49 protein-coding genes (1 of these 49 running past the window's edge) are annotated in these 57,671 nt (G+C 70.8%); 26 read left to right on the plus strand and 23 right to left on the minus strand.

The genetic code is table 11. From position 1 onward, the window contains the following. The 16 genes from OG892_RS00005 to OG892_RS00080 all read left to right on the plus strand — a co-directional run. The coding region (locus OG892_RS00005) for a glycoside hydrolase family 38 C-terminal domain-containing protein (RefSeq protein ID WP_371628134.1) at positions 1 to 623 on the plus strand (623 nt) is incomplete at its 5' end. Positions 624 to 904: 281 nt separating this feature from the next. Next, entirely contained in the window at positions 905 to 1,861 is a 957-nt protein-coding gene (locus OG892_RS00010; RefSeq protein ID WP_371628135.1) for a hydroxyacid dehydrogenase, read from the plus strand. Positions 1,862 to 1,992: 131 nt separating this feature from the next. Further along, positions 1,993 to 2,964: an ABC transporter permease subunit gene (locus OG892_RS00015; protein WP_328868198.1), complete on the plus strand. Its 972-nt coding sequence runs from the start codon at positions 1,993 to 1,995 to the stop codon at positions 2,962 to 2,964. Next, on the plus strand, positions 2,961 to 3,902 hold the full coding sequence (locus tag OG892_RS00020; RefSeq protein WP_073738854.1) for a carbohydrate ABC transporter permease: 942 nt from the start codon (positions 2,961 to 2,963) through the stop codon (positions 3,900 to 3,902). Before OG892_RS00015 ends, OG892_RS00020 begins: the two co-directional genes overlap by 4 nt. Positions 3,903 to 3,916: 14 nt before the next feature. Then, on the plus strand, positions 3,917 to 5,545 hold the full coding sequence (locus OG892_RS00025) for a substrate-binding domain-containing protein (protein ID WP_371628136.1): 1,629 nt from the start codon (positions 3,917 to 3,919) through the stop codon (positions 5,543 to 5,545). Then, complete coding sequence (locus OG892_RS00030; protein WP_371628137.1) at positions 5,542 to 7,545, plus strand: DUF2264 domain-containing protein; 2,004 nt, start codon at positions 5,542 to 5,544, stop codon at positions 7,543 to 7,545. The genes OG892_RS00025 and OG892_RS00030 overlap by 4 nt, the downstream gene beginning before the upstream one ends. After that, on the plus strand, positions 7,538 to 10,630 hold the full coding sequence (locus OG892_RS00035; protein WP_371628138.1) for an alpha-mannosidase: 3,093 nt from the start codon (positions 7,538 to 7,540) through the stop codon (positions 10,628 to 10,630). Before OG892_RS00030 ends, OG892_RS00035 begins: the two co-directional genes overlap by 8 nt. Before the next feature lie 152 nt (positions 10,631 to 10,782). Further along, complete coding sequence (locus OG892_RS00040) at positions 10,783 to 11,997, plus strand: ROK family transcriptional regulator (RefSeq protein ID WP_073738850.1); 1,215 nt, start codon at positions 10,783 to 10,785, stop codon at positions 11,995 to 11,997. Between the two features lie 179 nt (positions 11,998 to 12,176). Continuing rightward, positions 12,177 to 13,001, plus strand: a complete 825-nt coding sequence (locus tag OG892_RS00045; protein WP_371628139.1) for an aldo/keto reductase — start codon at positions 12,177 to 12,179, stop codon at positions 12,999 to 13,001. Positions 13,002 to 13,051: 50 nt separating this feature from the next. Next, a complete protein-coding gene (locus tag OG892_RS00050) occupies positions 13,052 to 14,071 on the plus strand; it encodes an aldo/keto reductase (protein ID WP_371628140.1) in 1,020 nt (339 codons plus the stop codon). Next, on the plus strand, positions 14,068 to 14,481 hold the full coding sequence (locus OG892_RS00055) for an SRPBCC family protein (protein ID WP_328868204.1): 414 nt from the start codon (positions 14,068 to 14,070) through the stop codon (positions 14,479 to 14,481). Before OG892_RS00050 ends, OG892_RS00055 begins: the two co-directional genes overlap by 4 nt. Before the next feature lie 71 nt (positions 14,482 to 14,552). After that, positions 14,553 to 15,185: an HAD-IA family hydrolase gene (locus OG892_RS00060; protein ID WP_328868205.1), complete on the plus strand. Its 633-nt coding sequence runs from the start codon at positions 14,553 to 14,555 to the stop codon at positions 15,183 to 15,185. Between the two features lie 88 nt (positions 15,186 to 15,273). Further along, positions 15,274 to 15,714, plus strand: coding sequence for a MarR family transcriptional regulator (locus OG892_RS00065; protein ID WP_328868206.1), 441 nt, complete (start codon positions 15,274 to 15,276; stop codon positions 15,712 to 15,714). Positions 15,715 to 15,751: 37 nt separating this feature from the next. Then, positions 15,752 to 17,500, plus strand: coding sequence for an MFS transporter (locus OG892_RS00070; protein ID WP_371628141.1), 1,749 nt, complete (start codon positions 15,752 to 15,754; stop codon positions 17,498 to 17,500). A gap of 68 nt (positions 17,501 to 17,568) precedes the next feature. Beyond that, entirely contained in the window at positions 17,569 to 18,138 is a 570-nt protein-coding gene (locus OG892_RS00075; protein ID WP_371628142.1) for an isochorismatase family cysteine hydrolase, read from the plus strand. Further along, entirely contained in the window at positions 18,135 to 18,707 is a 573-nt protein-coding gene (locus OG892_RS00080; protein ID WP_371628143.1) for a YbhB/YbcL family Raf kinase inhibitor-like protein, read from the plus strand. The genes OG892_RS00075 and OG892_RS00080 overlap by 4 nt, the downstream gene beginning before the upstream one ends. Positions 18,708 to 18,749: 42 nt before the next feature. Here the strand turns inward: OG892_RS00080 and OG892_RS00085 are convergent, their stop codons facing one another. The 3 genes from OG892_RS00085 to OG892_RS00095 all read right to left on the minus strand — a co-directional run bounded on the left by OG892_RS00085 (position 18,750) and on the right by OG892_RS00095 (position 21,286). Then, positions 18,750 to 20,051 carry an MFS transporter gene (locus tag OG892_RS00085; protein WP_371628144.1) on the minus strand — a complete coding sequence of 434 codons (1,302 nt, stop codon included), beginning with the start codon at positions 20,049 to 20,051 and terminating at the stop codon, positions 18,750 to 18,752. Next, positions 20,048 to 20,587 (minus strand): ArsR family transcriptional regulator, encoded by a 540-nt coding sequence (locus tag OG892_RS00090; protein ID WP_073738840.1) that lies wholly within the window; start codon positions 20,585 to 20,587, stop codon positions 20,048 to 20,050. The genes OG892_RS00085 and OG892_RS00090 overlap by 4 nt, the downstream gene beginning before the upstream one ends. 75 nt (positions 20,588 to 20,662) lie before the next feature. Further along, positions 20,663 to 21,286 carry a LysE family transporter gene (locus OG892_RS00095; RefSeq protein ID WP_371628145.1) on the minus strand — a complete coding sequence of 208 codons (624 nt, stop codon included), beginning with the start codon at positions 21,284 to 21,286 and terminating at the stop codon, positions 20,663 to 20,665. Between the two features lie 263 nt (positions 21,287 to 21,549). On the opposite strand from OG892_RS00095, the gene OG892_RS00100 reads away from it, so the two are divergent. Next, positions 21,550 to 22,467, plus strand: coding sequence for a LysR family transcriptional regulator (locus tag OG892_RS00100; RefSeq protein ID WP_328868211.1), 918 nt, complete (start codon positions 21,550 to 21,552; stop codon positions 22,465 to 22,467). Here the strand turns inward: OG892_RS00100 and OG892_RS00105 are convergent. Continuing rightward, positions 22,406 to 23,956, minus strand: a complete 1,551-nt coding sequence (locus OG892_RS00105; RefSeq protein ID WP_371628146.1) for a hypothetical protein — start codon at positions 23,954 to 23,956, stop codon at positions 22,406 to 22,408. The two genes, OG892_RS00100 and OG892_RS00105, sit on opposite strands and share 62 nt — an antisense overlap. 136 nt (positions 23,957 to 24,092) lie before the next feature. Continuing rightward, positions 24,093 to 24,665 carry a hypothetical protein gene (locus OG892_RS00110; RefSeq protein WP_371628147.1) on the minus strand — a complete coding sequence of 191 codons (573 nt, stop codon included), beginning with the start codon at positions 24,663 to 24,665 and terminating at the stop codon, positions 24,093 to 24,095. A gap of 608 nt (positions 24,666 to 25,273) precedes the next feature. Between OG892_RS00110 and OG892_RS00115 the strand changes: the two genes are divergently transcribed. Beyond that, entirely contained in the window at positions 25,274 to 25,684 is a 411-nt protein-coding gene (locus OG892_RS00115) for a hypothetical protein (RefSeq protein ID WP_371628148.1), read from the plus strand. 435 nt (positions 25,685 to 26,119) lie between these two features. Here OG892_RS00115 and OG892_RS00120 read toward each other — a convergent pair whose 3' ends face one another. The 5 genes from OG892_RS00120 to OG892_RS00140 form a co-directional block, all read right to left on the minus strand. Next, on the minus strand, positions 26,120 to 26,767 hold the full coding sequence (locus OG892_RS00120; protein ID WP_371628149.1) for a hypothetical protein: 648 nt from the start codon (positions 26,765 to 26,767) through the stop codon (positions 26,120 to 26,122). A 386-nt stretch (positions 26,768 to 27,153) separates the two neighbouring features. Next, the gene (locus OG892_RS00125; protein ID WP_371628150.1) at positions 27,154 to 27,600 is read right to left on the minus strand and encodes a hypothetical protein; all 447 of its coding nucleotides are present in this window, start codon (positions 27,598 to 27,600) and stop codon (positions 27,154 to 27,156) included. A 984-nt stretch (positions 27,601 to 28,584) separates the two neighbouring features. Next, positions 28,585 to 29,127 (minus strand): DUF4232 domain-containing protein, encoded by a 543-nt coding sequence (locus OG892_RS00130; RefSeq protein WP_073738833.1) that lies wholly within the window; start codon positions 29,125 to 29,127, stop codon positions 28,585 to 28,587. 948 nt (positions 29,128 to 30,075) lie between these two features. Further along, positions 30,076 to 30,576, minus strand: a complete 501-nt coding sequence (locus OG892_RS00135; protein ID WP_371628151.1) for a hypothetical protein — start codon at positions 30,574 to 30,576, stop codon at positions 30,076 to 30,078. 157 nt (positions 30,577 to 30,733) lie between these two features. Continuing rightward, positions 30,734 to 32,197 carry a PLP-dependent aminotransferase family protein gene (locus tag OG892_RS00140; RefSeq protein ID WP_328868218.1) on the minus strand — a complete coding sequence of 488 codons (1,464 nt, stop codon included), beginning with the start codon at positions 32,195 to 32,197 and terminating at the stop codon, positions 30,734 to 30,736. 41 nt (positions 32,198 to 32,238) lie between these two features. On the opposite strand from OG892_RS00140, the gene OG892_RS00145 reads away from it, so the two are divergent. Both OG892_RS00145 and OG892_RS00150 read left to right on the plus strand, forming a co-directional pair. Next, positions 32,239 to 32,805, plus strand: coding sequence for a carboxymuconolactone decarboxylase family protein (locus OG892_RS00145; RefSeq protein ID WP_371628152.1), 567 nt, complete (start codon positions 32,239 to 32,241; stop codon positions 32,803 to 32,805). Beyond that, positions 32,805 to 34,223: an MFS transporter gene (locus OG892_RS00150; protein WP_371628153.1), complete on the plus strand. Its 1,419-nt coding sequence runs from the start codon at positions 32,805 to 32,807 to the stop codon at positions 34,221 to 34,223. The genes OG892_RS00145 and OG892_RS00150 overlap by 1 nt, the downstream gene beginning before the upstream one ends. A 306-nt stretch (positions 34,224 to 34,529) precedes the next feature. Here OG892_RS00150 and OG892_RS00155 read toward each other — a convergent pair whose 3' ends face one another. Beyond that, on the minus strand, positions 34,530 to 35,447 hold the full coding sequence (locus OG892_RS00155) for an RNA polymerase sigma-70 factor (RefSeq protein ID WP_328868220.1): 918 nt from the start codon (positions 35,445 to 35,447) through the stop codon (positions 34,530 to 34,532). Further along, positions 35,444 to 36,637, minus strand: coding sequence for an NAD(P)/FAD-dependent oxidoreductase (locus OG892_RS00160; RefSeq protein WP_371628154.1), 1,194 nt, complete (start codon positions 36,635 to 36,637; stop codon positions 35,444 to 35,446). The genes OG892_RS00155 and OG892_RS00160 overlap by 4 nt, the downstream gene beginning before the upstream one ends. Positions 36,638 to 37,012: 375 nt before the next feature. On the opposite strand from OG892_RS00160, the gene OG892_RS00165 reads away from it, so the two are divergent. Continuing rightward, a complete protein-coding gene (locus tag OG892_RS00165; RefSeq protein WP_073738827.1) occupies positions 37,013 to 37,654 on the plus strand; it encodes a histidine phosphatase family protein in 642 nt (213 codons plus the stop codon). A gap of 136 nt (positions 37,655 to 37,790) precedes the next feature. On the opposite strand, the gene OG892_RS00170 is transcribed toward OG892_RS00165, so the two are convergent. Together OG892_RS00170 and OG892_RS00175 are read right to left on the minus strand one after the other, a co-directional pair. Beyond that, entirely contained in the window at positions 37,791 to 38,171 is a 381-nt protein-coding gene (locus OG892_RS00170; RefSeq protein ID WP_073738826.1) for an FKBP-type peptidyl-prolyl cis-trans isomerase, read from the minus strand. Between the two features lie 57 nt (positions 38,172 to 38,228). Further along, complete coding sequence (locus OG892_RS00175; protein ID WP_073738825.1) at positions 38,229 to 38,423, minus strand: hypothetical protein; 195 nt, start codon at positions 38,421 to 38,423, stop codon at positions 38,229 to 38,231. 121 nt (positions 38,424 to 38,544) lie between these two features. Here OG892_RS00175 and OG892_RS00180 point away from each other — a divergent pair, with 121 nt between their 5' ends. Next, positions 38,545 to 41,217, plus strand: coding sequence for a SpoIIE family protein phosphatase/ATP-binding protein (locus OG892_RS00180; protein ID WP_073738824.1), 2,673 nt, complete (start codon positions 38,545 to 38,547; stop codon positions 41,215 to 41,217). Between the two features lie 52 nt (positions 41,218 to 41,269). Here the strand turns inward: OG892_RS00180 and OG892_RS00185 are convergent, their stop codons facing one another. Then, positions 41,270 to 42,343: a DUF3533 domain-containing protein gene (locus tag OG892_RS00185; RefSeq protein WP_371628155.1), complete on the minus strand. Its 1,074-nt coding sequence runs from the start codon at positions 42,341 to 42,343 to the stop codon at positions 41,270 to 41,272. A 294-nt stretch (positions 42,344 to 42,637) separates the two neighbouring features. Between OG892_RS00185 and OG892_RS00190 the strand changes: the two genes are divergently transcribed. Beyond that, a complete protein-coding gene (locus OG892_RS00190) occupies positions 42,638 to 43,354 on the plus strand; it encodes a GntR family transcriptional regulator (RefSeq protein WP_371628156.1) in 717 nt (238 codons plus the stop codon). Between the two features lie 132 nt (positions 43,355 to 43,486). Here OG892_RS00190 and OG892_RS00195 read toward each other — a convergent pair whose 3' ends face one another. From OG892_RS00195 to OG892_RS00220, 6 genes are read right to left on the minus strand one after another with little or no spacing between them, the layout of a single operon-like run. Beyond that, positions 43,487 to 43,810 carry an L-rhamnose mutarotase gene (locus OG892_RS00195; protein WP_371628157.1) on the minus strand — a complete coding sequence of 108 codons (324 nt, stop codon included), beginning with the start codon at positions 43,808 to 43,810 and terminating at the stop codon, positions 43,487 to 43,489. After that, positions 43,807 to 45,351, minus strand: coding sequence for a sugar ABC transporter ATP-binding protein (locus tag OG892_RS00200; RefSeq protein ID WP_371628158.1), 1,545 nt, complete (start codon positions 45,349 to 45,351; stop codon positions 43,807 to 43,809). Before OG892_RS00200 ends, OG892_RS00195 begins: the two co-directional genes overlap by 4 nt. Then, positions 45,348 to 46,427 (minus strand): ABC transporter permease, encoded by a 1,080-nt coding sequence (locus OG892_RS00205; RefSeq protein WP_371628159.1) that lies wholly within the window; start codon positions 46,425 to 46,427, stop codon positions 45,348 to 45,350. The genes OG892_RS00200 and OG892_RS00205 overlap by 4 nt, the downstream gene beginning before the upstream one ends. Then, the gene (locus OG892_RS00210; protein WP_073738818.1) at positions 46,424 to 47,500 is read right to left on the minus strand and encodes an ABC transporter permease; all 1,077 of its coding nucleotides are present in this window, start codon (positions 47,498 to 47,500) and stop codon (positions 46,424 to 46,426) included. The genes OG892_RS00205 and OG892_RS00210 overlap by 4 nt, the downstream gene beginning before the upstream one ends. Continuing rightward, the gene (locus tag OG892_RS00215; protein WP_328868228.1) at positions 47,497 to 48,585 is read right to left on the minus strand and encodes a mandelate racemase/muconate lactonizing enzyme family protein; all 1,089 of its coding nucleotides are present in this window, start codon (positions 48,583 to 48,585) and stop codon (positions 47,497 to 47,499) included. Before OG892_RS00215 ends, OG892_RS00210 begins: the two co-directional genes overlap by 4 nt. 36 nt (positions 48,586 to 48,621) lie before the next feature. After that, positions 48,622 to 49,710, minus strand: a complete 1,089-nt coding sequence (locus tag OG892_RS00220) for a substrate-binding domain-containing protein (protein ID WP_371628160.1) — start codon at positions 49,708 to 49,710, stop codon at positions 48,622 to 48,624. Positions 49,711 to 50,060: 350 nt separating this feature from the next. On the opposite strand from OG892_RS00220, the gene OG892_RS00225 reads away from it, so the two are divergent. Beyond that, a complete protein-coding gene (locus tag OG892_RS00225) occupies positions 50,061 to 50,669 on the plus strand; it encodes a GntR family transcriptional regulator (protein WP_242436891.1) in 609 nt (202 codons plus the stop codon). A gap of 23 nt (positions 50,670 to 50,692) precedes the next feature. On the opposite strand, the gene OG892_RS00230 is transcribed toward OG892_RS00225, so the two are convergent. Then, entirely contained in the window at positions 50,693 to 51,394 is a 702-nt protein-coding gene (locus OG892_RS00230) for a FadR/GntR family transcriptional regulator (protein ID WP_079193655.1), read from the minus strand. A 195-nt stretch (positions 51,395 to 51,589) separates the two neighbouring features. Between OG892_RS00230 and OG892_RS00235 the strand changes: the two genes are divergently transcribed. Both OG892_RS00235 and OG892_RS00240 read left to right on the plus strand, forming a co-directional pair. Then, positions 51,590 to 55,387 (plus strand): endo-alpha-N-acetylgalactosaminidase family protein, encoded by a 3,798-nt coding sequence (locus OG892_RS00235; RefSeq protein ID WP_371628161.1) that lies wholly within the window; start codon positions 51,590 to 51,592, stop codon positions 55,385 to 55,387. Positions 55,388 to 55,765: 378 nt separating this feature from the next. Beyond that, positions 55,766 to 57,205, plus strand: a complete 1,440-nt coding sequence (locus OG892_RS00240; protein ID WP_328868230.1) for a hypothetical protein — start codon at positions 55,766 to 55,768, stop codon at positions 57,203 to 57,205. 111 nt (positions 57,206 to 57,316) lie between these two features. Here OG892_RS00240 and OG892_RS00245 read toward each other — a convergent pair whose 3' ends face one another. Next, a protein-coding gene (locus OG892_RS00245; protein WP_073738812.1) for a LysR family transcriptional regulator crosses the window boundary here: on the minus strand, positions 57,317 to 57,671 show its final stretch. The gene runs 521 nt beyond the window's last position; 355 of the gene's 876 nt are visible here — the last part of the coding sequence; its start codon lies off the right edge, out of view; the stop codon is at positions 57,317 to 57,319.

A 57,671-nucleotide genomic window follows, 5' to 3' on the forward strand; every position in this document is an offset into this window, starting at 1 on the left:
GGCCCACCCACCAGAACACGAGCTGGGAGTGGGCCAAGTTCGAGGCCTGCAACCACCGTTTCGTGCACGTCGACGAGCCGGGCTGGGGTGTCGCGATCGTGAACGACGCGACGTACGGCCACGACGTGACGCGTGCCGTGCGGACCGGGACCGACGCCGGCACGACCACGACCGTACGGGCGTCGCTGCTGCGTGCGCCCCGCTACCCCGACCCCGAGACCGACCAGGGCGTCCACCGGTTCCACCACGCACTGGTGCCGGGCGCGACGATCGGTGACGCGGTCCGCGAGGGCCACCGGGCCAACCTGCCGGAGCGCCGGGTCACCGGCACCGCCGCCGAGGTCGCGCCACTGGTGACGGTGGACAACGACGCCGTCGTGGTCAGCGCGGTGAAGCTGGCCGACGACCGCAGCGGTGACCTGGTCGTACGCCTCTACGAAGCGCATGGCGGACGGGCCCGCGCCACCGTGCGCGCCGACGGCTTCGCCACCGCGAGGGCCGTCCCGACGGACCTCCTGGAGCGCCCGCTCACCGACGCCGAACCGCCGGCGGAGAACGCCGGCGGCGTGGTGCTCGCGCTGCGGCCGTTCCAACTGGTCACCCTGCGCCTGCCCCGCGCCTGACGACCTGCCGCCCGGGACGGCGGCACCCGTGCCGGGACGCCGGCGGCGCACAACCCGCCGCCGACGTCCCGGTGGGCCGGACGGCCTGTACGTACCGGAAGAGGACCGAAAGAGGACCGAAAGAGGGCCCCCGCATGACAGCCCGAGCCGCACACCCCGGACCACCGGAGCCGCAGGAACCACCCGGCCCACCAGAACCCCCCACCCCACCGCAGCCGCAGCAACGGCCCGAACCACCCGGACCGCCGGAGCCGTCCGAGCGGCCGGCAGCGGTCTGCGTCATGGACCCCGCCGTGGCCGATTCCGTACTCCCCGCAGACCTGCGCACCCGCCTCTCCGACGTGGTCCGCCTCGCTCCCGCCCCCGTCGGACACGATCTGGCGGCCGCCCTGGGCGACGCGGAGATCCTGATCAGCGGCTGGGGCTGCCCCCGGCTCACCGCCGGAGTCCTCGCGCACGCGCCCCGGCTGCGCGCCGTCATCCATGCCGCCGGGACCGTCAAGTCCCTGGTGAGCGAAGCGGTGTGGGAACGCGGCATCGTGGTCTCCTCGGCCGCCGACGCCAATGCGGGGCCCGTCGCCTCTTACACCGTCGCCCTCATCGGCCTCGCCGCCCGCCGGACCCTGACGATGGCCGCCGGATACCCCGGCGTGTGGCCCGGCGCCGCCGACCGCTCCGGCGCCGACGGGCTCACCGTGGGCATCGTCGGCGCCTCGCGCATCGGCCGCCGGGTGATGGCCGAACTGGCCAGATCCGGCGCGGGCCACGAGATCCTGCTGTACGACCCGTATGTCACGGATGAGACCGCGCGCCTGCTCGGCGCGCGGCGGACCGGCCTCGCCGAGCTGTGCCGGCTGTCCCGGGTGGTGAGCGTTCACGTCCCGCTGCTGCCGGAGACGGAGGGCCTGATCGACGCCGCCATGCTCGCGCTCCTGCCCGACGGAGGCGCGCTGATCAACACCGCCAGGGGCGCCGTCGTCGACACGGACGCCCTCGCCCGGGAGTGCACGACCGGCCGCATCGAGGCCTACCTCGACGTGACGGACCCCGAACCCCTGCCCGTGGGCCATCCGCTGTCGGCCCTGCCGAACGTGCTGCTCACTCCGCACATCGCCGGCGCACAGGGCAGCGAGGTGCGACGGCTCGGACAGTACGCGGTCGAGGAGACCGAACGCTGGGTGGCGGGGGAACCGCTGCTCGGCGAGGTCACCCGCGAAGCACTCCCGCGGCTGGCCTGACCCGGCGGCGCGAACCGCTCGCTCACTCGCCACCCCCCCATGGACGTCACATCACTCATCGCACCACCTCACGCAGCCGGCCCCGAGACGCGGCCGACCACGCCTGATCCCCGGTGAAAGGGCTTGATGTCATGACAACACTTGAGCAACCGGCCGCCCGCGCGGCCGAGGAGGGCGGGCAGGCGGGCCGCGAGCGGCCCGGCCGCCCACGCCGCCGACGCGACACCGCCCTGTTCTGGTTCCTGATCCCGGGCACCGTGGTCCTGCTGCTGTTCCACTACATACCGCTGCTGGGCAACGTCATCGCGTTCCAGGACTATCAGCCCTACATCGGCATACTGCACAGTCCGTGGAACGGGCTGAAGAACTTCGAGGTCCTCTTCAACGGCGACGACCAGTTCGTCCGCGCGCTCGTCAACACGCTCGAACTCACCCTGATCCAGGTGGTGTTCGTCTTCCCGGTGCCGATTCTGCTGGCCCTGGCGCTGAACAGCCTGGTGAGCGAACGGGTCAAGAAGTGGGTGCAGAACGTCCTGTACCTGCCGCACTTCCTGTCCTGGGTGGTCGTCGTCGCCCTCTTCCAACAGCTGCTGGGCAACGGCGGCATGCTCAACCTGTTCCTCCAGGCCCACGACATGGGCACCTGGAACATCATCGGGAACCCCGAGCTGTTCAAGACCCTGCTCACCTCCCAAGTCATCTGGAAGGACACCGGCTGGGGCACGATCCTCTTCCTGGCCGCGCTCTCCCGCGTCGACAACGACCTCTACGAGGCGGCGGCCATGGACGGCGCGAGCCGGCTGCGGCAGACCTGGCACGTCACCCTGCCCGCCCTGCGCGGACTGGTGATCCTGCTCCTCATCCTGCGCCTCGGTGACGCCCTGTCCGTCGGCTTCGAACAGATCCTGCTGCAACAGGGAGGTGTCGGCCTGGAGAACAGCGAGGTCCTGGACACCTACGTCTACAACCACGGCCTCATCGGCGGGGATTGGGGCGTCAGCGCCGCCGTCGGCCTCGTCAAGGGAGTCATCGGGGTCGCGCTCGTCCTGGGCGCCAACAAGATCGCCCACCTGTTCGGCGAGGAAGGAGTGTACAAGTCATGACAACACTGTCGCCCGCACACCCGGTGCGCCGCAGGCCCCGCAGGTCCTACAGCGCCATCCCCGGGGAAACGCCGGGCTCCCTGCCGTGGCGCACCCTCAAATCGCTGATCCTGCTGATCTGCGTCGTGCTGGTCCTGCTGCCGTTCCTCGCGATCATCTCGACCTCGCTCGCCGACACCGGCCAGGTCACCAGGGCCGGCGGCTACGTCCTGTGGCCCGACAACCCCAGCTGGTCCGCCTACTCGGCGCTGCTCTCCGGCGGCCTGGTGTCCAAGGCCATGCTGGTCAGCGTCGGCATCACCGTGGTCGGCACCGCGCTGAGCCTCGTCTGCTCCATCATGCTGGCGTACGGGCTCAGCCGGCCCGGCTCCTTCGGCCACCGGCCGGTCCTCATCATGCTGCTGATGACCATGCTGTTCGCCCCGGGCGTCATCCCCAGCTACCTGATGGTCAAACAGCTCGGCCTGATCAACAGCTACTGGTCGCTGATCCTGCCGACCATGATCAACGCGTTCAACGTGATCGTGCTGCGGTCCTTCTTCATGAGCATCCCCAAGGAGCTCCTGGACTCCGCGCGCATCGACGGCGCCTCCGAGACGACGATCCTCACCAGGATCGTGCTCCCGCTCTCCAAAGCCGCGGTGGCCGTCATCGGCCTGTTCTACGCGGTGACCTACTGGAACGCCTTCTTCAACGCGCTGCTCTACATCAACGACGCGTCCAAGTGGCCCATGCAGCTCGTGCTGCGTACCTATGTCGTCAACAACGCGGCGCTCAGCGGCGGTCAGGTGGACGTCGCCGCCGGGGCGCCGCTGCCGCCCGCCCAGTCCCTCCAGGCCGCGATCCTCGTGCTGTCGATCGTGCCCATCGTGATCGTCTACCCCTTCCTCCAGCGCCACATGAACAAGGGCGTGATGGTCGGAGCGGTGAAGGGATAAGGGGATAAACTGTCATGAACTCATCACTCAGTCGTCGCGGCTTCCTCGCCTCGGCCGCCGGTGTCACGGCCGGCCTGACCCTGGCCGGCTGCGGGGACTACCGCCCCGTGTCGACCAAGGCCGCCAACGCCAAGGTCCCGCTGCCCGCCTACATCCCGTACAACGGCGTCCCGACATCCATGCCGGCCACCGCCGCCGGTGTCGCGCCCGGGTATCTCAACTTCCCGGCCAAGCCGGTGAAGTCACTGCCGGGCGGCCCGCCCGCCAAGGGCCCGGCCATCGACATCATGACGCTGATCTTCAACCCGGTGCCGCCGCCGGTCACGGACAACGTCATGTGGCAGGCCCTGAACAGGAGCGTCGGGTGCGATCTCAACTTCCAGATCTCACCGGTCAGCGACTACCCGAACAAGTTCGCCGTGACCGTCGCGGGCGGCGATCTGCCCGACACCATGCTGATGCTGCCGCCGAGCCAGAACTCCGCCGCCACACCGGGCATGCTGGACGCGCTCTTCCAGGACCTGACCGAGCATCTCTCCGGTGACGGCATCCGGGACTACCCGTACCTCGCGAACATCCCGTCCCCCTCCTGGGCGCCCTGCGTGCTCAACGGCGGTATCTACGCGATACCGATGCCCCGCCCGCTCTCCGGCGGCCCGATCTTCACCCGGCTCGACCTGATCCGCGCACGCGGTCTCGACCCGGACCCGAAGAGCTGGCAGGAGTTCTTCCGGCTGTGCAAGGACGTCACCGACCGCAAGCACAGCCAGTACGCCATGGGCGACCCCATCACCGCGTTCGACACCGTGATGCAGATGCTCGGGGGACCCAACAAGTGGCGTGAGGAAGGAGGGAAGTTCACCTGGTGGTTCGAGACCGAGGAGGCCAGGCAGACCCTGGACGCGGTCCGCCGGATGACCAAGGCCGGCGTGATGCACCCGGACGCCTACAGCGTCACCGGGAAGGTGAAGGACTGGTTCGGCACCGGACAGACTGTCCTGAACCCCGACGGGCCCGTGGCCTGGAACGACTACTACTCCATGTACGCCCCGGCCACGAAGGGCTTCGAACTCGGCTACCTGCTCGCGCCCGGCTGGGACGGCGGCGAGGGCGTCCAATGGCAGGGCCAGTCCTACTACGGCATGCTCATCATCAAGAAGGCGCCCAAGGAGCGGATCAAGCAGATCCTGCGCGCGATGAACGCACTCGCCTCGCCCTTCGGTACGGACGGCTACCTGCTGCGCAAGTACGGCGTCCCCGGCGCGGACCACACCCTCAAGGGAACCGACCCGATCCTCACCCCGAAGGGCCAGGCCGAGGTCACCCTGCCGACGATCTTCGCCACGGACGCGCCCTTCACGCTGTACTACCCGTCCGGGCCGGAGATCGTGAAGACGCAGTACGCGTTCCAGAAGGAAGCGGTCGAACGGCTGCTCGCCAATCCGACCGAGGACCTCTACTCGCCGACCAACGCCAAGATGTCCGCGCTGCTCCAGAAGACCCTGGACGACACCCGCAAGGGCATCATGCAGGGCCGCGTCCCCCTCAAGGAGTGGGACGAGGCGATGCGGAACTGGCGCAAGCAGGCCGGCGACCGGATCCGCGCGGAGTACGAACAGGCATGGGAGAGCCGCCAGTCATGAACCGCACCCCCGCAGAGGACCGCGCCCACTGGGAGCGCACCGCAGACCGGATGCTGCTCGCCGTACGGCCGTACGCCACCGACGAGCACGCCCTGATCAGCCTGCCCGGCGTCCCGAGCCACAACGGCGCGCACAGCGACGGGCTCGAAGGCTTCGCCCGCACCTTCCTGCTGGCCGGATTCCGGCTGGCGGGAGCGGGCGGAGCCGACCCGCTCGACCTCGCCGGCTGGTACGCCGCGGGCCTGGCCGCGGGCACCGACCCCGCGAACCCGGAGCGCTGGCCCACCTTCGCCGAACGCGGCCAGGCGAAGGTCGAGGCCGCGTCGATCGCGATCGCCCTGCACGAGACCCGGCCGTGGATCTGGGACCGCCTCGACGACCGGGTCCGGCAGCGGGTCCTGGACTGGCTGGCGCCCATGGTGGGCGACCCGATGCCGGGCAACAACTGGATCTGGTTCCAGGGCGTCACCGAGGCGTTCGCCCGCACGGCCGGCGGACAGTGGCGCCAGCAGGACCTCGACCGGGTCATCGCCCTCACCGACGGCTGGTACGCGGGCGAGGGCTGGTACTCGGACGGGCTCACCGGCGCCGCCCACCGCAACTTCGACCACTACAACGGCTGGGCCATGCACCTGTACCCGCTGTGGTTCTGCCGCATCCTCGGCGACGCCGCGCCCGCCGGACTCCTCGACCGCTACCGGACCAGGCTGCACCGCTTCCTGGCGGACCAGCGGCTCCTGATCGGCGGCAACGGCTCACCGCTCGTCCACGGCCGCTCCCTCACCTACCGGCACGCCGCGCTCGCCCCGCTGTGGACCGGCGCACTGTTCGACGCCACACCGCTCGCGCCGGGGGAGACCCGGGCGCTCGCCGGCCGGATGCTGGACCACTTCACCGACCACGGCGCCACCGACGAGCACGGCCTGCTGACACTCGGCTGGCACCGGCCCTTCCGCGGCATTTTGCAGGGGTACTCGGGCCCCGCGTCCCCGTACTGGGCGAGCAAGGGGTTCATCGGCCTCGCCCTGCCGCCCGAGCACCCGGTGTGGACCGAGGCGGCGCCCCCGCTGCCCGTCGAACAGGGCGACTTCACGCGGACCCTGACCGCGCCCGGCTGGCTCGTCTCCGGCACCGCCGCCGACGGGGTCGTCCGCGTCGTCAACCACGGCGGCGACCACGCGGACCCGGCCCGCCCGCACGCCGACGACCCCGGCTACGCCCGCTTCGCCTACTCGACGCACACCGCCCCTGAGACCCCCGGCGACCCCACCGTCCCCGGCGGCAGCGCGGACGCGGAGCCGCTCGACAACGCGGTCGTCCTGCTGGACGCGGCGGGACGCGCCTCGCACCGGCGCCCCGCGGAAAGGATCTCCATCGACGGGGCCACGGCCGTCTCCCGGTCCCGCGCGCACTGGCCGAAGGATGCGACCTGGGACGTCTTCGGCGGGCCCGACACCCCCTACACCCTGGGCCCCTGGATCACCACGGGGTCGGCCCTGCGGGGGTCCGTCGAGGTGCGCGCCGTACGGGTCGACGGCTGTGCCGAGGACCGTGCGGACGGCGGCGCGGCGGCCGGTCACCGGCTGCGTGTCGGTGGCTGGGCGCTGGCCGTCGATCCCCGCTCCGGGGCCGGCGCCGCAACCGTGGAGGGGGCCGCGGCCCGGGTCGAGGGAGCCGACGGGCTGGTCTCCGTCGTCATCGGGGCACACGGGCTGCCCCGCGCGGCCTCGGTGGCCGGAGCCGGCTCCAACGCCCTCGGAGGCACCTCCGCCACCCCGGTCGTGGCGACCGAGGGACCCGTCACAGACGGCGCGATCCACGTCGCCCTCGTCCACCTCGGCGGCACCGGCCCCGGCGCCCTGCCCCAGGTCACCACCCGCGCCGAGGGCGACGCCCTGCTCGCGGACGTCACCTGGGCCGACGGCGCGCACGACACCATCCGGCTGCCCGCCCCCGACGACTCCGCGTACGACCCCTGGAAGGACCAGCTCCGTGCATGACGACCGCCGGATCATCGAGGCCCGGATCCGCAAGCTGCTCGACCGGGTCGTTCGCCCCGCCGTCTACAGCGCCGTACGCCCGCTGGCCCTGAGCGCCTGGCGCGTGGACGGCGAGCCCGTCCCCGTCGCCGAGGCACTGGGCGCCGACTACGAGCCCTTCACGGTCGGTGACGCCTGGGGCAGCCCCTGGCAGACGACCTGGATGCGGGCCCGCACCGACATTCCCGGCGACTGGTCGGGGCGCCGCGTGGAGGCGGTCTTCGACCTCGACTTCGACCTGTCCAAGGGGCCCGGCGGCCAGGCCGAGGGCCTGGTCCACGACGGCCTGGGCACGCCACTCCAGGGCCTGCACCCGTACAACCGCAGCGTGCTCCTCGACGACTCCGCCGCCGGAGGCGCCACCGTCGACCTGCTGATCGAGCTGGCCGCCAACCCGCCGATCGTCGGCAGCGCCGGACTCCACCTGCACCACGGCTCCCTGGAGACCGCCGGAAACGCTCCGCTCTACCACCTCAAGCAGGCCGACATCGCGGTGCGCGAGGAAGACGTGTGGCACCTCGTCCACGACATCGAAGTGCTCGACGAGCTGATGCACGAGCTGCCGCTCAGCTCCACCAGGCGCCACGAGATCCTCTACGCCCTGCGCCACGCCGCCGACGCCGTGGACCCGGCGGATGTCGCCGGAACGGCGGCGCGGGCCAGGGGGCTCCTGGCCGACGTGCTGTCCCGGCCCGCGCACGCCTCCGCGCACACCCTCTCCGCCGTCGGCCACGCACACATCGACTCGGCATGGCTGTGGCCGGTGCGCGAGACCGTACGCAAGTGCGCGCGCACCTTCACCAACATGACCACCCTCGCCCAGGAATACCCCGAGCTGGTCTTCGCCTGCTCCTCCGCCCAGCAGTACGCGTGGATGAAGCAACAGCGCCCGGACATCTACGCCCGGATGAAGAAGGCGGCGGCCGACGGCAACTGGGTCCCGGTCGGCGGCATGTGGGTCGAGGCGGACGGAAACCTGCCGGGCGGTGAGGCGCTCGCCCGCCAACTCGTCTACGGGCGGCGCTTCTTCGCCGAGGAGTTCGGCGTGGATCAGCCCGGGATCTGGCTGCCCGACTCGTTCGGGTACACCGCCGCCTACCCGCAGCTCGCCAGACTGGCGGGCGCCGAGTGGTTCCTCACCCAGAAGCTCTCCTGGAACGAGACGAACCGGCTGCCCCACCACACCTTCGAATGGGAGGGCATCGACGGCTCGCGCATCTTCACCCACTGCCCGCCCGTCGACAGCTACAACGCCTCACTGACGGCCAGGGAGAACGCCCACGCAGAGGGCAACTTCAGCGACAAGGGCGTCGCCACCCGCTCCCTCGTCCCGTTCGGCTACGGGGACGGCGGCGGCGGCCCCAGCCGCTCGATGCTGGAGAAGGCGCGCCGACTGCGCGACCTCGAAGGCTCACCGAAGGTCGTGGTCGAATCACCCGACGCCTTCTTCGAGGCGGCGCGCGCCGAACGCGAGGGCGCGCGACTGCCCGTCTGGCGCGGCGAGTTGTACCTGGAGAACCATCGCGGCACCTACACCAGCCAGGCCCGCACCAAGCGGGGCAACCGGCGCAGCGAGGCGCTGCTGCGCGAGGCCGAGCTGTGGGCGGCCACCGCCGCCGTACGGTCCGGCGCGCCCTACCCGTACGAACGGCTCGAATCGCTGTGGCAGCGGGTCCTGCTCAACCAGTTCCACGACATCCTGCCGGGCTCGTCCATCGCCTGGGTGCACCAGCAGGCCGAGCGGGAGTACGGCGGGATCCACGCCGAACTGGAGACGCTGATCGCAGACGCGGCCGAGCGGCTGCCGGGCCGGCCCGCACTGCTCAACGCCGGGCCGTACGCGCGCCGCGAGGTCGCCGTGCTCGCCGGCGACCCGGGGTTCCCCGGCGCACAGCGCCTCGCCGACGGGCGTACGGCCGTCCTCGCGGAGACCGGACCGCTGGCCTCCGGCGGCGCGGCAGAGGCCCGCGAGCCCGTCACGGCCCGCGCACAGGACGGCGGATTCGTCCTCGACAACGGGGTGCTGACCGTCGTCGTGGACCGGCGCGGCCTGGTCACCTCGGTGTACGACCACGCGGCACGGCGGGAGGCGATCGCCCCCGGCGCCGTCGGCAACCTCCTCCAGCTCCACCCCGACGACCCGAACTTGTGGTCCGCGTGGAACATCGACTCGTACTACCGCGACGTCGTGCACGACGTCGACACGTGCGAGTCGGTGGCACTCGCGGACGAGGGCCCGCTGCTCGCGTCGGTGCGCGTCGAGCGCGTTCACGGCGACTCGCGGTTCGTCCAGCACATCGAACTCGCCGCCGAGAGCCGCCAGGTGACCGTCCGCAACGATATCGACTGGCAGGAACGCGACACGGTGCTGAAGGCGGCCTGGCCGCTGGACGTGCACGCGGAACGGGAGAGCGCGGAGATCCAGTTCGGCCATGTGCAGCGGCCCACCCACGAGAACACCAGCTGGGACGCCGCCCGCTTCGAACTGTGGGCGCACCGCTGGGTGCATGTGGGCGAGCGGCGCTGGGGCGCCGCACTGCTGACCGACTCGACCTACGGGCACGACGTGCGCCGCGACACCCGCCAGGACGGCGGGACCACCACGACGCTGCGCCTGACCCTGCTGCGCTCCCCGCACAGCCCCGACCCGCAGGCCGACCGGGGCACCCACCGCTTCGGCTACGCGCTGCTGGCCGGCGCCGGGATCGAGGAGGCCGTCGCGGGCGGCTACGCGCTGAACCTGCCGCTGCGGGCGGCCCCGGCGGAGACGGCCGCACTGGTCACGCTCGACACCACGGATGTGGTGGTGGAATCCGTCAAGCTCGCCGACGACCGGAGCGGCGACGTCGTGGTCCGGCTGTACGAGGCGTGCGGGGGAGCGGTCAGGGCCGGCCTGAGCGCCGGATTCCCGCTCGCCGGGGCACAGGACTGCGACCTGCTGGAGCAGCCGGAGCGCGAGCTGGCGCCGGAGGACGGGGCCGTCGCCCTCGCGTTCCGGCCCTTCCAGATCCGTACGCTGCGCCTGCGACCGGCGGCGAGGAAGTGAAGTCACCCGGAGAGAGGGACAGTTGTGCCGCGGGGCGCGTCCGCCCCCGACGCACTGTCCCACCCGCGTCGTACCATTCCATCGATTCTGTTGCCGTCGCAGGCGAGGCGGCGATTTCGCCGCCGCCGCGCGCCGAGGCTGGGAGAGGCACGTTGACGAGCAAGACGGCGAGCACGGAGAAGGGCGCCATCCGGCGTGGCACCAACCTGCCGAGGATGGGGGACTTCAACGAGTCCGTGATCCTCGACGCCATCCGCCGGCGGGGGCGCGGCGGCCTGAGCCGGGTGGAGCTCGCGCAGGCCACCGGGCTGTCCGCGCAGACCGTCTCCAACATCACCCGACGCCTGCTGGACCAGGGCCTCGCCCGCGAGTCGGGCAAGCACAACACCGGCAGCGGAAAGCCCCGCACCCTGCTGGAGATCGTCCCCACCTCCCGGTACGCGGTGGGTGTCCATCTCGACCCCGCCGTGATCACCTGCGTCCTGGTGGACCTGCTCGGGAAGGTCGTGGCCCAGCGCAGCCGGCGTACCCCCAGTGGCGGCGACACCGACGGCACCGTCGCGGACATGGCCGCGTCCGTGTCCGGGATCGTGGCGGAGTCCGGGATCGACGACGGACGGATCCTCGGCCTCGGCATCGCCGCGCCGGGCCCCATCGACGTCACCGCGGGGTGGGTGGTGGAGCCGCCCGAACTGCATGGCTGGGGCCGCTATCCGCTGCGCGACCGGCTCAGCGAGGCGACCGGGTTCCCGGCCCTGCTCGACAAGGACGTCACGGCCGCCGTCGTCGCCGAGCGCTGGGCGGGAGCGGCCACCGACAGCCGCAACCTGCTCTTCTTCTACCTCGGTACGGGGTCCGGCATGGGGCTGGTGGTGGACGACACCGTGCTGCGCGGCGTCTCCGGGAACGCGGGCGAGGTGGGCGGGCTCGGCGCCGCCTGCTCGACGCGGACCCTGGTCGAGGAGGCCATCGCCCTCGGCGTGCTCGGGGGCGAGTACACCGTGCTCGATCCGGCCGACGCGCAGAGCGGCCTGGAGCGCCTCGGGCGGCTCGCCGCGGAGGGGGACGCCCAGGCGGACGGCATCATCGAGCGCCTGGGGCTGCGCGTCGGCCGGGGGGTGTGCGCGGCGGCGACCCTCCTCGACGTCGACAGCATCGTCTTCGGCGGACCTGCCTGGCACGTGCTGGGTGAGCGTCTCCTGGCCACCATCGAGCCGATGGTGGCCAGGTCCCCGTTCGTCAGGGCGACCCATGCCACGACCGTCGCCTCGACCACCCTGGGCGAGAACGTGGCCGCCGTCGGTGCGGCCTCCCTCGTCCTGGACCGGGCGCTCTCCGCCCAGCCGAGGTCGCTGCTGCTGGGCTGAGGGGACAACGGGCGAGGGGGCACACGGGCCGGGGGAGCCCCAGGGCATGCGGGCCGGGGCTCCCCAGGGCATAAGGCGCAAGCCGTCATGATGCGTTTGCAATAGCCCGCGCATGCAATTATTGTTATCGCTTGTAAGGCGCTGTTGCATGCGTGCCCCCCCGGAGAGAACGAGACATCATGAGCTCCATCCCGACCATCACCCTCAACAACGGCGTCACCATGCCGCAGCTCGGCTTCGGGGTCTTCCAGGTCCCCGACGAGGAGACCACCGCCGCCGTCGCCACGGCCCTCGATGCCGGATACCGCAGCATCGACACCGCCGCGGTCTACGGCAACGAGCGGGGCGTCGGCCGCGCGCTCGCCGAATCCGACATCGCCCGTGACGAGCTGTTCATCACCACCAAGCTGTGGAACGCCGACCAGGGCTACGACTCCGCGCTGACCGCTTTCGACGCCTCCCTGGACAAGCTCGGGCTCGATCACGTCGACCTCTACCTGATCCACTGGCCGACCCCGGCCCGCGACCTCTACTCAGAGACCTGGCGCGCCCTGGAGAAGCTCCTCGCGGACGGGCGCACCCGCGCCATCGGCGTCTCCAACTTCCAGCCCGCCCACCTGGAGCGCCTGCTGAAGAGCGCCTCCGTCGTCCCTGCCGTCAACCAGATCGAGCTGCACCCCGGCCTCCAGCAGCGGGAACTGCGCGACTTCCACGCCCGCCACGGCATCGCCACCGAGGCCTGGAGCCCGCTCGCCCAGGGCGCCGTCCTGAGCGACGAGGCAGTCGTCTCGCTCGCGGCGAAGCACGGCAGGAGCCCGGCCCAGATCGTCCTGCGCTGGCACCTGCAGACCGGCAACGTGGTCATCCCCAAGTCGGTGACCGAGGCCCGCATCCGCGAGAACCTCGACGTCTTCGGCTTCAGGCTGAGCACCGAGGACATCGAGGCCCTCACCGCCCTGGACCGCGCCCTGCGCACCGGCCCGGACTCCGACACCCTCAACTGACACTCGCCGGCCACCACCACACCCCCCACGCACAAGATCGAGGCACCACCATGACCATCCGCTCCCTGCTGCCCGGCCGCATCGGCTTCGGCACCGCGCCCCTGGGCAACATGTTCCGCGCCATCCCCGACGAAGAGGCCGCCGCCACCGTGCAGGCCGCCTGGGACCAGGGCATCCGCTACTTCGACACCGCCCCGCTGTACGGCGCAGGCCTCGCCGAGATCCGCCTCGGCCACGTCCTCGCCGACAAGCCGCGCGAGGAGTACGTCCTGTCCACCAAGGTCGGCCGGGTCATCCTCGACGAGGTCGAGGACCCCGCGAGCCGCCGACTCGGAGAAAAGGGCGCCCTCTTCGAGCACGGACGCCCCAACAGGATCGTCAACGACTACAGCGCCGACGCGACGCTGCGTTCCGTCGAGGACAGCCTCAAGCGCCTCGGGACGGACCGCCTCGACATCGTCTGGGTCCACGACATCGCCCAGGACTTCTACGGCGACGACTGGCTGGCCATGTACGAGAGCGCCCGCACCGGTGCGTTCCGCGCCCTGACCCGGCTGCGCGAGGAGGGGGTCATCAAGGCCTGGGGGCTCGGCGTCAACAAGGTCGAACCGCTGGAGATGACACTGGACCTGGACGAGCCCCGCCCCGACGCGTTCCTCCTCGCCGGCCGCTACACCCTGCTCGACCACTCACGGGCCCTGCAGCGCCTGCTGCCCGCCGCGGCCGAGCGCGACGTCGACATCGTCGTCGGCGGACCCTACAGCTCCGGCATCCTCGCCGGCGGCAACCACTACGAGTACGCCGAGGCGCCCGCCGGCATCGTCGAGAAGGTGAGCCGGATCAAGGCACTGGCGCAGGAGCACGGCATCGGCATCAAGTCCGCCGCGCTCCAGTTCGTCCTGGCGCACCCGGCCGTCGCCGCGGCCATCCCCGGCGCGACCCGCCCCAGCCGCATAGCCGAGGATCTCGGCGCCCTCACCGAGAACGTGTCGTACGCCTTCTGGAAGTCACTGCGGGACCAGAAGATCATCGCCCATGACGCACCCGTTCCGGTGCGGGAGGCGTCATGACCGCCACCACCGTCACCCTCACCACCGCGTGGTCCGCGGACCGGGTCTGGCAGCTCATCGGCGGTTTCGGCTCCCTGCCGGACTGGCTCCCGTACATCAAGGAGAGCCGGCTCGGCGAGGGTGCCCGGCTGCGCACTCTGACGAACGAGGAGGGCGGCGTCATCGTGGAACGCCTGGAGTCCTTCGACGAGCAGGCCCGCAGCTACGCCTACTCCATAGTCCGGGCCCCCTTCCCGGTCACGGGCTACCGCTCCACGCTCCAGGTTGTCGACCTGGGCGCGGCGGGGTCCAGGGTGGAGTGGTCGGGAACGTTCACGCCGGACGGAGTCGCCGACGGCGAGGCGACCGCCCTCTTCGAGGGCATCTACCGCGACGGACTCGCCGCACTGGAGAAGACCCTCGCCGCCTGACCCGGCGGGCACTCCGGAACAAGGACACCTGAGACACCAGCCGCTCACCGCCCCTGTGCTATCCAGGGGCGGTGACGACTTCTCATCCCTCCGGCAGGGCCTTCGACGCGGTGCTGTGCGATTTCGACAACGTGATCCGGTTCTATGACACGACGCGGTTGACGAGCCTGGAGCGCCTCGCGGGGCTGGCCCCGGGCACGACCATGGAAGTGGCCTTCGCGCCGGAGACGGATCTGCCACTGCTCCTCGGTGAGATCACGCAGAAGCAGTGGGTGGAGTCCATCGCGCTCGGCCTGTCCTGCCGGGTGCCACGGGCGCGGGCTCACGAACTGGGCGCGGCGCTTGCCGAGGCGCCGTTCCGCGCCGACGAGGCGGTGGTGGGCCTGCTCCGTCGGGCGCGCGCTCACATGCCCCTGGTCCTGGTGACCAACGCGACCCTGGAGTTGGAGAGCGATCTGGTGTCGCTGGGGCTGGCGGACTTCGCGGACCACGTCGTGAGCAGTGCCCGGGTGGGGGTGGCCAAGCCGGACCCGAAGATCTACGAGATCGCTGCCGAGCGGGCCGGCGTCACCGTGGACCGATGCCTTTTCGTGGACGACCGGCTGGAGAACATCGAAGCCGCGGTCGCGCTCGGGATGACCGGCGTGCACTACCGCGGACCAGCAGACCTCCAGTCGGCGCTCGGGTCCCTGCTGGACGGCTGAGTTCCTCGGTCGACGCCGCAACAGGTGTGCCGAGAGCCCGATCGCGTTCAAAAACAAATAAGGCTGGTTGATAAGGTAGCCTTAGTACATGAATGAAGATCTGGATCCCGGAAAGGTCGCCGCCTCCCTGCTCGTGGGCGTCGGCGCGCTGCTGCGGCGTGTGCGGCAGGTGCCCACCGGGGGCGGGCTCACGATGCCCGAGCGGACCGCTCTGTCGCATCTGGAGCGTTCGGGGCCCACCACGTCCTCCGCGCTGGCCCGGGACGTGCAGATCACCGCCCAGGCCATGGGGGCGACGCTCGCCGCGCTGAGGTCCAGGGGCCTGGTCGAGCGCAGCCCCGACCCGGACGACGGCAGGCGCGTGGTGCTGACGGTGAGCCAGGCCGGCCGGCGGGAGCTGAAGGACAAGCGCAACGCGCGCACCGAGCTCATCGCCCAGGCCCTGGCCGGCGGCGCGTTCACTCCGGCCGAGCTGGAACAGCTCGCGGCGGCAGGGCCACTGCTGGACCGGCTGGCCCAGAACATCTGAACATCCGGCACCGACGCGACCACGAGGAGTCAGGCGGATGACGGACCCAGCCAGGACGCGCGCCACGCGCAGCTCGCCCGGTGACCGGTACAAGTGGACGGCACTGACGAACACGACCGCCGCGGTCTTCATGTCCGCGTTGGACGGCTCCATCGTGCTGATCGCCCTGCCGGCCATCTTCAGGGGTGTGCACCTGGACCCGCTGGCCCCGGGCAACATCGCCTACCTGCTGTGGATGATCATGGGGTACCGGCTGGTCCAGGCCGTCCTGGTGGTCACGGTGGGGCGACTGGGAGACATGTACGGCCGGGTCCTGATCTACAACTCCGGGTTCGCGGTCTTCACCTTCGCCTCGATACTGCTGTCCTTCGACCCGTTCGACGGGGGCCACGGAGCGATGTGGCTGATCGCCTGGCGCCTGTTGCAGGCCGTCGGCGGCTCGATGCTGACGGCGAACTCGGCCGCGATCCTGACCGACGCGTTTCCCGAGGAACAGCGCGGCTTCGCCCTGGGCATCAATCAGGTCGCCGCCCTGGCCGGGATGTTCATCGGTCTGGTCGCCGGGGGACTGCTGGCGGCCTGGGACTGGCGGGCGGTGTTCTGGGTGAACGTGCCGGTCGGGGTGTTCTTCACGGTCTGGGCCTACCGCACCCTGCGGGAGACCGGAAAGTGCGGCGGCGGCCGGATCGACTGGTGGGGCAACGTCACCTTCGCGGTCGGACTCAGCGCGGTCCTGATCGCGGTCACCTTCGGCCTGCAGCCCTACGGCGGGCACACCATGGGCTGGACCAATCCGCTGGCTGACGGACTGATAGCCGGGGGACTGATCCTCCTGGCCGCGTTCGTCGTCATCGAGAACCGCGTCTCCGCACCCTTGATCGAACTGAGCCTGTTCCGCCTGCGGGCCTTCACCTTCGGCAACCTGGCGGGACTGGCCATCTCGATCGGCCGAGGCGGGATGCAGTTCGTACTGATCATCTGGCTGCAGGGCATCTGGCTGCCGTTGCACGGCTACGACTACAGCGACACGCCCCTGTGGGCCGGCATCTTCATGCTGCCGCTGACGGCCGGATTTCTCGCCGCCGGTCCCGTCTCCGGCTATCTGTCCGACCGGATCGGTTCCCGGGGCCTGGCGACCGGCGGTGCGCTGCTGTTCGGCGCGAGCTTCCTGGGACTGATGTTCCTGCCGATCGACTTCAGTTACTGGATATTCGCTGTGCTGATCACGCTGAACGGGATCGCCAGCGGCATGTTCGCCTCCCCCAACTCCTCCTCGATCATGGGCAGTGTCCCCGCGCGGCTGCGTGGCGTCGCCTCCGGCATGCGTGCCACATTCCAGAACTCCGGCACCGCCGTCTCCATCGGCGTGTTCTTCTCCCTCATGATCGCCGGGCTGGCCGGCAGCCTCCCGCACACGCTGACCAGCGCACTGCAGCAGCAAGGCGTGCCGGCGCAGGTCGCCGCCCAGGTCGGCAGCCTGCCCCCGGTCTCGTCGCTCTTCGCCGCCCAGCTGGGAGTCAATCCGATCCAGCACCTGCTCCAGCCCACCGGCGCTCTCACTCACCTCACCGAGGCGCAGCAACAGGCCCTGACCGGAAGTGAGTTCTTCCCGTCCCTGATCGCCGGCCCGTTCCACTCCGGCCTGATCATCGTGTTCGCCTTCGGCGCCGCTCTCGCGCTGCTCGCCGCGATCGCCTCCGTCCTGCGCGGCAGCAACCCCGCCGCCAAGGCCCCAACGCCGCACGAGACCCAGGCCGCCGACCCCCTCGCGCGACCGCAGGGGTAGCTCAGCGGCCGAGACCACCGAACCGTTTGGCCAGGCAACCGGCCGGCATACACAGGAGAAACAACCGCATGACACTGACAACGATCGATCCCAGGCCCGCGCTCGTCGTGATCGACCTGCAGAAGGGCATCGTCTCCGCCCTGGCCGGCAGTCCACTCGCCACCGCCGCTGTCGGCCGGGCGACTCACCTGGCCGCCTCCTTCCGGCGTCACGACCTGCCCGTGGTCCTCGTCAACGTCACCGGACGCGCGTCGGGGCGTACCGACACCGGACGGCCCGGGAGCAACGGCGGCCTGCCCGCCGGCTGGGCAGACCTCATCGACGAACTCGATGTCCAGCCGGCCGACCACCTGATCACCAAGCGGCGGCGCAGCGCGTTCCACGACACCGGCCTCGACACCCTCCTGCGAGACCTGGGCGTCACCCAGATCGTGCTCGCGGGCATCTCGACCAGCGCGGGCGTCGAGTCGACCGCACGCTCGGCCTCCGACTACGGGTACCACGTCGTGATGGCCACCGACGCCATGGGCGACCCCGATCCCGAGGCCCACCGCCACAGCATCGAACGCGTCTTTCCCAAGATCGGTGAAACCGCCACCACCGCCGAGGTCCTCGACATGGTCGAGGCGACACGATGACGCTGCTCGGCAGGCTCCTGAACAACCGCAGAGCGGGCGAGGCCCACACGGCGTGGAACCTGCCGAACCTCCACGGCCCCGCACTACTGACCCTCACCAGCCGGGACTTCGCCCACGGCGACCCCATGCCACCGCGACACGGTGCGAAGAACATCGGCGGCGAGAACCTGTCGCCCCACCTGGCCTGGACGGCGCCGCCATCCGGAACCGCCCAACTCCTCCTGGTCGTCGAGGACATCGACGTCCCCCTGCCCAGGCCTGCCGTGCACTGCGTGGCCCTCGTCGACCCGGCATCCGGAGAGCTCGCCCACGGCGCCCTCGACGCGCGGCGGCCCGCCACCGGGGTGCGGGTGCTCCGCTCCACCATCGGACGGGGCTACCACGGCCCCGCGCCCATCAAGGGCCACGGACCACACCGCTACACCTTCCAGCTGTTCGCCCTCGCGGCTCCTGTGGACGGCGCCTCCGGCGCGGCGGCGGCCGACCGGGCGCGGCCCCGCGCACTCCTGGGCGCCGTCACCGCACCCGTCCTCGCCCGATCCCGGCTGACCGGCACCTACGAACGCTGACCGCGGGCACATGAGGTCATCGCGACACCTTCCGCGACCGGCTCACGACGACGAGCCGGTCGCACCCTCCCGAACAGGCCCCTCGGACAACGGCCGAGCCGGACCGCCGGCCGGTGCGGCGCCCCGCAGCGCGGCCTCGACGCGGCGGTTGCCGGTCATGGTCGCGGTGAGGGCCGTCATGGTGAGGAGAAGTCCGGCGGCGGCGTAGAGCGGGGTGCGGATGTCGTACGCGGTGGCCAGCCATCCTCCGGCGAAAGCACCGAACGGGGCCGCGCACATGGCGAGCATGCGGGAGGTGGAGGAGACCCGCCCCATCAGCCGGGCCGGGACGATCGCCTGCCGGAGGGAGGGCGCGAGCACCATCGTGGCGCCCATGCCCGCCCCGCAGACGGCGAGCGCGAACCCGGCCACGTACGGATTCGGGGCGGCGGCAAGCCCCAGGACGGCAAGCCCCTCGACCGCGGCCGTGCAGGTCAGCGCGGTGCCGGTGCCGAGCCGCCGGCCGAGGAAGGAGGCGGTGCCCGCACCGAGCAGCCCGCCGGTGGCCTCGGCCGTGAGCAGCAGGCCGAAGCCGAAGGAGCCGATGCCGAGACGGTCGTGCGCGAAGAGGGCGAGGACGGTCTCCACGGCGAGGAAGGCCACGTTCCCGACCGCCGGGCGGAGCGCGAGCCCGAGCAGCAACCGGTCCCGGAACACGTACGAGGCCCCTTCCCGCGCCTCCCGGAGCAGCGACGCGCGGACGACGCCCCCGGCAGGCCGGGGCACGGCGGGCAGCGACCGTACGAGCAGTGCGGAGAGCGCGAACGACACCGCGTCGGCGACCAGCGGAACGGCCCGCCCGAGCGCGAGCAGCGCACTGCCCGCGGGCGGCCCGGCGAATCCCGACATGGCGGTCTGGGCGCCCCGCAGCCGGGAGTTGGCCCGCTCCAGGTGTACGGGGTCGCGGCCGAGCAGATCGGGCAGATAGGCGGTGGCGGCCGTGTCGAAGAACAGTCCGCCGAGGCCGAGCAGGAAGGCGACGGCCGCGAGCAGCGCGATGCTCAGCACGTCGAGCGCGGCGGCCGCCGCCGGTATCGCCAGCAGCAGCGCACGAGCGCTGTCCGCGACCCACATCGTGCGCCGGCGGTCCCAGCGGTCCATCAGGGCGCCGCCGACCACCCCGAAGAGCAGCCACGGCAGCGTCCCGGCGGCCGTCACGGCGGCGAGCGCCATCGGATCCCGTGTCAGCGTCAACGCGAGCAGCGGCAGCGCGGCATGTGTCACGCCGTCACCGAGCGAGGAAACGGTCTGAGCGGTCCACAGCCGCCCGAACCCGGTCGGCAACTTCCGTATTTCAGAGGTCACTTGGCTTCCCCCTCGGCCTGCTCGCGCGGCCCCGGCCGGAACAGGGCGAAGGCGAGCGACACGTCCGGCAGCGACGGATCCGACAGCTGCCGGTACTCGTCGGCCAGCTCCTCCAGCCGTGCCCCCAGCTCCGCGAACTGCTCCTCGGTGAGCCGCAGATGAGCCATCCGTACGTACCGCTCGCCGTCCACGGGCGCCGCTTCCAGGTCCGCCACCGCATGCCGCATCAGCACATCCGGCTGTCCGGTCCCCGGATCCGGCAGCACGATCGCCCGCGCGGCCATCGCGTAGTACCGCTCGGTGACCCCCCGCACCTTCCGCGTCCGCACGACCTTCACCAGACCGGCCCGCTCGAGCAGCCGCACGTGATAGCTGGAACTCCCCTTCGCGAGGCCCACCCGCCCGGCGATCTGCGTGATCGTCGCAGGCTCGAAGCGGAGCACGGCCATGATCCGGTGGCGCGTGAGGCTGGAGACGGCGCGCAGCTGCTCCTCGGTGGTGACGTGAAGCGTCTCGGGAAGGTCATCGGTAGGCATGGGCTCAATGGTCAACGTTTCTTGACCATTGGGCAAGGGGTTTCCGTCAGGTCATGCGGAATTCGCTGTCCGGCGTCAGCCGACGGCCATGTGCAGACCGAGGCCGAGAATCAGGCAGCTGGAGACCGCGGCGGTGACAGTACGGCCGCGAGGACCGGTGAGGGCGCCCCCGAGCAGCCGCCCGCCGCCGGCCAGTAGCAGCTGCCAGCTCGCGGAGGCGAAGGTGATGGCGGTCAGGTAGACGACCGACTCGGCTCCGCTCATGGGCTGTTGAGCCTGCTGCCCGAACACGAGCGTGACGAAGTAGATGGCGGGCCACGGGTTGAGCGCGGTCAGCGACAGATAGGTGACGTAGGCGCGCAGCGGGGTGACGGGCGGGTGGGCCGTGGCGTCCGCGGCGGCATCAGGCCCGCGTCGCAGCGCCGCACGGAGGACGCGCGCCGCCATGACGGCCAGTATCGCGAAGGCGGCCCAGCGCAGCGGTCCCAGCACCGGCCGCACGGCCACCACCAGCGAGCTGCCGCCGAGAACCGCCGCCACCGCATAGCCCGAGTCGGCGGTGGCCGCGCCGAGCGCGGCCGCGGCACCGGTCCGAAACGAGGTCGCCGCGGTCATGTTCACCATCAGCACGGCGACGGCCCCGACCGGCATCGCGAGGCCGTATCCGGCGAGCAGCCCGGCGACGACCGCGGCGGTCACGACGTGGCCCCGCCGCGCACGGACACCCCTCCCGACCGGCCGGACTCCACCGCCCCACCGATGAACGGGCGTTGGCAGCATGCGGACGCGTCGGAGACGGCCACCTCAACATCTTTGATCATGGTTCAGCTGCTCCTTCGACGGGAGGGCGGCGACAGCGCCGCGAGGACCAGGTGAGAGAACCGGTCCGACGTTCAGACTGGAGGACTAAGATCGTTCGCGTCCATCGAAGAGTTGTGCACGGAATCGTGTGAGGAAGCCACATGATCGACCCGCGTCTGCAGACCCTCCGGGTACTTGCCGAGACCGGTACCGTCACCGCCACGGCAGAGTCCCTGCACCTCACCCCCTCGACCGTCTCTCAGCAGCTGCGCCGTCTCGCCGCCGAGCTGAATGTGCGTCTGCTCGAACCGCACGGCCGCCGGGTCCGGCTCACGCCCGCCGCCCGCACACTCGTCGAACACGCGGACGTCCTGCACGCCCAGTGGGAGCGGGCCGCCGCAGACCTGGCCGCGCACCGGAACAACGGCCCGGGTGAGCTGCGTATCACCTCGGTGGCGACGGCGCTCGGCCCCCTGGTAATACCGGCCGTCGCCCGGCTGCTCTCCCGGCATCCGGGGATGACGTACTACATCGGCGAGGATCCGGAGGCCGACCGCTTCCGAATGCTGCTGACCCGTGAACGCGACATCGCCATCGTCATTCCCGCCCCTGGCACGCCCGCCGCCGACGACGAACGCTTCGAACAGCACCTGCTCCTCCAGGAGCCGCAGGACCTCCTGGTCCCGCGTGGCCACCGGTTCGCCGACCGCGCCGCGGTCGAACTGCACGAGGCGGACACCGAGACCTGGCTCCGCGCCGGCGACCCCCGGGACCAGCACCTGCTGCTCACCTCGGCGTGCGCGGCAGCGGGCTTCTCACCCCGCGTCACCCACAACGCCGTCGACTGGTCCGCGATCGCGGCGCTGGTCGCCGGCGGCCACGGCATCTGCCTGCTGCCCCGCCTCGCGACGTTCCCGCAGGGCTATGAGCTCGTACGCGTACCGCTGACCGGCGATGTGCTACCGAGGCGGCGGCTGGTCGGTTTCGTTCGACGCGGTGGGGGGAGCACACCCCTGGTCAGTGACGGGCTGTGGGCGTTGCGGGAGTCCGCTCGGCTCCGGGTACCAGATCTCTCATGACGGCCGGCGGCAGCGAGGGGTTGGCGGCGGCGGCCTCCACCACCTGCCAGTCGTCGTCGGCGAGCAGTTCGACGATGGTCAGGGGCGGAAGGGCCGGGTGACGGGCGGCCAGGGGCCGGGCCCGGCTGTCGGCGAGACAGCCGAGCAGCGCCGGTCCCGTCGCGTGGCGGTGCCGGGCGATCTCACGCAGTGCCTTGCGGGCCGGTGGAACATGGCGGGAAAACTCCTCAAGCAGGGCCGACGGTGCCTCCGGATTGGCCGCCACCCCGGTCATGACCTGGGCTCCGTGCCGTTCGACCATCGTCCGCAGCTGATCCTCCGACAGGCCCGGGTGCGCTGCTATGGACTTGACCACCTTCGCGTCGGGGTCGGCGGCAAGCCTGTCGCGGACCCCGGCCGGCAGATCCCGTCGTTGGGCCAGGAACATCCGTACCGAGGGACTCGACGAGCGGGAAAGATCCTCGGCCTCGGAGGCGGTGGCGGCGGAGATCCGCGGCAGCAGCGTCGGTCCGATCCTGACGGCGGCCGCAAGCCGGGGGAGTACGTCCAGCGGCAGGCGGGGGTTGTGTGCGAGTGTGCGCCGCACATCGTGACCGTGGTCGGCGGCCAGCTTCCGGATGAGCGCCGCGTCGATCCCCGGGTTCCCCGCGAGCTCGGCCCGGACTCCGGGAACGGGATCGTCCGCGAGCTTCAGCCCTGTCTCCGGCGGCAGTCCGGGGCGGGCGGCGAGCGCCCAGCGCAGCATCATGGAGGGGTGACCGGCGAACCGGAGGAGGGCCTCGACCGGCGCGGCGGGGTTCCGCAGGACCCGCTCGGCCGTCTCATGGACGGTGGACTCGTGCGAGCCGTCGCAGGAAGCACCGGAACGCAGATCGCAGTCGGGCCGCGGACAGTACGGGTCGTGCGTGAACGGCACTTCCACGCTGTCGCAGACCAGGCACCGTTCCGCCGGGGGAAGCCCCTCACCGGTGGCGAGCGCGGCCAGGAGGCCCGGTGGCGTGGCCTCGTTCGCCGCGGCCGCGCGGCGGACCTCCTCATGAGGATGACGGGCAAGCCGGGCCGCCATGTCGGCTGTTGTCCACAGCGCCAGCTCCGCGACGACCCGGATGTCCGGGTCGGCGGCGAGCGTCTCCCGTACATCGTCCGGAAGCCCGGGGCAGGCGGCCAGCTTCTCCCGGCGCCGGACATCCGGGTCCGTGGCGAGGAGCCGTGCCCACTGCGGATCCCCGGCACGCGCGTCGAGCAGGGCGAGCGCGGCGCCCGGCTGTGTGACGGGATCGATGTCGGCGGCGGTCAGCAGCCCCTCGTACGCGAGCCGTTCGGCACTCTCCTCGACCCGGGCGGCCAGGGCGACCGCCTGCTCGGGGCTGAGGCCGGCACGGCCGGCCAGGCTCTCGGCGATGTCCGCGTCCGCGACCGTGATCAGGTGCTGGACCAGCTCGGAGGGCAGAGCCGCGTTGACGGCGAGGCCGCACAGTACATGGTTCACAGCAAGACATACTGCCCGGCCCGTAATTGCTCCCACAACCAGCAGCGAACCAGCAGCTGACCGGCAGCGAAACCGCGGCCACCGTCGCTCCGGCGCACAGGACGGACGCCCGGTCGGCCATGCGCGCCGCGCCGGCTCAGCCGAGGATGAACGCACCCCCGGCCGCGACGGCGAGGCCGGGCCCGAAGGCGGCCGCCGGTGTATAGGCGCCGGGCTCCGCGCCACCCCGCACCAGCCGCATGGCGGTCTCTGCGGCGACGTCGGCGGTGTAGTCCATTCCGTCACCTGCCCGCAGCCACCCTTCGCGCCTGGTGCCGTCGGTCCAGGTGATGACGGCGTGCCCCCAGAAGTGCTGCCGGGGCCGGGGCGCGGCCTCGGCCGTCATCCCTGCCATCCGGCGGGTGACCAGGAGCTGCAGAGCAGGGACGGACATCAGCGTCCCGAGCACGGGCAGCGCCGCCCGCACGGCAAATGAGCCCGGGGCCAGGGCAGAGGTGACGGCAACCGATGGTGCTCCGCTCGCCCGCTGCGCCGCCAGGAGCTCGCCCGACGGCACACTCGCGGACGTCACCGTCTGCCCGTCGGGGAGGACGGTCTGCTGGGGAAGCGTCTGCTCGGGTCCCGGCAGCGCGTTGATCTCCTCTCCGACCCGCTCGGCGGCGCGGCGGTAGGCAACGTCGGCGAGTACGGCCGATACGGACGTGCGCACTTCCGAACCTGGGCCGTACCGAGTTCGACGCACCGCCGCGCGTTGTAGGGCTGGTCCGCCCCGAGGGGGAGCAGGACCGACGCCAGACCATGGGCGAGCGCCCCATCAGGCTGCCGTGGCGGCGTTGACCGGGAAGCGGCGGGAGGTGAAGTGGTCGAAGCCGAAGCCGGTGGTCTTGCCGCTCCGGAGGTGGTCTTCCCTCCGCGCCGGCCGCCGGAGTTGCCCGTCCCGCCCGTATCGCCGAATCCGGCGGTCCCGCTGGCGCCGCCATCCGGCCCTGAGTTGCCACCACTGCTGCGCAGCGGGGGAGGAACGCCGGGGTGGTCCCGACGGCCACGACCACGACGTGTGGTGCGGCGCGAATCAGCGCCCCACCAAGGGCGGGCCGGTCCAGCGGGATGTTGAACTATCTCCTATCTATGGTCAAAACGGGTTCACCCAAGGCGCTTTCGTCTGCGCGGCCGCGACCTTCAGCAGGACATAGGGGACATTCGCTGATCTTCTTCTCAGTGTGAGTCGGCCCGGTCCCGGGCCGCCCCGGGTTCCCGCGCTCTGGCTGTCCCGCCGGGTACTCGAGAACCCCCGCTACTCGTCCCCTGGAGTTCCGCATGCCGATCCACCGCATCGCTGCCGCGTCCCTGGCCACCGTGGCCCTCACCCTCGGCGGCGCAGCGCTCCTCACGGCTCCCGCCGGCGCCGCCCCGGCATCCGCGCCCCGGGTGGCCGCCCCCGACCCCGCAGCCTGCGCCGCCGCCACGACCACTACTGCTGCCGCCGTAACCAATGCCAGTACCGCTGCGGTTGCCGCTGCGGCAGACGCGTCCAGCGCCGCGGCAGCCCTCAAGACCCTCACCGCGGCCCTGGCCGCCGTCCCGCCGGACGCGGCCGCCATCGCTGCCGCCAGCACGACCGCCACCGCCACCGCAGCCGCCGCTGTCACCTCGGCCAACGCGGCGGTCGATGCCGACGCCACCGCCGCCACTGCCGCCGCGGCGGCAGTCGCCGCCTGCAAGGCCTAGCGGCCCTCAAGGCCCAGAAAACGGCCAACGATGCGGCTGCCCCCGCCCTCAAGACCGCCGCAGCAGCAGCAGGTTGTGTGCTGCCCGTTGCTGTCCCGCCCCTCCCGGCGTCCTGACACCCCTGGTGGACTTGTCCCAGGAACACGACGGTGCGCGTCGGAGCCGTTGAGGAAACACACCAGGCAGAACCGGTCGGACTACAAGAGACGGCGTCAGGGAAGCGGGTACGGCGGGGACGCAGCCGTGGCCCGTGCGTACGCCGTCGCTTCCCGGCGTTACCCGGTCCGTGCGCACGCCAGATCCGGGGGCTCCTCGCCACTGGGAGTCGGCTCTCCGGCTCTCAGTGGCGAGATGGTCAGCATGCGGCCGTCACAGGCGGGGGCCGCACCCGGTGTCCTCGGCCAGGGGATGGCGCGGGGCACCGGTGGCGGTGGGTCACGGTGTTCCGTGGGCTCCGTTCGCGCAGGGGCTTCCCAAGCCGAAGGTCCCGCCCGTCCCTCCGATTCCGCCGTGGAAGAGGAGGCCACCGGTGGCGTTGCCGCCGGCGCCGCCGATACCGCAGACGCCGTCGGCGCCGGCACCCGACTTGGCGCCGCCGTTGCCCCCGTCACCGCCGTTGCCGCCGAAGTTGAGGGCGCCTCCAGAGCTCAGGCCCCCCGCCCCGCCGATACCTGCGGCACCACCCGGGTAGGCGCCACCGGAGCTGCCGTTGCCGCCGTTGCCGCCGTTGCCGCCCGCGGCGCCGTTGGGGCCGGCGTTGCCACCGAGAGCACCTGCTCCGCCGGAACCACTGCCGAGGCCGGCACCGCCGTTGCCGCCGACACCGCCGACACCGCCCAGAACACCGTTGCCGCCGGGGGGACCCCCCGCACCGCCGGCGCAGTCCCCGGCTCCGGTCGCGGGGCCGCCCGCGGTGCCGGGAAAACCGTTGGGATGGGAGGAGTTGCCATTGGCACCCGCGACGCCCGCGGTGCCGGCGGTGCAGGCGAGGGCGGAGGCCGCGACGGGAGAGCCGAGAAAGAGTGCTGCGCCGGCGAAGAACGTGGGCAGGGCGAGGAGAGTGGCGGTCTGGTTCCTGTTCATGACGGGGTTTCCTCGGACTCAGGTAAAGCGCGGGTCAGTGCGGGTCACTGCATCAGGCCGGTGCGGAATCAAGTGGGGAATATCCGTTCCCCGAACCGGTTTTCGTGCCGCGGGCCGGCCGGAAGTCGGCGAGATCCCGGACTGTTTCCAGTGGGGCAGGCATGTCCTGCTCGCCATAGACGGCCAGGTCATGGCGCCCGGCAAGTCTGAACTTCGCGGCACCCAAGCATCTCTCTGTCAGGCATACCGTGCGGACGGGTAAGCCTGCGGGCCGGACCGTCAGGCTGGAACCGCCCCGCATTTACAGCGTCTGTAGAGGCGGGGCGGCACCGAGGGATACGTGTCGTCCTACGGGAGCTGGCTCGGCAGTCCCCGCGGGGGTCGGTTCAGCAGGGAAGGGTGGAGTTTCCGGCGGCGCCGGTGGCACCGGTAGTGCCGTCCGCAGTGAACGTGGCGGCAGTGCCGTTGCCACCGGGCTTGCCGGGACACACCGGGCTGGCCGCGCCACCCGCACCGCCGGTACCGCCCTTGTGTCCGCCACCGACCGTGGACGCTCCGCCGTTGCCGCCCCTGCCACCGGCGATACCGGCACCCGCGTTGCCGACACCGCCCGCACCGCCCTTGCCTCCGATACCCCCCAGGGCGGCTCCGCCTCCGGAACCGCCGCTACCGCCGTTGCCGTTGGCACCCCCGGCGCCGCCGGCACCGCCCGCGCCACCGACGCCGGCGCTGCCGCTTGCATTGCCGCCGTCACCCCCGGTGCCGCCATTGCCGTTGGCACCGGCCGCGCCACCGGTACCGCCCAGGCCGCCGATCCCACCACCGGTGCCCACACCGTTAGCCCCATTACCCCCCGGAAGCCCCAGGAGACTGAAGCCACCCACGTCCCGGACGCTGCCCATCTCGGCACGGGCCGACGCGGAAGCCAGGGCAGGGGCGGCGGTGAGCCCGGTCACCGTGATCACTGAGACCAGGAGTGTCCGGGAAAGAGCAGTGGTGCGCATGAAGCGCATGAGGAAGCCTCTCGAAGTGCGTGACCGCAGATGCTCCACGGCCGACACTCGCAATCTGCACACGAACACACCACCCCAAACTTCACACAATGATCCAACGACCTCAAACAGCCCTTATGGGCGAAATTTGTCCTTAACTCTCCCCGCCTGCGGCCGTCCGGGCAGAGACCGGGAGCTCCGCGCCCGGTGCCCGGCGCCCAGGCGGCCGACGGGCTGCCAGCCTCACTGTTTCGGTTGCGATGAAGTGGTATCCATGATCATCAACCGTTGGGCGAGCGAGGCGATTTCGCTGTCAGGTCATGGCGGAATTCCGGCGCTGTGGCCAGGTTTTCCGGGGGCCCCTCGGATCGTGGGCGGGCAGGTGGCGTCGGTCAGCCGACTGGTCGGGTCAGTGGGCAAGGCGGTGGAATGCCGTGGCCGGTTCGTGTCGCCATGGCAAGCTCGCTGAGATCCGCCGGCGCAAGCGGCGTCCACCGTGAGTGAGGCGGTAGATCGGCGGCGATCCGGCCCGGCTCATGCCCGGCGGCCGCAGCGGCCTGAGCGCAGTGGAGTACGCGGCGGTCAGTCCGGTCACCTCAGCGAGACCAGCGAGCAACCGCGCCCCGGCAGCCCGACCGCCCCCGAACCGTCATGCGACCAGGCCCGGCGCCCCTGACCGACACACTGCGATCCGGCGCCGAAGCCCGTACCCCGCTTGCCCCCACCACCACGTGGACCGTGGCCGCCCACGAGACGCTCGTCTCCAAGAAGTGCCCTGTTGTGAGCGCCCGTTACCGGAGGGAGGCTCCGAGGCCGCGCGCTTGGTTACAGCCCGATCGGGTTGAGGTAGGTCGCCGGGTGCGTGGCGCCATCCTGCTTGAGGATCTGGCCGCCGAACGGCCACTTCAGGGTGAAGTGCTTCGTCTCGTTCGGCGGGGTGACCAGGAACTTCGCCGGAACGAACTTCTGCTTCTGCGGCGTGGACTTGGCCACCGGCAGCAGGGTGATGCTGAAGTCCACCGTGTCCCCGTGCTTCAGGGGGAACTTCGGGGCCTTCTTGGATGAACGCGCCACCGACCAGGTGCCGTCAGTCTTCTGAGCGCCGATCATGTCGACACCGGCGAAGCCGGACAGGGTGCAGGTGCGCTTGCTCTGGTTGGTGAACCAGATGAACGCCTGGGTCTGCTTCTTGGTCTGATTCATCTCCGGCGTCGCGTCACCGCCCAGGGCGAAGCCTGCCTTCAAGTCAGCGGTGTGACAGCGGGTCGGCTGCGCTTTGGCGGAGGCGGCCGACGCCGGTACTGCGAAAGTGGCGGTCCCGGCGACGACGACGGCCGCTAGGGTCACGACGGTCAGCTTGCTCTTCATGAAGTTTCGGGTTCCCCTCGTGTACGAATCGGCGCGCGAGGTGATGCGCGCCTACGCCCCTGAAGATGTGTGATGTCTCAGAGCGGTTCGGTGTTCGGGAGATTTTTTGACGGCCGGGCACCCCACCGCAGCCGTGTGGGCAGGACCGCAGCGGCCCGCGGCCTCGCTCGGTGTCCGTTCCGGCCCGGCGGGAGCGATGGCAGCGTGCGACATCCTGACCCCACCCGGGCATCAAACCCGACCCACCCCCACGGCAGCACGCCCGCCGGCCGTCGACAGGGCGGTTGGATCCGCTCATCGAGCACGCCTGTCTGGCCACCCCTACGGCCTACGCGCTCACGGCCGAGTACGGCACCTACCTCGTACCGACCCAGTACGCACAGACGTACTTCCTGGAGAGGCTGGACGACGAGGATCTCTGGGAGGACCAGCCGCCCAAGATGCGCGGTGCCTACCGCCGTTTCGGGGAGGATCTGGCGGAAGGACTGCGGCGTCCCACGGAGGCCGAGGCGAAGATCGCCTTCGGCAGGGACGCCGAGATGTTCCCGTACACCGAGAGCCGGCGGGAGTTCCCGACCCTGGTCGCGGACGGTCTCTCGCCTACGTCATGCAGGGCGGTCATTCCCTGCCCACGGGAGCGGGGCTCAGTTCCCCTCTTTGAGGCCGGATATGAACGCGGGCGGGCTCCGGCCCTCGCGTTCTGCGGCTTGTCGATCATGACGAGGCCGGAGGCCGTCTTGGCGGCGCGCTCTGGGGCAGGATCAGGGAGTCAGCCGCCATCCTGCCCAAACCGGTGGGCTTCCTCACCGGGTGGGCCGCGAGCCGCATGACAGGGGCCGGGCCGAAGTCCCGGGACCAGTACTGGACCTGGAGGAGCGGATGTTGACGGAGTCAGGATCTGCGGAGCCACCCGGTCGGGTGAGGGGCAACGGCGCGGAGCCGGTGTGCCTACTGCGGCAGGTTGGCCGCGGCCGCCCGGCGGAAGATGTCCGCGCACGTCGGGGACGGTGACGGCTCGCGGGCGGCAAGGACGGTCAACGTACGGCGTACTTCCGTGCCCAGTCGAATGAGCTGGAGACTGGTCCGGCCGCCTCTGTAGGCGTAGAGCCGGAAGATCTTGACGGCGATTTCGTCGCGCTCGTCGGCGAAGATGTCCGGGAGTCCGACGAGTAGCTCGAAGTCGCACTTGCCGGTCGCCGCGTCGGCCACGGTGCTGAGGGGCAGGTTCTCGAACTCGGCTGCGGACAAGGAAGCGTCCAGTGCGACAGCGTGGCCTGTCAAGGCCGCGATGACCTCGATGAGCCGTTCCCCCACCGCCGTGTCGATGCCCCAACCCCGCAGCCCCTCTCGTCGGCGATCCCGGCGCCACACCTCCTGGTCGAGTAGTGGCAGCAGGGCACGACCCAGGTACGCGCAGCGAGGCCACAGCATGTCGTGGTCCGAGGCCATGCGATCCCTTCCGCAGGAGCCGTCGGCCCTCCAACTTCCCACTCCACGCAGGGCGCGTAAAGAACGGGGCCGTTCGCCGGGCCGCGATCCGAGGAGCCCCGAGCTCACGAGGATCCCGTACGTCGTCGAGAAGACGGTCGAGAAGACCGGGGCGGCCTCACGGCCACGAGGCCAGGGACTCGGCGGCGCCGGGTGGCAGCGCCCGGAGCAACGCCTCGACCGCTGCCCCGTACGCGTGTTCCGCCGGCGTCGAGTACCCGATGACCAGACCGTCCCTGGCCGGCATCGAGGCCCGAGGGTGCCGGAACCCGGCGAGGCCGTCCAGCGCGATCCCCTGCCAGGACGCGGCCTTGACCGCGGACGCCTCCGTGCCGGGCGGCAGCCGAAGGACGGCATGAAGTCCCGCCGCGACGCCGGTTGCCGCGATGTGCGGGGCCTGTTCGGCGAGGGCCGTGACGAGCCGGTCGCGGCGGAGCCGGTAGCGCTGCCGCATCCGGCGGATGTGACGGTCGTACTGCCCGGATGCGATGAAGTCGGCGAGCGTGAGCTGGTCGAGGACGCTCACCGACGCCTCCCGTGTGCCCTTGGCGGCGAGCACGCTGTCGACGAGCCGGACGGGCAGCACCATCCAGCCGACGCGCACCGCGGGGGACAGGCTCTTGCTGACGGAGCCGAGGTAGACGACCCGTTCGGGATCCAGGCCCTGCACGGCGCCGACCGGCACGCGGTCGTAGCGGAACTCCCCGTCGTAGTCGTCCTCGAGGACCAGTCCGTCACTGGTGCGGGCCCAGTCGATGACCGCGGCGCGTCGGGCCGGGTGCAGCGGGCCGCCGGTCGGGAATTGGTGTGCGGGCGTGAGCAGTACGCCGCGCACCCGTGGCCTCTCGGCCAACTGCTCGACAAGGGCGCCCTGTTCGTCCAGGTCCAGCGGTACCGTCCGAACGCCGGAGCCCTCCAGGATGTCGGTGTGGAAGCGGAGCCCGTACGACTCCACCGCGAAGGGACCGCGCAGCGTCGCGCCGCCAGCGCCGCGCGAGCCGTCGAAAAGCAGCCGCAGCGCGTGCGCGAAGCCTGAGCACACCACGATCCGCTCGGGATCGACGCGAACCCCGCGGACGCGCGTCAGATAGTCGGTGAGCGCGCGGCGCAGCTCGATTCGGCCACGTGGATCGCCGGGCCCGAAGACCTCGTCCGGTGCGGCGCCGAGCGCGCGCCGGGCGGCCGCGAGCCAGGCCGTGCGAGGGAAGGAGGCGGCCTCCGGAACGCCCTGGCGCAGGTTGTGCGGGTGGGGGGTGGGCCGCACGGGAGCGGGCTTCGGCTTCCGGGCGCGCGGGGACGGCGCGGCACCTTCCGCCACCCGCGTCCCGGAACCCTGACGCGCGGTCAGCCAGCCCTCGGCGACCAGTTCCGCGTAGGCGTCGGCGACCGTGTTGCGGGCCAGGCCCAGGTCGGCGGCGAGTGAGCGGTAGGGCGGCAGACGGGTGCCCGGCGCGAGCAGTCCCTCGCGCACGGCGTCCCGCAGCGCGCGGATGAGAACGGCGCGGCGACTGCCGGGACCCGACAGCTCCAGATACAGGTCACTGCCGATGCGCTCCGCCAGATTGACCCATGATTCCGACATGAAAATGAACCTTACCCGAGGTCTTTCACGGCCCTAGATTCATGATCATGACAGACAACGCGCGCACCACCCGGACCGCAGTGCACACCACTCCGACCGCACCCCACACCACCCGGACCGCACCCCACGCGCCCGCCACCGCCCACGACCACGCACCGCGCATCAACTTCGCCAAAGCCGCCCCCAAAGCGTTCAAGGCCCTCATCGGCTTCGATGCCGCCGCCCGCGAGGGCCTCGACCCGGCCCTCGTCGAGCTGATCCAGATCCGTGCCTCGCTCCTCAACGGCTGCGCCTACTGCCTCCACATGCACACCTCCGACGCCCGCAAGGCCGGCGAGGACGAGGCCAGGCTGCACATGATCGGCGTATGGCGCGAGGCCCGTCGCTTCTTCACCGAGAAGGAGCAGGCCGCCCTCGCCCTGACCGAGGCGGTCACCCTGGTCTCCCACGACGGCGTTCCCGATGACGTCTACGCGCAGGCCGCCCGCCACTTCGACGAGCCGGAACTGGCCCGCGTCCTCGCCCTGATCTTCACCATCAACACCTGGAACCGCATCGCCCTGAGCACCGCGAAGATCGCGGGCGAGGACGAGAGGGCAGCCCACTGATGGCGACCCCGGCGACGGGGGCCGGCCCACGTCCGGCCCGCGCGCGGAGCGGGAGGGCGAGCGCCGCGACGCTCGCCCTCCTCGCCTTCGCCCAACTGATCATCTCCGTCGACTACAACATCGTCTACGTGGCGCTGCCCCGGATCGGCAGCGGCCTGGGGTTCTCCGCGCAGCACCTCCAGTGGGTGATCAGCGCGTACGCCGTCGCCTTCGGCGGCTTCCTGCTCCTCGGCGGCCGCGCCTGCGACCTGTTCGGCCCACGCCGCACGTTCGTGCTCGGACTGAGCCTGTACGGGGTCTCGTCGCTGGCGGGCGGCCTCGCCACCGGACCCGCTCTGCTGGTCGCGGCCCGCGCCGTGCAGGGCATCGGCGGCGCGTTCCTCTTCCCCGCGACGCTCACCCTCGTCGGCACCCTCTTCACCGAGGGCCGCGAACGCAACCGCGCCTACTCGGTGTGGGGCGCGGCGGGCGGCAGCGGACTCATCGTGGGCGCGCTGCTCGGCGGCGTACTGACTCAACTCCTCGGCTGGCGCTCGGTGCTGTACGTCAATGTCCCGCTGGCCCTGATCGCGGTGGTGGCCGCCTTCCGCCTCATCACCTCCGACACAACCCGGCGGGCCGGCCGCCGGATCGACCTCCCCGGCGCCCTGACCTCCACACTCGGCGTCACGGGCCTGGTCGTCGCCCTGGTCCAGGGCCCGGAGTCGGGGTGGCTGTCCGCGACGGTCGTCCTCTCCGCCACGGCGGGCGCGACCCTGCTGGCCGCCTTCGTCCTCATCGAGGCCCGTACCCGCGACCCCTTGATGCCCCTGCGGCTGCTCCGCGGCCGCGGCCTGTGCACCGGCATGGCGGTGACGTTCCTCTTCATGGCGACGATCGGCAGCCTCGCGTACTTCCTCACCGGCTATTTCCAGAGCGTGCTCGGCTACGGCGCGCTGCGCACCGGCCTCGCCTACCTCGTCCCGATGCTGGCGATCACCGCGGGCTCCCTCCTCGCGGGCCGGACCACCACGCGGCTCGGCACCCGCACCGCGATGACCGGCAGCCTGGCGCTCGGCGCGGCGGGCACCGCGACGGTGGCCCTCGCCATGGCCGCCGACGGCTCCTACGCCGCGCTCATCCCCGGCTTCCTGGCCCTCGGCCTCGGCCAGGGGACGGCCTACACCCTGATGTTCGGTGCCGCCGCCGCGGGCATCGAGGGCCACGAGCAGGGCATCGCCTCCGGCATGGCGTCCACGGCCCAGCAGATCGGCGGCGCGGTGGGCCTGGCGGTCCTGGTCGGCATCGCGGGTCTCGGCGAGCACACCTCGGCGGCGGCCACGGTGGACGGCACGCGTACCGCGCTCTTCGTGGCAACGGCGGGCATCGCCCTGACGGCCATGGTCGCCCTCGGCTTCCCCCGCAGGGCCACCCGATGACCGCAGGACCACCCGATCACCCGTCGCCCCTCGCCGGTCGCCCAGAGGGGGCCGTGTCCGTCGGCGGGCAGTGCCTCCTTCGCGAACGGGCCGCGGCCTCCCTCGCCGACCACCTCTGACACCACGTCCTCGCCATCAACCCTCAACTGCAATTGGGCAGCCCATCGGGGCCCCGGGCGCAACACACTGACCTCAAGCCGATTGAACACCCCAACACCGTACGTGGGTACTTGGCCACCGCACGCCCTTGCGCTTGGGCGAGAACCGGCTCGGGCTCACGACGGGGCGTGGCACCCGCCGGGCTCTTCAGGCGAGTTCACGCAGGGTCCCCTCGGTGACGGCGCGGAGCTTGTCGGGGTTGGCCACGTTGTGGATGGCCGAGATACGACCTTCCGGGGCGAAGTCGAACGACATCGTCGCGAGCACACGGTCCGGGGCGTGGAAGACCACACCCGGTCCGCCGTTGATCGAGGTGAACTCGGCCCGCATCTCATGGGGTTCGACGCCCTGGTAGCTGGCCGTGCCGAGTGCGGCGAACCAGCCTGCCACGCTCTTCAGGCCCACCACCGGTTTGAGTGCCTGACGGACCTTGCCGCCGCCATCGGTCCACAGGGTGACGTCCGGAGACAGCAACTCCATGAGCGCGTTGATGTCACCACCGGTCGCCGCCGCGAAGAACCGCTCGGCCACGTCGCGTTGGACGGCACGGTCGGTGGTGAACCGAGGACGCCGGGCCCGTACGTGTTCGCGGGCCCGGTGCGCCGCCTGCCGGACGGCCGGCTCGGCGCGTTCCACCGCCTCCGCGATCTCCGCGTAGCTGAAGGCGAACACCTCCTTCAGCACGAAGGCCGCACGCTCCAGAGGGCTGAGTGTCTCCAGGACGACGAGCAGGGCTACGGAGACCGAGTCCGCCGCGGCGACGTCGTCGGCCGTGGCCGGAGCGGTGAGGATCGGTTCGGGGAGCCAGGGCCCGACATACGTCTCCCGCCGGCGACGGGTCGAACGGAGCAGCTCCATCGACAGGTTGGAGACGATCCGGGTCAGGTAGGCCTTGGGGTCGGCGACCTGGGAACGGTCGGCCGCCGACCACTTGAGCCAGGCGTCCTGGACCACGTCCTCCGCATCGACAGCGGTGCCGAGGATGCGGTACGCGACGGAGAAGAGCAGGGTGCGGTACTGCTGGAAGGCCGGCTGGTCGCGGTCGGCATGTTGCGGCTGAGTCATTCGGCACTCCGGATACGGGTGTAGCGGCCGCCGCGCGGCCAGAACGCGCCCGAGGCGGGAATCTTCTTCATGCGGGCGAAGGCCGGCCACGGCGAGGCGGTGACCGTCTCCTTATACCGCGCGGCCCGCTTTCCGGTCAGCACGATGCGGCGCGGGCTGTCGTCGGGGCGAGTGAACTGCACGACGCCGTCTTCGCGGCCCAGGCTGACCGGTGTGTGGTAGTAGCCGAAGCGGAAGGGCTTGGGCTCCTTACCGGCCAGCGTGCGCAGGATCGTGAGGGCCGCGTGGACGCCGGTGGGCATGCCGCCCTGACAGGTCCCGTGCATCACGCCATAGCCCTGCCGGATGGCCGCCGCGTCGCCCACGGCGTGGACATCGGGGTGGGAGACGGAGCGCAGCGCCCTGTCGGTGATCAGCCGGCCGCGCTCGTCCACGCTCAGGCCCGCGGCGGCGGCCAGCGGTGAGACGCGGGTCCCGCTGGTCCACAGCACGGCGGCCGCCGGGATGCTGGAGCCGTCCGCCAGCTCGACGCTGTCCGGCCGCACCTCGGTGACCTCGACGCCGATGAGTACCCGTACTCCGAGCCGGGCGAGCCCGGCATCCAGATGGGCCTTGGCCCTCGGATGCATGCCCGCGCCGGGTTCCCCCCGGCCCAGCAGCGTCACCTGGAGCTCCGGGTATCGCTCGGCGACCTCTGCGGCGGCCTCGACTCCGGTGAGGCCGCCGCCGGCGACGACTACCGTCCCGCCGCCGAGCCGGGCCAGCCGGTCGGCGAGGAGGGCGGCGTCCTGCGGGCTGTTCAGGGTGTGGGCGTGGGCATCGACTCCGGGGACGGCGACGGTATCCGCGACGCTGCCCAGACCGTAGACAAGGGTGTCGTAGCCCAGGACCCGGTCGTCGTCGATCCGAACGGTCTTCGCCCCGACGTCCAAGGCGGTGACCCAGCCGCGGACGAAAACGGCGCCGGTCCCCTCAAGCAGCTCCCGGATGCTCATCTCGGCCGTCTCCTGACCCGTTGCGGTCATGTGCAAGCGGAGCCGTTCGGTGAACTCCTCGAAGGGGTTGACCAGCGTCACGCGCACGTCTCCACGCTTCCTCGTGCGGGCCGCGAGCTGGATCGCGGCGGCGAGTCCGGCGTAGCCGGCACCCAGGACCAGGACCTCGTGCTTCTGTGCCTCTGTTGCGTTCATCGCGTTGCCGCCTTCTTCGTCTCGTGGCCGTCGGGGCCTTGCGAACGACCACCAGACGCAAGCTGCTCGTCCGTTCGTGACATGCGGCAGCTGTGACCCGCACCACGCGATCAGTCAGTTGCTCCGTGAGGCAGCCGAGGCTCACGGCCTGCCGTAACCTTTTACGTGTTGACAAGGGCGGCAGGAGATCCGCGAGTTGCTGTGCGGCTGTGGCGGTGACATCGCAGAGAGCTTCAACTTCTGCCCCCATTACCGGATCGAGCTCCGTCGGTCCGCCGAGGCACGCCGCAGCCCCTCTGCATCGGCCGGATCGCTGTGCCGCTGGGCTGCACCCTCGAACCAGGCAGGACGCTACCCACGGGAGATCGAGCACCCATGCGCACCCTCTACGTCGTGACCCATCCCGAGGCGACCCACCACGTCGAGGGAGTCGTCGGCGGATGGCATGACTCGCAGCTGACGCCCGACGGTGTCCGTGCGGCGGCCTCCATCGCTCAAGCGCTGCGGGCCCGGATTCCGGACGGCGCCGAGGTGGAGCTGTTCTCCTCGGATCTGCAGCGCACCCTGCGGACGGCCAATGAGGTCGCCGAAGTATTCGGCGTGAAGCCGGTCCTGGATCGCAGGCTGCGGGAGAAGTCCTACGGCGAGGCGGAGGGAATGCCGCAGGAGTGGCTCGACCGTCGCTTCATCCCACCGCCGGCTGTCGGGGAACGAATGCACCACGATGAGGGCGTGCAGGGTGCGGAGACCAAGGCTGCATGGGCGCAGCGCATCTACGCGGCCATGGACGAGATCCTGCTCAGCCCTTGCGAACAGCAGATCATCGTGACCCACGGCGGCTCCCTGACGTGCGTCGTTGCGTCCTGGATCAAGATGCCGATCGAGTCAGTCGGCTATGCCAGCTTCCGGGCGCCCTCCGGCAGCATCACCACGCTGCGCGAAGACGACTTCTTCCACAACCGCCAAGTCGTCGGCCTCGGCGACACCCGTCATCTCCACGCCGCCAACCGTGGCTGACCTCGACCTGCCCCGCGTCCACGGCACGACGGCCCCCAGGCTCAGTCGAGCGACGCCGAAGTCGTGTGGTGCCGCGGTCCTCCGGCAGGTGTCGCACGGCCTCTGATCCGGGGGAGAGTCAGGGCAGCAGAAGGCCTCAGACCGCGACGGAGAGCAGGTCCACCACGAAGACGAGTGTCGAGCCCGCCGGGATCAACGACGAGGGTGACTGGTTGCCGTAGCCGAGGCGCGGGGGAACGACGATCTCGCGCCGGCCGCCGACCTTCATCCCTCTGATCCCGCGGTCCCAGCCCTTGATGACCTTGCCACCGCCCACGGCGAACTTGAACGCCTTGCCCCGGTCCCAGGAGGCGTCGAATTCCTTTCCGGACTCGAAGGTGACGCCGACGTAGTGAACCTGGACAACCCTGCCCGGCTTCGCCTCAAGCCCGTCCCCGACGACGAGGTCGCGGACTGTCAGCTCGTGGGGAGCGTCACCCTCCGGACGGTCGATCCCGGGCTTCGTCAGTTCACTCATCGCAGCCTCATTCGCTCGCCGCCGGAAGCCCTCATGCCGGACCGGCCGGGCGCACGGTCACTCTATGCGGCACTCGATGATGGCGAGGCACTGCTGCCCACGCCCGCGGTGGACGTCGCCCAGGACCCAGAAGTTCACGTCGGCCTTGGCTCGGAGCCGGGTGCAGGTCCTGGCCCGGATCCCGTCCCGCTGCCGGCGGACCAGCTCGTAGCCCCGGTCGCCTGGCCTGTGTGCCCCCGTCGTGTGAGGCACTGCCGCGTACCGGCGCGGTCAGCCGCTCTGCGGGCCCATCCTCGGTGATGCTGGGCGAATGGTCGAGAAAGGGTCTCCGTGGCGGTTCCGGGCCGGGCGTCGTGGCCGGTTTTCCCACCTGATGCCCCGGAGCGTCGCAGGCCAGGTGTTCCTGCTGCAGGTGGTCGTCGCAGTCCTGCTCATCGCTGCCACTTTCCTGGTCCTCCTCGTCCAGTCTCAGCACACCGCTACAGACGAGGCGCGGGACAGATCGCTCGCCGTGGCCGTGGCGTTCCGGGACGCACCGGGCACCGCCGCGGCGATGCAGTCGGCCGACCCGACACGAGTGCTGCAGCCCAGTTCGGAGAAGATGCGCAGGAGCGCCCACGTCGGCTACGTGGTGGCGTTCGACCCGAACGGCATCCGCTGGTCCCACCCCGACCCGAGCCGCATCGGCGGCCACGTCACCGGCAGCTTCGGACCCGCGCTCACGGGCAAGCCCTTCCAGGAGACGTTCGACAGCGCCCTGGGACGAGCAGTCGATACGACAGTCGCCGTGTTCGACGCCAAGGGCCGGGTCGTCGGACTGATCTCGGTGGGGATCTACGTCAAGAGCGTGAACGAGATGGTCACGCACCAGCTCCCCGCGATCCTGGCGGTCGCGGGCGGGGCACTCCTGCTGGCCGCGGCCGGGTCGGCGGCCGTGAGCAAACGCCTGCGCCATCAGACCCACGGCCTGGGGTCCGCCGAGATGACACGGATGTACGAGCACCATGACGCGGTCCTGCACTCGGTTCGGGAAGGCGTACTCATCATCGACGACCGCGGCGTGCTCACGCTGGCCAACGACGAGGCGCGACGACTGCTCGGCCTGCCGCGCAACGCTGAGCAACGCGAGGTGAGCGACCTCGGTCTGACCCCGGACACGACGCAGCTCCTGGTCTCGGGCCGGACAGCCAGCGACGAGGTCCACGCCAACGGGGACCGGCTCCTCGCCGTCAACCTCCGGACCGTCGAGGGGCCGGGAGGCCCTCGGGGCAGCGTGGTCACCCTGCGCGACACCACCGAGCTGAGTGAACTGGCGGGCCGGGCAGAAGTGGCGCGGTCACGGCTGCAACTGCTCTACGACGCGGGGACGCACATCGGCACCACGCTCGATGTGGTGCGCACCGCCGAGGAACTGGCGGCCGTCGCGGTGCCCCGGTTCGCCGACTTCGTCACCGTGGAACTGCTGGACCCCGTACTGCGCGGTGAGGAACCCACCGGAGCGGACGCCGACATGCGCCGCACAGCGATCGCCGGTATCCGCGAGGATCACCCCCTCTCCCCGGTGGGGGAGGTGCTGCACTTTCCTCCCGGCAGTCCCGCGGCGCTCGGTGTGGACGGCGGCCGGGCCGTCCTCGCGGCCGATCTCTCGGCCTCAGAGGGCTGGTTCGCCCTGGACCGGCCACGGGCGCGTGCGGTCCTGGACTACGGCATCCACTCGCTGGTCTCCGCCCCGCTGCAGGCACGTGGTGTGGTGCTGGGGAGCGTGGACTTCTGGCGCAAGGACAAGGGTCCCTTCGAGCCCGAGGACCTGTCCGTCGCGGAGGAACTGGCGGCCCGAGCGGGCGTGGCCATCGACAACGCGCGCCGCTTCACCCGCGAGCACGCCATGGCGGTCACACTCCAGCGCAGCCTGCTGCCCAGCGCCCTGCCCACGCATTCCGCCCTTGAGGTGGCCCATCGCTACCTCCCGGCCCAGCCGGGCGTGGGCGGGGACTGGTACGACATCATCCCGCTGCCCGGAGTCCGGGTCGCGCTGGTGGTCGGTGATGTCGTCGGCCATGGCCTCCATGCCGCCGCCACCATGGGGCGGTTGCGTACCGCGGTGCACAACTTCTCCGCCCTGGACCTGTCCCCGGACGAACTCCTCGCCCACCTCGACGCTCTCGTCAGCCGCCTCGACGCGGAGGGGGACAGTGACGTCGACGTCTCCGGCGCCACCTGCCTCTATGCCATTTACGACCCGGTCACCGGGCACTGCACCCTCGCCAGGGCCGGTCACCCGGGCCCGGCCCTGGTGCTCCCGGACGGCACCGTCACCTATCCGGAGATCCCCGGTTCGCCGCCGCTCGGGATCAACGAGGGCCTGCCGGTGGAGACCACCGAGCTGACGCTGCCCGAAGGAAGCAGGCTGGTCCTGTTCACCGACGGGCTGGTCGAGCGGCGCAGCCGCGACATCGACGTGGGGCTGGACGTCCTGCGCGCCACGCTGGCCGGCCCCGGCGACCCGGACCCCGAGGCAACATGCCAAGCGGTCCTCGACGCCCTGCTGACCGACCGGCCCACGGACGATGTGGCCCTGCTCGTCGCCCGCACCCGTCTGATGGATCCCGGCCGCGTGGCCGACTGGGACGTACCCGACGACCCGACGACTGTCTCCAGCATCCGTGCGGAAGCGGCACGTGTGGTGAACGGGTGGGGGCTGGCGGACGCCACCTACACGGCGGAGCTCATCGTCAGCGAGCTGGTCACCAACGCGATCCGATACGGCTCCCCGCCGATCCGGCTCCGGCTGCTGCACGACGACGACACCCTGATCTGCGAAGTCGCCGACGGCAGCAGTACGGCCCCGCACGTCCGCCAGGCTGCCAGCACCGATGAGGGCGGGCGCGGCCTGTTCATCATCGCCCGGCTCGCGCACCGCTGGGGCACGCGCTACACCGCACGCGGCAAAGTCATCTGGGCCGAGCAGTCCCTCGGCACCGAGGTACCCCACAGCAGCCTCAACGGCGAAGCGCTGCTCGACCAGTGGTCGGACGAGGACTGGTGACGCCGGGGGCCGGTGACGTCGGGGCCAGTGACGTCGCTGTGGTGACTGGACGTCAGGGCCGACGCTTGGTCCGCGCTGCGGGAGGACGGGACCGGGTCGCGACAACGCCGCCCAGCAGGACCACGGCCGCGCCGCCGCCGGCCCAGGCCACAAGCGTCCACCACGGCCCGCCGGCACCCGCACCACGGAAATAGGCGATCGAATCCACGGCGTCCAGGCCCGCCCCGGGCGGCAGGAACGGGCCCACAGTGCGCCAGAACGCGGGCAGCAACTCGGTGGGATACACCCCGCCCGCGCTCGGCCCGCCGAGGACGACCACGAGCAGGAGCGCCAGACCGATTCCCAGCGCTCCGGCCGATTCGTACAGGGCGAGTGTGAGGGCTCCGACCGTCAGAACCAGCAGGGAACCGAGGGCCCACAGTGCCCAGAGGTTTCCTGGCACCGCGTCCAGAAGAGTCCTGGCGACCAGCACGCCTAGGAGCCCGGCAAGCACCGAATACACCAGCAGCACACCCATGGCGGCCGATGCGCGCAATCCCGCCGGACGACGGCGCCCGGCACCGTACGCCTGCACCGAGGCGCACAGGACGCCGCCCGCACACCAGCCCACAACGAGCGAGAAGGAGGAGAGGAGACGCTTGTCACCCGGCGCGACCGGCACCACGTCCCGGACTCGGACCGTGCGGCCCTGGTGCCCTTCTGCCGCGACGACGTGCGTGGCAAGTTCCTTGGCCAGCAACGGGCCCGCCCCACCGGCAACCAGCAACAGGTCGGCGGTGCCGGATCGGGAGAGGACGAGCGCACCGTCCACCTCACGACTGTGGATGCGGTCCAGGGCAGCAGCCTCGTCGGCCACCCGGACCGGGTCCACCGGCTCACCGGGAAGCAACGCGAGCTGGTAGAAGGTGTCGTCGGCGATCCGTGTCGTGGGGTCCGTGACGGCCAGGGCAATGCGGTGCGGGACGGGATCGCGGAACGCGCCGACGCACGAGAGCACAAACGCTGTCTGCAGCACCAACACCCCAAGGACCAGGAGTACCGATCGCCCGCTCATGCTTTCTCCGACACCGCGCAAGCGCGCGGACGACTGACCGCCGGGAACGCCGACCGGGCTCTGTGCTGGCATACGTCCAACCTCGACGCACGTCGGAGCTGCCGCAGCCCGGACGGGTCCGAACGGTGGTCGCCCATCGGAACGCGGTGCGTACCGGACGGCCCCGGTGCCCGCCGCCGAGGCGTTCGGGATGCCCCTCGCCCGGCCCGACTGGCGGTTGACCAGTGGGAAGACGGAGCGCTCCATCGTCCGCACCGACGTTCGAGGAACGCGGGGCGTCACCAGGGAGCCCGGAGCACCTGGGTTCGCCCGGCCCGCTCGCTAAACTGCTGGTGGCCGCACGTGTGGTGAAGCGAGGAGATCTGGATGCCGGTGAATGACCCGCCCGTCTTCGACGACCGGGCCGGGGCGCCAGAGCCCCCCACGGCGCCGGTCCGCCAGCCACTCTCCGACAGCGTCTACGAGGACATCAAGGCCATGGTCATGGACCATGAGATCGCACCGGGGGCCCGCGTCGGCATCGAAGCCCTCTCCCGCAGGCTCGACGTCTCACCGACCCCGGTCCGCGAGGCGCTGGCCCGTCTGGAGTCGGACGGCCTCGTGGTCAAGCGTTCCCTCTCCGGATACCGGGCGACGGAACTGCTCACCCGGCAAGGGGTTGAGGAGCTGTTCGAGATGCGGCTCCTCCTGGAACCGCGGGCCGCGGCGCTGGCGGCCCTGCACGCCGACGAGTCTCAGCTCGACGTCATCGAGGCCATCCAGGAGGACATGGAGGTCCACCCCAGCCCCGCGGGTCCCTACGCGTCCTACCGTGAATTCGCAGCCCTGGACCAGCGCTTCCACGACGCCGTCGCGGTCGCCGCCCGTCGCCCCCTCCTCCTGGACGCGGTCGAGCGGCTCCACGCGCATCTCCACGTCTTCCGCCTCAGCAGCCTTCCCGTCGAGGACGATTCGACCCTGGCCGAGCACGAGCGGGTCGTCCGGGCGATCCTGCGCCGCAGTGCCGAGCGGGCCGCACAGGCGATGACGGACCATCTGACACACAGCCTGGAGCGCCAGCTCAGCCGGTTCCAGGAGAAATGACCGACGGGGCCGGGCCGAAGACGCGGGGTGCCCGGGAGAGCGAGGGCCGCGCCCTCCCGGGGCTGCGGGAACGGCGCACCGGCGCCGCCGGACGGTTCTCGTGTACGGAGGGCCTACGGCCTGTCCGGCGGCCTACTCCATGAGGAAGACCTGCTCGCCCGATGCCCACCAGGCACCGGGCCCGGCTTCGTCCACGGGCCGCTGGCAGGGAGCTGTGAGCCGCCACCACTCCTGGGTGGCCGGGTCGTCGGCCATCAGGGCGAGGTCGGCGGCCAGGTCGTCGCCGTGGTACTCGAAGTAGCTGAACAGCCTGTCGCCGAGCAGGTGGATCGAGTAGTTGGCAATATGGGAGCGCCGCAGCCGGTCGAGCACGGGCCCGGGGACGGCACGGTGCAGCTCCCGGTACTCCGCCGCCTTCCCCGGGCGCAGACCGATGACCTGCGCGACCCGCCTCACGCGGTCGGTCCCTTCGGGGACCCGGCCAGGACCGGCCGGTCGTGGATCATACGGATGATCCGGCCGCTCATCCGGCCGTAGTCGTGGTCGTTGGCCACCTCGCCGCGGATGCGGTGACCGGCCATCACGACGACCCGGTCGGCCAGGGTCACCATCTCCGCCAGGTCGCTGCTGATCAGCAGGATCGGCAGTCCGCCGCGGGCGAGCTCCCAGATCAGCTCGTGGAAGGCGTGCTTGGTCCGCACGTCCACACCGACGGTCGGTTCGTCGACGACCAGCAGCCGGGTGTCGGCCGCCAGCCACTTCGACAGACTGACCTTCTGCTGGTTGCCGCCCGACAGCTCACCGGCGTTCTGCGCGAGCCCGGAGATCCTGATGCCGAGGCGCTCGACAAGATCCTCCGCGGTCTCGCGCTCCCGGCGGGCGGGAACGTATCCGATGGCGTTCGCCAGCTTCCGCCACACCGTCACGGTGATGTTGCGGAGGATGGGCTGCTCCAGGAAGACACCCTCCTCCTTGCGGTTCTCCGTCAGATACCCGATCCCGTACCCGTGCAGCGCCTGCCGCGGCGAGCCGATCCTCGCGGGCTCCCCGTACACCCGGATCTCACCGCCGGTCACCCGGTCCAGACCGAGCACCGCCCTGACCAGTTCGCTGCGCCCCGCGCCGACCAGGCCGTACAGCCCGACGATCTCCCCGGGGAGCACGTCGAGGGAGATGTCACGGTGGCCGGAGGCCGTCGAGAGCCCGGTGAGGGAGAGCGCGGGCGTCGCGGACGTGTCCACGGGCCGCGGGGTCATCGCCGTCACCGCGTGGGCGCGTCCGACCATCAGGGTCACGACGTCGTCCTGGGTGTGCTCCGCGAGCGGCGCGGATTCGAGCACGGACCGGCCGTCGCGCAGCACGGTGACGGTGTCGCAGACCGCGAAGACCTCCTCCAGCTTGTGACTGACGAAGACCACACACGTGCCGCGTTCGGTGAGCCGCCGGATGACGTCGAAGAGATGCTCGGCCTCCTGCGGGGAGAGGGAGGCGGTCGGCTCGTCGAGCAGGAGAACCTTGCTGTCGGTGTGGAGCGCTTTGGCGATCTCCACCAACTGCTGCTGTGCGACAGACAGTTCGGATACAAGTTGGTGCGGATCGATGTCGAGGCCGAGTTCGGCCAGACAGCGCCGGGCCGGAGCCGTCATGGCCTCCCGGTCGACCAGGCCACGGCGCGAGGGCGGGTTCTGCAGCGTGATGTTCTCGGCCACGGAGAACCCGGGGATCAGATTGCGCTCCTGGTGCACGACGCCGACGCCGGCCCGCATGGCGTCCAGCGGGGAGCGCGGCTGGATCTCCTGGCCGCCCCTGAGGAGCCTGCCGCCGTCCGGCGCGTGCACGCCGGTGATCACCTTGATGAGGGTGGACTTCCCCGCCCCGTTCTCGCCCAGCAGGGCGTGCACGGAGCCTGCGGTGAGCCGCAGGCCGACGCCGTCGAGGGCGCGGACACCGGGGAAGACCTTGACGATCTGATCGCATTCCAGCAGGACTTCGCTCATCGGGTCTCTCCCATCGGCGTCGGTACGGCCGTCGGCCGGGGTGTCTCCTCGGGAGGTGGCGGTGGGGGAGCGCCGCCGGGTGATACGCCCTTCTTGGCGAGGTGGCCCTGGTGGAGGCGACCGCCGACGACGGTGCCGAGCACGACCACCCCGATGAGGAAGTTGACCCAGCTCGGGTCGAGCGAGAACTGCGCCCGCGCCGTGTCGATCAGGCGCATGACGAAGGCGGCGAGCACGGTCCCGAGCACGGCGACGGAGCCGCCGGTCAACGCCACGCCGCCGATGATGGGCGCCGCGAAGCTGGGCAGCAGCCAGTCTCCGCCGACACTGCGGTTGACCCCGGGCAGCGAGGCCGTGGCGGTCAGCGCGGCGATGCCGATGAGTAGCCCGGACAGGGTGTGCGCGAGCACGATCTGCCGGTCGGTGGAAATGCCGGAGAGCTTGGCGGCGAGCGGGTTCCCGCCCGCGGCCAGCAGCCGCCGCCCCGCCACCGTGCGGTACATGAAGGCGGCGAGGAGACCGGCCGCGACCAGGGCCGTGACGAAGACCAGCGGGATGTTCAGCGGCGCTGCGCGGCCGAAGTCGCGCAGCGTGGCGGAGTACCCGTCGATGGTGCGGGTCCCGGAGAGCCGGTACTGCGCACCCAGCAGGATGGTCATGGTGCCGAGCGTCACGATGAAGCCGTTGATACGTGTGGCGACGATGAACACGCCGGTGATCAGGCCGATCAGGGTCGCGCCCAGCACACCGATCAGGACGGCGAGTCCGGCAGGGACACCGGCGTCGACCATCAGGACGCCCATCAGGCAGGCGCTGAACCCGCCCAGCGCCCCGACCGCGAGATTGAGCTGCCCCACACTGAGGGCGACCATCTGGGCCAGCCCGATCAGGACCGGTGTGGCGAGGTACTGCAGGAACGTACGGAGTGAGGGCCCTTCGAAGAAGGTCCCGGACGACGAGATGCCGAGGGCGACGTAGCCGACGACGACCACGCCCAGCAGGGTGGTCGTCGTGGAGCGCGAGAAGCGCCGCAGCGCGGACCATGCCGCCGTACTGCTGTCCTGGAGCGGGGTCATGTGGAACGCACCACCTTGCGGTAGGACACGACGGTGCGCACCCGGTCGGCGGACAGGGCCAGGAGCAGGACGCAGCCGAGGTAGATGTTGAGGCTTTCGAGACCGACGCCGAGCAGGTCCAGACCCTTGCGGATCACACCGACCAGTGAGGTGCCGAGCAGAGCGCCGACGACGGAGACGACGCCGCCGGTGAGCAGGGTCCCGCCCAGGACCGCGCCCAGGAACGAGGGGAGCATGAAGTCGTCGCCGATGGACGCGCGGAACGTGCCCGTGCCGACGGCGGCCATGAAACCGGCCAGTGCGGCGAGCAGCCCCGAGAGCGCGTGCGCGAGCACGATCCTGCGTCCGGTGGGGATGCCGGACAGCTCGGCGGCACTCGGGTTGGCGCCGGTGAGCAGCAGCTCGCGTCCCATCCGGGTACGGGAGTAGAGGAAGCCGAGGCCGACGAGGGCGATCACGGTGAACTGGATGATCTGCGGGACGGCCGGCGAGCCGCAGACGGGCCCGACACAGATGTCGGCGAGCGAGTAGGAACGCAGCTCCGCCAGCCCGTCCGGACGGGCGGTGAACGCGGCGTTGTCCGTGAGGGCCGAGTAGAGCAGAGAGACGAGTCCCAGCAGGGCGAAGTCCATGGCCAGCGTCACGACGAAGGAGTTCACCCCGGTACGGGCGATGATCCAGCCGGTCAGCGCGCCGATCGCACAGCCCGCCACCAGGCACAGCACCAGGCCGAGCGGCAGCGACAGACCGAGCCGGTCGTAGCCGAAGCCGGCGAAGAACGCGCCGAAGGCGGCCATGCGCCCGACGGCGAGGTTCATGTGCCCGATGGACAGCACCACCATCTGCGCCAGTGCCACCACCGTCAGCGTCGAGATGTCCCTCAGGAGCGGGAAGAGCACCAGCCGCTCGTCGAAGAACGCCGGGCGCAGAACACCGAACAGAGCGGCGAGCGCGATGATGATGACGAGGAGCCCGAGCCGCTGGTTGACCCAGAACGGCAGCCGGTGTGCCGGCCGGGCCCCGTCGGTGGGGCGGTCCGTCTCGCTGCCGGGTGGAGCGACGGCCGTCTTCATGACACCCTCCGCCGGTCGATGGCGTCCATGTCCCAGTCGATCCCGATGCCCGGCTCGTCCGGAGCGACGGCCAGACCGTCCCGCACGGTCAGCTCGGTGCGGGTGACCGCGCGCAGCTGCGGGATGTACTCCACGTACGCGCCGTTGGCGACGGCGGCGACGAGGCTGACGTGCAGTTCCATCAGGAAGTGCGGGCACACCTCGACGTTGAACGTCTCGGCGAGGTGGGCGACCTTCAGCCACGGCGTGATCCCGCCGACCCTGGCCACGTCGACCTGTACGACAGAGGCCGCGCCGGTCTCCAGGTAGCTGCGGAACTGCATGGGCGCGTACATCGACTCGCCGACCGCGATCGGGATCCGGGTCGAGCGGGCGAGCCGGGCATGGCCGCTGATGTCGTCGGCGGGCATGGGTTCCTCGAGCCAGTACGGATCGTACGGTTCGAGGGCGGCGGCCAACCGCACGGCGGAGGACAGCGACTGCGACTGGTTCGCGTCGGTCATGATGTGCAGGAACGGTCCCACGGCCTCGCGTACGGCACGCAGGCGCTCCGCGTCCTCAGCCGGGTGCGGCTTGCCGACCTTGATCTTGACGCCCGAGAACTGCGCCTCCTTCGCGGCGAGGGCCGACTTGACCAGCTCGTCGGTGCCCAGGTGGAGCCAGCCGCCCTCGGTGTCGTACACCGGTATCTCCCGGCGGTGACCGCCGGCCAGCCGCCACAGGGGTTCGCCGGCGCGCTTGCAGCGCAGGTCCCACAGCGCCGTGTCGATCGCGGCGAGCGCGAGCGAGGTGATCGCGCCGGTGGTGGTGGCACGGGTCAGGCCGAACAGCTCCTGCCAGAGCCCCTCAACGTTGCGGGCGTCCTTCCCGGCGAGGAGTGGCAGCAGATGGTCGCGCAGGAGGGCCAGGACGGACGTGCCGCCGGTGCCGATGGTGTAGGCGTAGCCGGTTCCCTCGATGCCGTCCGTGGTCGTCAGGGTGACGAGGACCGTCTCCTGTTTGACGAAGGACTGCACGGCGTCGGTGCGGTCGGTCTCCACCGCGATGTCGGCCAGCAGGGCCGTCGCTTTCGTGATCATGGTCATGCCGGTTGCTGACTTTCTGTCGTTGTGCCGGGACGGTCAGCCGCAGGAGAGGTACTCGTCGGCGAACTGCTTCTTCAGCTCCGCTGTCTTGGTGTCGCGCGCCTTGTCGTACGTCCCGAGGTTCGGCTTCGTGACGACGAAGGAACCCGAGTCGATGACCTGGCCCGGCTGCTTGACCGTGCACTGCTTGGTCTGCAGGAGCGCGAGCGCCCAGGCGCCGATCTCGGCCTGACCCACCGGGTTCTGCACGACCGTGGCGCTCACCGAGCCGTTCTTGATCGAGGAGAGGATCTTGGCGTCGTCGTCGATCGCCACGACCTTGGCTTTCGAGCCCGTCTCCTGAACGGCCTCGGCCGCGGCGACCGCCGGGTTGTACGCGGTCGAGACGATGCCCTGGATCCGTGAGCCCTTGGTCGCGAGCAGGTCGGAGACGGCCTTCTGCGCGGTCTGGAGGTCCTTGTCGATATCGGTGATGTTCTGCAGCAGGTCGACCTTGCCGCCGGTCTCCTTCACGGCCTTCTGCACGCCCTTGATCCGAAGCTGCGTGTTGGCGTCGACGTTGTTGCCCGTCAGGTGAACGATCGTGCCCTTGCCGCCCATCGCCTCGATGGTGGCCTCGGCCGCCTTGTAGGCGGCGAGTTCCACATCGGTGGAGAGGCAGAAGTCGGCCTCGTTCCTGCCGCCGGCGGGGCACGACCCCAGGGAGGCCACCGCGAAGCCCTGGGACTTGAGGTCGGAGAAGGTGGTGTTGACGTCGGTGGGGGACACCCCGAAGACACCGAAGGCGTTGTAGCCGCGCGCGGCCAGGGTCGACAGCAGGTTGTTCTGCTTCTGCTGGTCCCACTCGGCCGTCTCGTCGAACGTCACATCGCCCAGCTTCAGCGTCTTCTCGGCATCCGCGCCCGCCTTCTTCCATGGCTGGAAGTACGGGTGGGCGCCGCCCGGGACGAGTGCGACCTTGGTGCCGGAACCGTCGGCGAGTTCGGCGCTCCCCTTGCCGGTCTTGGCGGTCGCGGTGCCGGCCGGCCCGCTGCCGTCGGAGGTCTTCACGGTGCATGCGGTCGAAGCGATGGCCAGGAGGGCGAGGGTGGCGGCGACGGACACCGCGGATCTGCGAAGGATCATGATCATTGCCTCAGTTGAATCAGATAGGATTCTGTTGCCGAGATGTTGTGGGAGGAGGGATCGGATCGTCAAGGCCTGTGCGTCGAATACTTTGTATGAGGTGTGCAAATCGTTGTGATGAGCTGCCGTTGCTCCTGATCCGGGCGGGAGTCCGGCCTTCCGGCGTATGGCCTTTCGGGGTTGAGGCATGTTGAATCACATAGGATTGTTGAGCTTGGGGGAGTAGCGCTATGCCGGTGAATCACACCGATGGGACGGAGTCCGTCCCGCTCGCGGCCACTGAGTGGGGTGCCGGCGCGGGGGTGAAGCGCGAGGTGCTGGGGGACAGCGTCTACGAGGCCGTCAAGGCGATGGTGATGGACCACGTGATCCAGCCGGGCGCCCGGGTCGGCATCGAGGCACTGTCCCGGTCGCTGGGCGTCTCGCCCACCCCGGTGCGTGAGGCGCTGGCCCGCCTCGAAGCGGACGGTCTGGTCCTCAAGCGGTCACTGTCGGGCTACCGCACCACCGAACTGCTGGGCCGGCGAGACGTGGAGGAACTCTTCGAAATGCGGCTCCTTCTGGAGCCCCGGGCCGCGGCTCTGGCCGCCGAGCACGCCGGAGACAAGGCGCTGGACCGGATCGAGGCCCTGATGGAGGAGATGCAGGGCCTGCCCGACAAGGGCCACAGCTTCGCCGTTTACGGGCGCTTCGCGGCGCTGGACCAGCGCTTCCACGACACGCTCGCCGCCGCCTCGGGGCGCACCTTGCTCGCCGCCGCGGTGGAGCGCCTGCACGCACACCTCCACCTCTTCCGGCTCAGCCCGGTCACGGGCGGCAGCCCCGCCACGGCCGTCGAACACAGCCGGATCCTGCGAGCGGTACTGCGGCGCAACGCCCAACGGGCGGAGGACGCCATGCGGGAGCATCTGGAGCTCAGCCTCGCGCGGCATCTCAGCCGGTACGAGGACGGCGCCTGAGCGGCGCCCTTGCGGGGGCGTGGCTACGGCGTGATCTCCAAGTCCTCACCCGTCTCCGTCAGATGCGCCGCCATGGCCGCGACAGCCCTCTCGGGATCACCCGCCGCGATGGCGTCCACGATCGCGCGATGGGCGGTGATCGTGTCGTGCTGGCTCTCGCCGCGCCGCGAGCGGCCGTCGTAACTGGCCAGCCGGTGCTCGGTCAGGACGTCGCCGAGGGACTCCAGGACCAGTTCCAGGATGCCGTTGTCGGCCGTCCTGGCGATCTCGTGATGGAACGCCAGGTCGAGCGCCACGAAGCGGTCGCGGTCGTCGACCGCCTCCTCCATCTTCTCCAGCAGTGCGGTGGCATCCTCTGTGGACGCCTCTCCCGCACCCACGCGCACCGCCGCCCGCGAGGCCATGGCCCTTTCGACCGCGCCACGGGCATCCAGAACGTCCTCGAAACGAAGCGACTGCTGGCGCAGCCGGAACCCCAGGATCTGAGCGAAGACACGCGCGGTCGGTACATTGACGCGGGCCGGCCGGCCCTGGCTGGAGATGAGGATCTCCCGCGCCGCCAGAGCCCGGATCGCCTCACGGACCGCGAGCCTGTTCACCCCGAACCGCGCGGCCAGTTCGCCCTCCGGCGGTACTTGGTCGCCCGGCTTCAGGCCGGTCTCCTCGATCAGCGTGATGATCTCGCTTGCGACCTGGTCGAACAGCGTGGTGCGGCGCACTGCCACGTCGGGACTCCTTCGAGGATGATCCTGGGCAGCGTCAGCCTACTGCCGGGTGTTGACCTGCTCCGATGCTCTCTCCTCGGCGGTGGTCCCCCTGCTGACACGACCTCAGATGCCCGCCGATCGCCGCGATCACCGGCGGTAGACCGAAGCGCACGAGACCTAGTGGCATAGCTGCTTAACTGCTAAGTAGTATTCATGCAACGTTACTCACGAGCAGGCCTGCTTCTGGCGGCCGTGCTGACCGTGTCGCCCGCCCTCACCGGGCAGGCACACGCGACGAACGACGCGACGGAGTCGGCGGAGACTGCACTGGTCATCGAATCCGCAGGTCTGCGGGTGCGCACCGGAGCGCAGTTCCCCTACGTACTCGACTACACCGACCGGGCGAACGGAGCCGTCCTCGGCGGCCGGGCCACGCCCCTCGACACCGTGGTACTCAACGGCGCACCGCACCGGGCCGTGGGCCGAGCGAGCGTCGAGGGCGCGACGGCCCGCTACCGGCTGACCTTCCCCGACCTCGACGGCGTCCGCATCGACGCGCACATAGCGGTCAAAGGCTCCCAGGTCACCTTCCGGATCGACCGGATCACCGACACCGCCGGCTTCCGTGTCCACACGATCGACATCCCGGGCCACAACCTCCTCTCCGTACGCGGAGACCAGCCCGGCGCGCACGTCACCGCGGCCCGTGTCGACCCGGACAAGAACGGCAAGGGCGACACCTTCACCGCCGTCACCCAGGACACGCCCGCCGACGCGTCCCCGCAGGGCTCGGCGTACGCCATCGTCAACACGGACCGGCTCGCCGCCGCGATCGAGACCAACTCCGTGCAGGACGAGGCCACCAGCGAGAACACCCGGGTGAAGCGCCAGGCCGTCAAGACCGACGGCACGACCGAGGTCGGAGTCTCCAGCGGGCAGTGGACCTACCGCGCCGCGGGGTCGCCCTTCACCGAGGAGCTTCCGTGGGCGAAGGTCGTCGTCACCGGCGACCGCAACACCGACGCCAAGGTCGACTGGCAGGACGGCGCCATAGCCTTCCGCTCGATCGGAGTGCGGGCCAAGGGATCCGAAGACACCCCCGGCCGTGTGGTCACCCACATCCCTTTCAACTTCGCGAGCTACGCGAGCAACCCCTTCACCAAGACGCTCGACAATGTCAAGCGGATCTCGCTGGCCACCGACGGCCTCGGCCAGCTCGCCCTCCTCAAGGGCTACGCCCAGGAGGGCCACGACTCCGCCCACCCCGACTACGGCGGCAACTACAACACCCGGGCCGGTGGGCTCAAGGACCTCAACGCCCTCGCGAAGGCCGGCAAGGACTGGGGAGCCTCGTTCGGCGTCCACGTGAACTCCACCGAGGCGTACCCGGAGGCCAAGGCGTTCAGCGACACGCTGGTCGACGCCAAGGCCAAGGGCTGGGACTGGCTCGGCCAGTCCTACTACATCGACCAGCGCCGTGATCTCACCAGTGGTGACATAGCCAAGCGCTTCCAGCAGCTGAGGGACGAGACCGACCCCAACCTCAAGTTCCTCTACATGGACGTCTACTACAGCCACGGCTGGAAGTCCGACCGCCTCCAGACCGAACTGCGCAAGCAGGGCTGGCAGCTGGGCACCGAGTGGGGCGACAAGATGGAGCGCTCCTCCCTCTGGTCGCACTGGGCCAACGAACCGAGCTACGGCGGCGACGCCAACCGTGGCATCAACTCCAAGGTCATCCGGTTCATCCGCAACAGCGAGAAGGACGTCTGGATCGACAACCCGCTGCTCGGCTCCGCGAACATCAAGGAATGGGAGGGCTGGGGCAACCAGAACGACTGGAACAAGTTCTACGCCAACATCTGGAACCGGAACCTCCCCGCCAAGTTCCTGCAGCGACAGCAGATCACCCAGTGGACCGACCACGAGGTGGAACTCACCGGCGGTGTCCGCGTCACCGACGCCTCCGGTACCCGCCAGGTGTTCGTCGGCGACGACAAGGTGCAGGACGGCAACGCCTACCTGCTTCCCTGGACCGGCGCCAAGGCCTACCACTGGAACCCGGCCGGCGGCACCAGCACCTGGCCGGTCCCGAAGCAGTGGAAGAACGAGAAGTCGGTCACCCTCTACAAGCTGACCGACCAGGGCCGGGTCAAGGCCGGCACGCTCCCCGTCCGGAACGGGAAGATCACCATCGACGCGGCCAAGGACCAGCCCTACGTCGTCTACCGCAACGACCGCGACTCCATCCGGCAGCCGGACTTCGGACAGGGCTCCCACGTAACCGACCCCGGCTTCAACTCGGGCACCCTCAAGGGCTGGCAGGCCGATGGACCAGCCTCTGTCCGGCGCAACGCACTCGGCCAGTACGAGGCCGTCATCCCCGCTTCCGCCACCGGCACCCGGCTCACCACGACCCTGCGCGACCTCGTCCCGGGCAAGCGCTACGCCGCCTCCGCCTGGGTCGAGGTGCAGCCCGGCGCGTCCCGCAGGGTCACCCTGACCGCCGGCGGTGCGAGGAACTGGATCGACCGGTCGACAGCCAAGGACGCCATCGGAATCGATGAGAAGAGCGGCACCTACTTCCAGCGCACGGCAGTCCGCTTCACGGCCACGGCCGGGACGGCGAAGCTGACCGTCGACGCTGCGGCGGGCGATGCCGAGGTGAAGTTCGACGACGTCCGCCTGGTGAACACCACCAAGTCCGAGAAGGCGGGCACGGTCGCCCACTGGGACTTCGAGGACAACGAGCAGGGCTGGGGCCCCTTCGTGCAGACCGAGCCCGGGGACATCCGCACCGTGCGCTCCGAGAAGCACGCCCCGTACACCATGGCGGGCTGGAACGGTCAGCTCACCGATCAGACCCTCGACGGCAACCACTCGCTGAAGTCCCACGAGGAGGGTGCCCAGCTCGTCTACCGGACGATTCCGCAGACCGTGCGGTTCGAGCCCGGCCACCGCTACCGGGTCTCCTTCGACTACCAGAACGCGTTCGCCGGCCAGTACGCCCTGTCCACCGGGTACGACCGGCTCAACGCGACCGGCGCCGGGACGACCGAGACGCAGCAGATCCCCTTCGGGCAGCAGCGGACCACGGCCCGCTACAACCACGAGTTCACCGCGGGCGACTGCGGCGACTATTACGTCGGCATCCGCAAGGTGGGAAGCGCCCCCGACCAGGCCGACTTCGTGATGGACGACTTCACCGTGACCGACCTGGGCGAGACGGACGACGTCCCCTCCTGCGCGACGCTCGCCGTCCACCCGAAGTCCGGCAAGCTCGTGCCGGGCGCGGCCAACAGCGTCGACGTGGCGTTCACCAACGGCGAGACGGCGGCGGCCACCGACGTCGAGACAGAGCTGACCGTCCCCGACGGCTGGACCGCCCGGCCCGAGACGTCGGCCACGCTCGGCTCCGTCGCCCCCGGCGCCACCGCCGGGGTGACCTGGAAGGTCACCCCGAAGGCCGGCATCCCCGCCGGCACGTTCACCCTCAACGCCCGTGCGTCGTACACCGCGGGCGGGAAGAAGACCTCGACCGCGGCGGCCGTCGAGGTCAGTACGGTCCCGCCCGACTACCTGCCGCAGGACCGCATCAAGATCGTGGACGTCGACAGCCAGGAGACCGAGGGCGAGGACACTCCGGCCGCCCACGCCCTCGACGGCGATCCCGCCACCTGGTGGGGCACCGGCTGGTCGGCCTCGTCCCCTGACTACCCGCACCACATCACGCTCGACCTCGGTGGCTCCCACCCGCTGAAGGAGTTCAGGTACCTGCCGCGCCAGAACAACACCAACGACCGGATCAAGGACTATGAGGTCTACGTCTCGGCCGACGGCCGGAACTGGGGCCCGCCGGCCGCCAAGGGCACCTGGCCCGACGGCGCCGACGAGCAGATCGTGCCGCTCGGCGGACGCACCGGCGGCTACATCAAGCTCGTCGCCCTCAGCTCCGTCAACGGTCAGCCGTGGGCGGGCGCGGCGGAACTGAACGTCCTCACCCAGAACTGAAGGCCGGGGCCGGAAGGCGGCGCCTCCTGGTGGATCGCAGGCGCCGCCTTCGCCGTCGACGGCGGATCAGCCGGTCCCGGGCGCTCAGCACCACGTACTCCCGCTGGCCCAGGGGCTGTTCGATGTGCGAGGACATCAGACCCAGCCGGCTGGCTATATAGCAGCTAAGCTGTCAAGGGCTCCTGGGCCGGAGCGAACTGTGTCCGTACCGCCGGACGGCCGAGGTCACGGAAGTTGCCCGCTTCCGAGGCGGAGACCCCCGGGAACGGGCGAGTCCGCCCGGTCGTCCCCGATGTTTCGTCCCGAGCCGTAACGCTTCGTCATCCATCCAGTGGGCCCGACAAGTTCCGGCGCCACAAGTGTCCAAAAGGATCCCCCGTGTTCAATCCTTCCCCCACACCCCTCGCACGTACTGGTGCCCGCCGGGCGACGCTGACGGCGCTCGTCGTCGCCTCGTCGGCCGGACTCGCGATATCCCCGCTCGGCGCCTCCGGGGCGGTGGCGGCCGAGAAGAAGCATCCGATCACGATCGCGGTCACGACCGACCCGGCGCGGCCGCAGCCGGGCGACGACGGCGCGGCGTACATCGCCGAGGTCAAGAAGAGCGTGCTGGCCGCGGCGGAGTTGTGGAGCGACGAGTCCGACGGAAACGTCGAGTTCTCGATCGAGGCCACGCGTTGGGCGCCCGGTCTCGGAACGTGCGACGGCGATCGCGGGCACGCCCGCAGCGAGGTGTCGAAGGCCATCGGCTTCACCGGCGGTCCTCGTAAGCACCTGATCGTGGCAGTCGGCAACTGCGCCGGCGGTTCCGCCACGGGCACGGTGACCAGCGGCCCCGACAGCGGCGGTGCCATCTACGTACCCGGCCTGGGCAGCGGCGGCACCTATGCCCACGAACTCGGGCACAACCTCGGCTTCGGTCACGCCGGCGTGCTCGTCTGCCCCGGTGGCACCGTCGACGGATCGCTGACGGCCGACTGGGGCGAGAAGGGCACGTGCAAGGGCTCGGAGTACGGCGACGCCTGGGACGTTCAGGGCGCGACGCGCTCGTGGATGTTCAAACCGCTCTCCAGCCCGAACCGCATCCGGCTGGGCTGGCTCCCCGCGGACCGCTACCAGGTGGTCAAGGGGGCGGGAGCCGACCAGAAGGTGACGATCCGCTCGCGCGACAACGAGTCGGGCCTCGTCGCGGTACAGGCGACCGATCCGGCTACCGGCCGCACGTTCTACGTCGAACTGAGCCGGCCGGTCGACCGCGACAAGGGCATCGAGAACCCGGACGGACGTGTCACCGAGGCGGAGGGAGCGAAGCTTCGACGGGGCTACGGCGTGCGCGTCCTGCGCTATGTCGGCAAGGGGACCTCGACCATGGTCGTGCCTACGGCCGCCGGCGGCGACGGCGTGCGCAACCTGTACTGGTCGGCCGGCGAGACGTTCAAGACCGCCGACGGCGGGCTGCGCATCGAGGTCGTCAGCAACGACGGCGGGCAGGCGACGCTGCGGATCAAGACCACGGGCGAGGCAGAACAGCCGCTCCGGGCGCCCGCGGCACCGGTCGCCGGTTCCAACGAGCACACCCCCGCCCACGGCGACAAGGGAGACCCGGCGGACCCGGCCGACGCACCCACCGCGGACCCCGCGCCCGCCGCTGATGCGGCGGGCGAGAAGCCGGCGGCCACGGCGAGCGAAGCATCGACGCCCAACCTCGCCCAGTCGGGTACCGATCTCTCGGTCGGCGTCATCGGGCTCGTGCTGGTCTGCGCCGGGGCCGGCGCATTCCTGATCGGCCGGACACGCCTCCTGCGCACTCGGCGCTGAGGAACCCCCGGCGCGTGAGGCGGGCGGTCAGGGCGCAAGGGGGCTCGACCGTCCGCATCGGCAAGGCGGCAGGCCCGGCGGAGGATTCCGCCGGGCCTGCCGCACCTCCCGCTATTCCTCACGCAGCCTCTCCGCCAGCCGCCGCAGCGCCGGGTTCGGGTTGTCGGGGCTCCAGCAGGCGTGCAGCGTCACCGAATGCGCGTCGGCCGCGTCCAGTTCGCGGTACCGGATGCCCTCGACCCTCATCGCCGTGATCGACCGCGGGATCAGCGCGCATCCCAGACCGGCCCGCACCAACGCGAGCATCGTCGGTACCTGTGACGCCAGTTGGCTCACCGCGTACCGGTCCATCCCGATCATCGCCGCGCAGATGTCGTGCAGGTACTGCGAACCCTCCGGGCTGTACCCGATGTAGTCGGCGGTGACGTCGGCCAGTGACACCGGCCCCTCGCCGAACGCCAGCGGA

Origin of the sequence: Streptomyces sp. NBC_00341, from assembly GCF_041435055.1 — a bacterium.
Classification (GTDB): Bacteria; Actinomycetota; Actinomycetes; order Streptomycetales; family Streptomycetaceae; genus Streptomyces.

Bases quoted from the DNA above. Each gene is read 5' to 3' on its own strand.
- OG892_RS00010 (WP_371628135.1), top strand. From the start codon at position 905: ATGGACCCCGCCGTGGCCGATTCCGTACTCCCCGCAGACCTGCGCACC.
- OG892_RS00015 (WP_328868198.1), top strand. From the start codon at position 1,993: ATGACAACACTTGAGCAACCGGCCGCCCGCGCGGCCGAGGAGGGCGGG.
- OG892_RS00020 (WP_073738854.1), top strand. From the start codon at position 2,961: ATGACAACACTGTCGCCCGCACACCCGGTGCGCCGCAGGCCCCGCAGG.
- OG892_RS00025 (WP_371628136.1), top strand. From the start codon at position 3,917: ATGAACTCATCACTCAGTCGTCGCGGCTTCCTCGCCTCGGCCGCCGGT.
- OG892_RS00030 (WP_371628137.1), top strand. From the start codon at position 5,542: ATGAACCGCACCCCCGCAGAGGACCGCGCCCACTGGGAGCGCACCGCA.
- OG892_RS00045 (WP_371628139.1), top strand. From the start codon at position 12,177: ATGAGCTCCATCCCGACCATCACCCTCAACAACGGCGTCACCATGCCG.
- OG892_RS00050 (WP_371628140.1), top strand. From the start codon at position 13,052: ATGACCATCCGCTCCCTGCTGCCCGGCCGCATCGGCTTCGGCACCGCG.
- OG892_RS00055 (WP_328868204.1), top strand. From the start codon at position 14,068: ATGACCGCCACCACCGTCACCCTCACCACCGCGTGGTCCGCGGACCGG.
- OG892_RS00065 (WP_328868206.1), top strand. From the start codon at position 15,274: ATGAATGAAGATCTGGATCCCGGAAAGGTCGCCGCCTCCCTGCTCGTG.
- OG892_RS00070 (WP_371628141.1), top strand. From the start codon at position 15,752: ATGACGGACCCAGCCAGGACGCGCGCCACGCGCAGCTCGCCCGGTGAC.
- OG892_RS00075 (WP_371628142.1), top strand. From the start codon at position 17,569: ATGACACTGACAACGATCGATCCCAGGCCCGCGCTCGTCGTGATCGAC.
- OG892_RS00080 (WP_371628143.1), top strand. From the start codon at position 18,135: ATGACGCTGCTCGGCAGGCTCCTGAACAACCGCAGAGCGGGCGAGGCC.
- OG892_RS00090 (WP_073738840.1), bottom strand. From the start codon at position 20,587: ATGCCTACCGATGACCTTCCCGAGACGCTTCACGTCACCACCGAGGAG.
- OG892_RS00100 (WP_328868211.1), top strand. From the start codon at position 21,550: ATGATCGACCCGCGTCTGCAGACCCTCCGGGTACTTGCCGAGACCGGT.
- OG892_RS00115 (WP_371628148.1), top strand. From the start codon at position 25,274: ATGCCGATCCACCGCATCGCTGCCGCGTCCCTGGCCACCGTGGCCCTC.
- OG892_RS00120 (WP_371628149.1), bottom strand. From the start codon at position 26,767: ATGAACAGGAACCAGACCGCCACTCTCCTCGCCCTGCCCACGTTCTTC.
- OG892_RS00130 (WP_073738833.1), bottom strand. From the start codon at position 29,127: ATGAAGAGCAAGCTGACCGTCGTGACCCTAGCGGCCGTCGTCGTCGCC.
- OG892_RS00135 (WP_371628151.1), bottom strand. From the start codon at position 30,576: ATGGCCTCGGACCACGACATGCTGTGGCCTCGCTGCGCGTACCTGGGT.
- OG892_RS00140 (WP_328868218.1), bottom strand. From the start codon at position 32,197: ATGTCGGAATCATGGGTCAATCTGGCGGAGCGCATCGGCAGTGACCTG.
- OG892_RS00145 (WP_371628152.1), top strand. From the start codon at position 32,239: ATGATCATGACAGACAACGCGCGCACCACCCGGACCGCAGTGCACACC.
- OG892_RS00150 (WP_371628153.1), top strand. From the start codon at position 32,805: ATGGCGACCCCGGCGACGGGGGCCGGCCCACGTCCGGCCCGCGCGCGG.
- OG892_RS00155 (WP_328868220.1), bottom strand. From the start codon at position 35,447: ATGACTCAGCCGCAACATGCCGACCGCGACCAGCCGGCCTTCCAGCAG.
- OG892_RS00160 (WP_371628154.1), bottom strand. From the start codon at position 36,637: ATGAACGCAACAGAGGCACAGAAGCACGAGGTCCTGGTCCTGGGTGCC.
- OG892_RS00165 (WP_073738827.1), top strand. From the start codon at position 37,013: ATGCGCACCCTCTACGTCGTGACCCATCCCGAGGCGACCCACCACGTC.
- OG892_RS00170 (WP_073738826.1), bottom strand. From the start codon at position 38,171: ATGAGTGAACTGACGAAGCCCGGGATCGACCGTCCGGAGGGTGACGCT.
- OG892_RS00180 (WP_073738824.1), top strand. From the start codon at position 38,545: ATGCCCCGGAGCGTCGCAGGCCAGGTGTTCCTGCTGCAGGTGGTCGTC.
- OG892_RS00185 (WP_371628155.1), bottom strand. From the start codon at position 42,343: ATGCCAGCACAGAGCCCGGTCGGCGTTCCCGGCGGTCAGTCGTCCGCG.
- OG892_RS00190 (WP_371628156.1), top strand. From the start codon at position 42,638: ATGCCGGTGAATGACCCGCCCGTCTTCGACGACCGGGCCGGGGCGCCA.
- OG892_RS00200 (WP_371628158.1), bottom strand. From the start codon at position 45,351: ATGAGCGAAGTCCTGCTGGAATGCGATCAGATCGTCAAGGTCTTCCCC.
- OG892_RS00205 (WP_371628159.1), bottom strand. From the start codon at position 46,427: ATGACCCCGCTCCAGGACAGCAGTACGGCGGCATGGTCCGCGCTGCGG.
- OG892_RS00210 (WP_073738818.1), bottom strand. From the start codon at position 47,500: ATGAAGACGGCCGTCGCTCCACCCGGCAGCGAGACGGACCGCCCCACC.
- OG892_RS00215 (WP_328868228.1), bottom strand. From the start codon at position 48,585: ATGACCATGATCACGAAAGCGACGGCCCTGCTGGCCGACATCGCGGTG.
- OG892_RS00220 (WP_371628160.1), bottom strand. From the start codon at position 49,710: ATGATCCTTCGCAGATCCGCGGTGTCCGTCGCCGCCACCCTCGCCCTC.
- OG892_RS00225 (WP_242436891.1), top strand. From the start codon at position 50,061: ATGGTGATGGACCACGTGATCCAGCCGGGCGCCCGGGTCGGCATCGAG.
- OG892_RS00235 (WP_371628161.1), top strand. From the start codon at position 51,590: ATGCAACGTTACTCACGAGCAGGCCTGCTTCTGGCGGCCGTGCTGACC.